We start from the raw sequence: 57,671 nt of genomic DNA on the forward strand, positions 1-57,671 counted from the left end.
ATTAAAAATCTAATTATAAACAGGGAACATTATTCCCATTAAAACAAATACTTTATGAAGTTACCGTCAGAAAGTTCTTCGAGTGAGGTATTGGTTAACTACTCTGTTTACACATCGGTACGGGTGGATGTTAAACATGAAACCAATCAATTATCCGCTCCAATAGTTGATGCTTACGAAGCATTAGAAACAAAAATTACAGAACGAAAAAAGAAGACAAAGGAAAGTGCTGCAAAGCTGGCAATGCGCGACGAAAAAAACGATTGTTGCGATAGTGCAGTTGTAAATTTATCGTTAGAGCTCCTAAGTGCCACTGGAAACAACAGGGAGGATATTCGCTATAAGAGTTTATTTACTAAAACTCCAAGTAGAATAACAGTACAACCAATTAAAGATAAATCGAGCGATGTAAAAGTATTAATACAAAAACTTAGTACCAATAGTGGGGATGCTATATATGCAAAGCATTTATCATTAATACAAGCGGCAGTAGCTGAGCTTGATGAAGCAGAAGCAAGCTACCAAACAGCATTGGTAAATGAGCAAAGCAGCTACGATTTCGAAAGAGCATCCCAAGCAGCATTACGCAGTACCTTAGTAAGAACCTACGGAAAGCTTATTGATATAGCAGGGAAAAAGAATGCAGATAATTATTTTAAGAAATCAGCAGATAAAAAGAAGAAAGAAAAAAAACAGGGAGAAAAACCCATTGAGCCTTGAGTAAATAGAATGATATAAAAGTAAAACCCTTTACGGAAATCTAATCTCACAGGATAACATTTCCTCCCTCGAAAGTGTCTGCACATTTTGATTTTTGCTCAAAGCTCCCCAGCAAAGCAAAAAACACAAAAGGAGCAGACACTTTTGTTTTATCTATCTCCAATTTGATATAATAGAATATGGCTGTTAGTAAAACCCAAAAAAAGATAAAATTGCCTTTTGATAATTTATAATAAATTGCTAAGTTTGGAGAAAAGTTAAACAAAAGGTGTATAAATAAACCTTTGGTTGGATGTAAATGAGTTGGCGGTAAGCATGAAGAATATTAGCGAGTGAAAATCACAATAATATAATGATTAAATTAGTCTAATTATTAAACTCTTAATTAAAACCAAAATGAAGTTAGTTGAAAAGATTAATGCAAATGCGCTGAATTTTCAAATTCAAGATTTAAAATCAATTGAGACAAATAAAGCATTGGAATTATTATTTTACTCAATTAGGATGGCTATTTCAAATGATACCTTTGAAACAGACGAGGAGATAGATGATATTTTAAAGTTTCAATTTTACTTGTCAATAATTTACAAAAACCATATTGGAAAGGTAATGATAAAGGGAATTTAAACTACGATGATTATTTTCAATCTAAAATGGATATTAAATTTGCAAATGATAGAAATGGCGCTATAAATCAATTGTTCAAATTGTGGCTAGATAAAAAGACAATTACTATAGAATATAATCTCCGGGGGTTAGAGTTTTTAACGAGTGAATCATTTTATGAATTTGATAAATCTGTAATAAAGATGATAATTAACATCCTCAAACCATTTATAGATAAAGCAGAACAAGTAATAAATAATGAAACTGCTATTTGCTAAATAATGTAAAATACTACATATATCCAATTCTTTATAAAGAAATTATTAATCTTATTATTATGCCAATAAATTTAAATTACGACGACCCTATTACAATTAAGCGTATACTTGGAATTATTCAGATTAAATATCCGTCACTTGGTATTGGTGATTATGTTTCACAAGCAGATAAACAAGCAGATGGTGTTCCTGTCTTTTTAACTAATGGTAGAATTGTAATTGATTTTTCTACAATTAATGATGTTGGTTCAGCTAATTCATTACCTGATTATGGGGCTAGATCAGTTTCGACATTTATTTCTAATAATCCTATGACAAATCAACCAACTATAGTTCAATCAAAAGTTCCTAGATTATCACTTTGGCAAAAATTGTTTGTTCTTTTGGGATTTAAAAATAATGACAGCCGCTAACAAATGCTAAAGTTAATGTAGGTTTCAGAGGTTTTGCAAGTGCAGTTCCTGCAGACAAGGGTTGTCTCAATTTATAAGGACGTAGCCACGCAATCCAGCACTGCGCATAGCTGCGATCGTTAGAATCAAGTCAAAATAAATATGATTAGAGAAATAAATAATCTTTCAATTTGTATTTTCAATTATCTTGGGAAGGTATTTGCACATAAATCTAGAATGTCCGAAACAGGAATCACAGATTTTTTGTTCAATCATATAATTCTATCTTCTGTTTTTACTGGAAACATAAGATTATTAAAACTAAAATCGAATATTGAATCTGTCTTTGGAAACGATTTAGACTTATTTGTCAAAGTTGGCACTAACCAATATAAATGGTTTGTATTCCAAGCTAAAGTCGCCGAATATACAGGGGCTTTTAATGACTTAAAAAAGAGAAATAAATTAAGTTTTCCACAATGGTATAAATTGAAAATCCACCAACTGCTTTTTGATAGTCAACCATATTATTTATTCTATTATGGACAATCGAGCATAAAATCAAGAAAGATAAAAGGCAATATTGGCTTTACAGATTGTATGGGAAATGCAAATTATCGTGAATTAGGATTATCAGCAGTAGAATTGGACGAAGTTATAAAAAACCGAAAAGGAAAAGGAATTTCACAGCTAACATACTTTAAAGATTTTTTTCCTAATAACGTAAGAGCATTTAGATATTTTTTCTGTCAAAACGGAATTGATAAAACTGCAAGTCGTTACTATTCTCTTGAAGAAATTATTGAAACTCGTTATTATAACGAAATTAATTTAGAATCCTTAAAAGAGTCAATGAATGAATCCGACGAAGAAGACTTGGAGGAAATTATTATAGAAAGTGGACAAGGAAATACGAGAATAGTTTTGGACTTACAATCGGATTAAGGCTCCCGCTCAACGAAGTTTAGCGAAGCATAACTTCGTCGTAATTAACCGAACGAATCCCGAAGGGATCAACGAAGTCAACTGAGCTCATCGAAAATAAATAGAGGTCTTAAACCGCACCAATACCAAATTAAAATTCCCCGGCAAAGCAAAAACACAAAAAGAGCAGACACTTTTGTTTTTCCCATCTCCAATTTGATGTAATATAGAATATGGCTATTTATAAAAGACCAAAAAAGATATCAATAATGCTGGTTAAAATTTATTTATGAACTGTCAGGACATAAAAGAAGTAAAGCCACTGAGATTTATATAGATGTAACAGAAAAGAGTAGCAGAAAAATTCGATCTCCCCGCTCGGCGAAGTTTAGCGGAGCGTAACTTCGTCGTTTTTAAATAGCGGTCTCTGACCGCACAAATACCAAATTAAAACCATTGACTTATTAGAAACCCACTACTTTGCTACTAGAATGTCCACAGGTTATAAAATAGAAGATCAAGCAGCATTATACTACCTAACACTTCAAGTTGTGGATTGGATAGATATTTTTACAAGGCAGATTTACCGTGATATTGTAATCGACAGTATCAAATACTGTAAGCAGAACAAAGGACTGCAAGTATTTGGTTACGTAATAATGTCAAACCATTTACATCTAATAGCCAATAGCCCAAACGGTCATTTAAGCGAAACGCTAAGGGATTTCAAAAAATTTACTGCACGAACAATTATTAGCACCATAGCTAATGGCAATGAAAGTCGTAGGGATTGGATGCTGAATAGATTTGAATTTAATGCAAAGCAACATAGCCGAAATGAGAAGTATCAGTTCTGGACACACGAGAATCATGCTGTTATTCTGTACTCTAATGATTTTATTCAAGAAAAGCTGGAATACTTACATAACAATCCAGTACGAGCAGGAATAGTAGAAAAACCAGAAGAATACTTATACTCAAGCGCACGCAATTACGCTGATTTGGATGGACTACTCGAAGTTTCTTTTATTGATTTGAAGTGGAAAACGTATTAGTAGGAATTTAATGCGGTCAGAGACCGCTATTTAAAAACGACGAAGTTACGGCTATCGCCTAAACTTCGCCGAGCTGAGGGGGGGGGGATAAAACCCTATTAAGTTAGCGGTAATTATATGGCTAAAAACTGAGTTCTTGTTAAAACGATTACGAATGAAATAAATAATATAATGAAACAAATATTATTCTGCACAATTTGGATTTTTATTGTATTTTCTTCATGCAATAATTACATAAATAATAATACATCTACTTCTGGAATTGAGATATCAGAACTTATTAAACAAGCGAATGATTTTTACCAGAAAAGTAATTATGAAAAAGCAGTAATGCTTTATGATAGAATAATAGCGATAGATACAACTATAGGAGAAGTCTATTACAATAGAGGATATTGTAATTCACAAATTGATGAATACAAAAAATCAGTTGACGATTACTTAATGGCAATAAAACATGGATATAAGACAAAAGATGCCATATTTAATTTAGGTTTTGCATATAGTTTATTAGAAAACGACACATTAGCACTTAAATATTTCTTAAAAACACTAGAATTGGAGCCTAAACAACCTGATGCAACTTTAAGAGTAATTGAAATAAAATTAAAATTTGCAATGATTGAGTTATATATGAAAATGGGTTATAGTCATGAAGAGGCATGTAGAAAAGTAAAATCTGACGGCCATTGACATATATGAATTGACAATTGATTGAAAAATTGAGAAAATAACTACCTCGCTCGGCGAAGTTTAGCGAAGCGTAACTTCATCATTTTTATATAGCGGTCTTAGACCGCACCCCGCTAGCGCGGATTTGCAACCGACCAAAGGGAGTTCAGCAAAGCTAATCCGTGCTAGAATTAAAAGTAATACATATAGTAATTGGCAATAAAATTTAAACGAATAGGAATATTCCCGCTTTGCAAATCTTTTCATCAATATCGCACTTTGCGATATATTATATAAAATCCCAGAAACTCAACGAAGTTGCGGCTATCGCCTAAACTTCGTCAAACTTCCGTGATTTTAAATGGTTGCGTTGGTTTAGTTATCGGTTGTTGATTGTCTGTTAGATTTTGAAATTTGTCCTAAACTGTCTTATAAATCATTTGATAATCTCACCAAATCTTTTAATTCTTTATTACTAAGTTCACCAAGCCATTTCTCGCCAGAACTAACGGTTAAATTGGCAAGGTCTTTTTTATCTCTTATCATTTCGTCAATACGTTCTTCCAATGTACCCTTATTAATGAGGCGGTGAACAATTACTTTGTTTTTCTGTCCAATTCTATATGCCCTATCCGTTGCCTGTGTTTCAACTGCGGGATTCCACCACAAGTCATAGTGAATAACATTTTGTGCTTGAGTCAGATTTAGCCCAGTACCACCCGCTTTAAGCGATAAGATGAAAATCTTCCGATGTGCTTTGGTTTGAAAATCCTCAACCAGCTTTTCTCTTTGTTGGCGTGTAAGCGATCCATGCAGGAATAGCGGTTCTGTTTTAAGTTCATCTCGGATAAGTATCTGAAGCAGATCGCCCATTTCCTTGTACTGGGTGAATATTAACGTTTTTTCATTATTATCGATAATAGCGTGAAGTAATTCAAATAAAACGGATAGCTTACCCGAAAGTTCGGGTGAATTCGATCCTGTTTTTAGGTACTGATAGGGATGATTTCCAATTTGTTTTAAAGCAATCATCATTTTCAGAACCATCCCTTTCCTCTCAATACCCTCACTGCTTTCGATTATTTTCATTGCACTTTTAACGGTACTCTCGTAAAGGGCTGCTTGCTGTTTTGTAAGTATGCTATACTGGTTATTTTCAATTTTATCTGGAAGATCACTAATAATGCTTTTATCGCTTTTCATACGACGCATAATAAACGGAGAAGTAATTTTTTTAAACACATCTAATTGTTTATGACTTCTCTCAATGGTGATAGGTTTGGTAAATTCATCATTAAAATTCTTAATGGAACCTAAATATCCCTTGTTTGTGAAATCAAAAATACTCCAATACTCGCTAAGCCTATTTTCAACAGGTGTTCCGCTCAATGCAATTTTAACATTTGAATGAATTGATTTTATTGCTTTGGTTTGATCGGTATTATGATTCTTAATGTTTTGCGCCTCGTCGATAATAAGTATCTGCCATTTATGTTTATTTAACACCTCAGCATCCGAACGTGCAGTTCCATAAGATGTTAATAGGATATCTTTATCAATAAATTCATTGATATTACGTTTATTCCCGTGATAAATTAAATAGGTTAAGCCAGGGGCGAATTTCTGCATTTCCTTACCCCAATTGGTAAGTAAGGTTGTTGGAACTATAACAAGTGCCTTCTGGGTTTTAAGAATCTGCTCCTCTTTTAACTTTAATAGTATTGCAATAGTTTGTAACGTTTTCCCAAGACCCATATCATCGGCAAGAATGCTACCAAAACCAATTTTACTATTCTTATACATCCATTCAAATCCTCGCAGTTGATAAGGGCGTAATTGTCCTTGTAAACCTATCGGCAAAGGGATGGGGTTACTATTATTAAATTGCCGTAATATTTTTTGGATTTCTTCCGATATCTCAATCTTTTCTCCCTGATATTCATTCGCAAACAAAACTTGCAGCATTTGATGTTTGCTCAGCTTATTATCGGATTGTAAATGCTTTAATAGCTTATCTAATTCCTCTTTACTAACATGGATAAAATGGTCTTTAATTTTAACAATACCATCCATACCCTTCACCAGTTTAATAAACTCTTTCTCGCTCAATAGCTCATCACCCACAGCAACCTGCCATTCAAAGTTGAGTAGTGAACTTAAATCCATATACGTTTTAACACCAGCTATTGGCCCATTGCTTTTAACCTTAAGCGATGCTGCCGGCTTAATTATGCTTTTCAGCGATTTAGGAATAAGGATTTCTACCCCCAATAAGTTTAATACAGGAATTATTTGCAGTAAAAAATTGGCAAACTTATCGGATTTATAGCTGATAATCTGCTTGTCATCATTATTTAAAATGGTGTTAAATTCTGGAAAATGTTCCTGCAGTTGCACTAAATCTTTAGTAACGGAAAGAAGTTGGCTTTTATGCTTCTTCTTAAACTGATGAAAAGGAATAGGGGCTTCAATTTTATCTTTCGAATTTGTTCGAATTTGTAAACCAACGCTAAATTCGGGATAGTTTTCGGCTACCTCCAATACAGGAATATACAAACGTTTATGGCTATGAATCTTATTTAACCATAGCTGAATGGCATTAAATATCTCTTTATTGATTTGCTTAAGCGTATACGATACCCCAAAAAATAAGCTTAAAACAGGATCGTATCTAGGAATTTTGCTGCTTTGGCTTATAATGTCATCAACTATTTTAGTAGTAAAAATTGAAGATAACATAACTGAAAATTGCTCCTGATTGGAATAGTAAGTTAACTTCTTTCCATTTTCTTGTATAATGTTGATATAAGAAAAGTACCTGTTAAGAATTTCAACTTGTAATTTCACTGAAGCATCCTGTAATAATGGAAGCCAATGTATTTGGTAAGTATCATTAAAAACGATTAGCTGCGGTATAACTGCACCTTGTTCAACAATCTTTTTTGCAAAAAGAAAATAATAATAAAGCACCTTAATGGAATCGGAAACTTGCGATAATTTAAAATTCTCAGTATCGTTGAAGATTTGGAATAGAGCAATAAGTGAAATCCGAATTACTTGATACTCAAAAACAAGTTCTACCAAAAATTCCTCCCCTATTTTATTGGATACAATTGTTGCTTTTATGCAATTTTGTATGTCGATTGTGGTTTTTTTTCCATGTAAATTAAAGCTGTGCTTGCTTACGTTCTTTGATACATACTTGAAATGTGTAAGCAGTTCGGATTTAAAATTTTTTTCGTAGAATGGAGGGTTTGGTGAGAGCAGATTTAAAAACTTATCGTCGTACTTTGGAATTACCGTAAAGTCTAATTCATCTAAACCTCCAATTGATATACTTTCTAATAGTTCCGAAGGTTTTTTTGTAAAAAACTCATCCCACGATTCAATTTTTTCGCTTGCGCTATTCTCAATTTCTACACCTTGCTTTGTAAGCTCTTTAATTACATCTAAGCCATGCAATTCGAGTACTTTAAAAGGGTTTAAATCTATTTCATTAGCAATCAGATAAATTACTGCCGCTAAATGTTTGCATGGTACAGCCCAATCGGGGCAGCTGCAATTCATACTAAAGTCCTTCCATTCCCTTGGGAATATTTGGACTCCTTTATTTAAGGCAATTTGAAGTAAATCCTCTGGAAGCTGGCGGTTGAGTAAAGTTGCTAATATGGTAGGGTTACTCTGTATGGCATCTAGTAGCTGTAATTTCTGGTTTTCGGTAAACTCAGGAACAATAATATCAATATCATAAGGATTTGGACGACTTCCTATAACTTTTGCTTCAATTTTGTTTTTATCAATAGTAATACTTCTTACCGAACCATTCGATGCATAACTTCTACCACGAGGTAAACGGTTGCTAAAATCAATGTTTTCGAGAGCATTTAAAAACTGCGCTCCCCAGTATGTTTTACCATATTTTGCCATATTAAATTCTGTTTATTTTTTATGGTATTCTTGTATCTTGTTTGGTTAAATGGACATTCATTATTTTATCAAATCATGTCAAACCTACAAATACTTTCTGTTTTGATGTAAAATGATTTTAAATAATTATCAACATTATTGGCAAATAATACCGATTTGCTTCCGAATTCTTAATATTAATATGTTTGTGTATGACTTTGTTTAATTGGCTCGTTGGTAAGGTTGGATTCAGGTTTGACATACACGACAACAAATTCGATTTGAAAGTCAAATCGCATTTTTGTTTGCAAATGTGTGTTTCAACAATTAGTTACGCAACCAAAAACGCTTTCGTTACATCTTTGTTTAAACAAATAGTAAAACTCACTATATGAAGACAAAACTATTACCCTTGATTATTTCATCACTTATTGCATTTACAGCATGTGAGAAAGAATCTATTAAACCCACCCACAATCCTAAAACGTTTAATCTACCAGTAGAAGCTAATGAGATAATTTCTAAGAGCAATAATTTTGGAATTGATCTTTTTAAAAAGACCGCAAGCATTGAAGAAGGGAATATAATGCTTTCACCGTTGAGCGCAAGTGCTGCTCTTACCATGCTACTGAATGGGTGTAGCAATGATACATACAATCAAATTCAACAGATGCTTGGGTTTGAAGGGATGAGTACCATAGATATAAACGAAACCTATAAAAGTCTTGTTGATCAACTTTTAAATGCCGATCCCGAAGTTAAACTGGCAATAGCAAATGCTATATGGTACAGACAGGGGTTTGATGTAAAGCCTCCATTCCTGAATACAATGCAAAATGATTTCTCGGCACATATTGAAGGTCTTGATTTTAGTCAGCAATCGGCTTTAACCACCATGAATAAATGGGCAAGCGATAATACTTATGGTAAGATTCCCAAAGTGTTGAATGAAATCTCGCCAGATGCTGTAATGTTCTTAATGAATGCACTTTACTTTAAAGGTACATGGACTTATCAATTCGATAAATCAAAAACAAATACTGAAAATTTTTATAAGGAGGATGGCTCTGCTGCTAGTGTTAGTATGATGCATATTAACTTAAATACAAATGTTTATAGCAATACCAGCTATAGGGCAATTGAATTGAACTACGGCCGAACAAACTTTTCGATGATAGTTATAGTTCCAACAAATTCAATAAATGATTTATACAACAACTTTAGCAATGATGATTGGAATAGCCTAACTAGCTCTTTTAACACAACTCAATCAAAACCTGAATGGGCGGTTTCCCTTCCTAAATTTACGTTCTCGTACGAAAAAGTGCTAAATGATCAGCTCCAGAGTATGGGTATGATTGATGCCTTCGACCCAATGGCTGCTAACCTTACTGGAATATCTGATGCTGATATATTCGTAAGTTTTGTGAAACAAAACACCTTTGTTGATGTAAACGAGGAGGGAACCGAAGCAGCAGCTGTAACAACAATTGGCATTGAATTAACTAGTATTGGCGACTCCCATGTGTTTATTGTCAACAAACCATTTGTGTTTGCAATTCGCGAAAGAACCACAAATACAATTCTTTTTATGGGAAAGGTAGCCGATCCATCCCTTTAGGCTCCAGTTCACATCAGTCAAAACCCGGTGAAAATAGAACAACATGAATAGCCGGGTTTCTTTTTGGATTTATTAAACACTACACACCAAAATAATTTCTACTCCTTGATAAGGGTCTGTTTAACATATCAAACTGGAAAATAACAATACCCTGCTTAGCTGTGTCTTGTCTATTGGAGTATTGTATTGGGAGACTACTTGTAGTAAAAATAGCAGCCTTAAAATCATATAAGAACCTGCAGATTTAAATGAACTAAACCACAGAATATCTTATCAATACACATCAACATGAAACTGCTATTCACGCTATTAAAGTTATGGAGTATAGGAAACTAATCCATATCCCCAATACTCCATAACTTAAATACGATACTTAAACAAACGATACTACTAAATATTTACAAAATCATATCCGAAAATGGTTCCAAATGACTCTGGCGATATAGTTCGTCAATCGCCACTTTATGTTCATCTAGCAATGATTTTTCCTTAAGTAATTCCTGCTCTGCCTTATCCATAACCCCCTCGTAAGTAATTAAACTAACCTTAGAATCGAAACGAAATTTTTTAGAGGGGGTTGAGAAAGTTGCAGGCCAACCATGTATTGGCACCATGTTAAAAGCATAAGATTCTGGATCATTTATAATTAACTTAAGTCTCTCTTTATTGATGAAATAAATTGCAATAGCGGCTTCGAAACAATTTATAATAAGAAAGCGGTTATTTGGTGATTTACTAAACTCAAAAGCCTTTAAAATATAGTTTATTTTATCACTCTCATTATTAACAATCGCCGGAATAATATTCTCGTAAAAGAACTTTACATATAATTTTGCTCTAAACCAGTTTTCTATACTATTAGTATTCCCTGTTGTATGGTAAATACGTTCGGCCTTGCAGGCTATAAGATCATGTGTGCTTTGTTTCGTTTCATCAATTTTACCATCCTTTCCAAGATATCGATCATTAAGGTAATTCTTGATTTTATCGAAATCATGTAAAGAGTAATCGGAGGGGATAAATAGTAATTTCCGGATTTCTTGGCTTGCCTTAAAATAGTTAGAATCAGCATCGCCTGTTTTATTATTAAACCAAACAAAATATGCTTTAAGTAATTTAATATCTTTCTCCCATACACTCTCTAATATCGGATAGGATTCTGGTTGTACCTGATTAAATGGTATTTTACCACTTAAAATTTCTAAAACCACAAATGAAGTGGCTCTATTCCAATCATCTAGCATTTCTCGTTCAGTACTAGAAATACTTTCGATAAGCCTATGTAAATGCTCTTGATCTGCAAAGACTTTCTCTACTTTTCGAAGTTTACTCAGCAAATAGGCATATGCTTTGACATAACTATTTAACATTTGTTTTGTTTCCATAATAATCCCTCCTAGTATTAGATTGATTGTTCATCATTTGGGTATATTTTTCCTTCTTCCTGAATATTTTCTTCAGTTTTCTTTATAGCCAATTCTATTTTCTCCTTTAAAATTCTGATAGCATCCCTAGTGTTGGCGTTTACCAGATCATCCAAATTTTTCAAAATATCATCTAAATCTTCACTCATTTCTTTTTCTTTTTATCGTTTTGTTCCTTTGCAAGTATTTGATTAATTAGAGAATGTAGTGAGTCCGTTTTTTCTTTTTGTAATTCAATGTTTTCTTTTTGAAGCATATTTGTAATAAAGGCGCTACCTCCAACCCCACTTAAGGTACAAATTGCTATCATCTTATATATTTCAAAATCCATTGCTCCTAGCCCCCAGATAATTATGCTAGCCCCAATGCCCATAGCTAAGTTACCTAAACAACCTGCTTTAATTGTTGTTATTTTATCATCTTTTATCTTAATTGGCAAGATAAAACCCTTTTCATAAAGTAAACAGTTTAGTATTCCTCCAATTATTCCAAAAATTATAGGTATATATATGGTTTCCATCAATTAAAGAGGGTTAAAGTGAATTTTGTAGCTTCTTCTTACTCTTTCGACTAATATTAAAAAAGGATTTAGAATCATGATTGTTTTTAATAGTAATTACTGTAAAACCTATATGACCATTGAATTCTTCAATTTCATGAACCTATTCAGATGATCCAACAATAAATGTACTTCTACTATTAATAATGAAAAAGGTAAAGTGTCCAAGAAAAAAACCCTAATTATCAAAAAGCATAAAAGGCAATTGTATTGCTTAAAGGTCAGTATCTGTCGTAATAAAAAGTTAAGTGTCCGCAGTTCTCACGTTTTTACATTGAAAATTTCGATACTAAATTTACGATATTCCATATATCAATGTCAATAGATAGCACAAAAATATATTTCAGTCCACTTAACATAGTTTCAAACTACATTTTCCTAGCAAACGTTCTTAAACCGCACATGAATCAATAAATTTAAATTAACAAAAAAAACGCCACCAGTATTGGCAGCGTTTTTTAAATTGCTTATTAAAACCTTATTTCGAATTTTCCTTTATCTTTTTCATAATATCTGCCTTAATTTTTACTGGGCAATCCTTAACCTGACAGTTTTGTGGTGGTTCCTTATGTTCTTTATTACTTGCAGGTTCCCATCCCATAAAAAACAGAAGAACAAAAAAGCCAACGATATAGGCTAAAGTTACATGCCATCCTTTTCTTAACCAAAGCATTACATTTCGTGATTCTGGGAATTTGTTGGTAATCGCCACGCCCGCTGATGAACCAAACCAAATCATTGACCCACCAAATCCAACTGAGTAGGCAAGCATACCCCAATCGAAGTGACCCTGTTCGAGGCAAAGCTTTGTTAATGGAATATTATCAAATACCGCAGACACAAATCCTAGAATAAATGCGGACATCCAAGAAGCATCTGGCAATGTTTCAACAGGCATAAACGATGCCGCTGTAACCAAACACATCAAGAATATTGAACCCTTAATTGACGCACCAATTTCGCCCCAAGGAATCTTTGTAAAGATTGCACCAATCAGTATAGCAATCCACACGCCGAGTGCAGGCATATCATAGTATACGTTTGATAAGATAGCGCCTATCAAAATCAGTACAACAACTCCCAGACGAACCCAATCAATCTTAGCCCCTGGTTTTGCATCAGCTGTAATTCTCTGATGCTTATCTTGCTGGTGAGCAGCAAACCAAGCAATAATAACAAGAGCAACTCCTGCTGCAATAAATCCATGTAGTACATTAAATGCCGAAACGCCGTCAATCCACATCATGGTTGTTGTTGTGTCGCCAACAACACTACCAGAACCCCCAGCATTTGAAGCAGCAACAATACCTGCAATGTAACCAATATGTACCTTATTCTTAAATACAACCAATGCGATAGTACCCCCAATCATTGCGGCAGCAATATTATCGAGGAATGAAGAAAGAATAAATACGAATACTAAAAGCACAAAGGGACCTTTCCAATCATTGGGTAAATATTTTGGAAGAATATCGGGAACTCCTGATTCCTCAAATATCTTGGCAAGTACTGCAAAGCCTAATAGTAACCCAAGAAGGTTTAGTAAAATACCCCATTCCCCTTGGCGCAACTCCTTATGCAAAAACTGATCTACTAAAGAATTAGTGCCCAGGAAATGCTCGAAAAAAGGATATCCTGCTATAAAAATCAACTTATATAAAACAATAACAGTTAAACCTGTTAGAGCAACATAAAATGTTTGATGATGAAAAAGTGCTACACCAAGAAGGGTTAATCCAAATAGAAAAAACTCAATTCTGATTCCTCCAATCGAAGGGCCAGCCGCTCCACCCTCTGCAAAAGCAAAATAAGGGATTAAGATTAAGGCCGAAATCATTAATAGCCATTTAGTAATTTTTGATGCCATAAATAGATGTTTTAATTATTTTGCTAATTCTACTTTGACAGATTAGATTTTTACTTGATTTTTGACTTCATCGAACTCGTTTCACTTCGGTTCTACTTTTTAACCCCTTGCCCTAAAGGGAGAAGGCAGAAAAATCAACCTACACCCTTTAGAGGCAGGGGTAAATTAGGTTGATTTTTCGTGTATTTTTCGAATCTGTCAAAGTAGAATTAATATATTCATTAATTTTAAGCAAGTAAAAGTAGAAAAATATAATTTGTTTCTCCTTTAGTTTTGACAAGAAAGTATAATTCAGATTGAAAAACTAAATGTTTTTCAATCATGTAAGTCTTTGCTAAATTTGAAATCGTCATAAAATATATTTATCTGATTATTAAATACATAAAATATAAAACAACATGATTTACATCTTCAACACTTCTTTTTGTTATTTTTGTATGCCTCAAAGCAAAGGAATATAATATTAACTCTATTTTTCGAATGAAAAGAAGTCCTGCTTTGTTTGTCTTGATTTTTGCTTTTAACTTATCAATGGGTCAAATCGATAGCACTTCGATTAATATAAACAATCAGATTACAGATGATAAATTGCTTGAAAAGGGATTTTATAAAATTACTCAAAATGATTCTATCTATCTTCTGATTAAAAATAGGAGTATTGTCAAATTTCTTGATTTTTCAAATTGCCAACATTCAACGACTAGAAAAGCCAAACATAAACTGAAAAAATTTCTCGACAGTACTGAAACTATTTTTAGAGCATCGGGTCAAAATTTATTATATGAATCCAAGTATAGAATAATTTCAAAGGACTTGAAGATTGATCTTAATCAAAGAAATAAGGAGTTTTACTTTATTGAAAATTACACCTATAGTTTATTCCCTCGAAATTTCTTTGGAGTTTATACGGCTGATTATTTGAGGGTCAAAGGTCAGTTTTCTATTAAAATATTAAACTTAACGCCAAGAGGGAAGTATGTAAAATTTGAGTGCAACAACGACTATCTTTCCTCCAATTTTAATGCAGAAGAATATATCCATTCCATTATTAAATCTAAAGATACAATCCCCTTAATGATTTGGTTTCCAATGATTGGTTCAGGAAGGATAATCAAATCAGGTAAGCTGAATAAGTGCATTGAAGAATCACTCTCAAGCGAAAATCTATTTAAATATCAAAAAACATTTTCAACATTTCCAGATACTTCTCGTCTAATTTGTTTAACCTACAACAAATATTTCCCAAATGATGGTAATCCATCGCTGTTTCAGCCATACCTTGAGATATTTTTTACAGTCTATGGCAACAATAGTACCATATTAATTTCTAATGGGAAAGGCTATTCTTTTTATACATTTGATAAGATCTCAATAATACGAGAGTTTATCAGAAAAACTTTTAAAAATCCAAATTAAGTTTCAACAAGATGACAATTATTCAAACAATTATTCTATCCATCATCGAAGGATTGACTGAATTTCTTCCAGTTTCATCAACCGGTCATATGATACTTGCTTCGAGTATAATGAAAATTCATGACGATGCTTTTGTAAAAACTTTTGAGATTGCAATTCAACTTGGAGCAATTCTGGCCATAGTAATGCTTTATGCTAAACGTTTTTTTCAAGGATTTTCTATATATTTTAAACTCGGCACAGCCTTTCTTCCAACAGCAATTATTGGTTTTTTAGCATATCCCTTTATTAAAGCCTATTTGTTCAATCCCGTAATTGTAGCCGTTTCGCTTATAGTAGGTGGTATAGTTCTTATTCTAATCGACAAAAGGGTCGTCAACCAACAAAGTAAGACCGATGTACTTGAAAGTATAACCTATAAGAATGCTTTTTTCATAGGTCTTATTCAGTGCATTTCCATGATACCCGGTGTATCAAGAGCTGCTGCTACAATTACAGGTGGTGTATTCAACGGTTTGAATAAAAAACAAGCAACTGAATTTTCTTTTCTTCTTGCCGTTCCAACCATGTTTGCTGCTACTGGATACGATTTATTAAAAACACCAATTATATTCTCAAAACATGAAATAATCCTTTTAGGAATTGGATTAATTGTTGCTTTTATTACTGCTTGGATTGCTGTAAAAATATTTCTTAAAATTGTAGAGAATTATGGGTTTAAGCATTTTGGTTACTATAGGATTATAATTGGTATCATTTTTCTACTATTGATAAGATAACTAAAACCTAAAGTAATGAGATAAGGGTGTGGCTTTTGTCGCACCCTACTATGCAATATTAAATTCAAATAATTTTAGATTTAATGTAGGCAATAAGTATTGGAGTTGCATGGAATGAAACAAGACTGATGATATCTTGGGTTAGCAACAAGATAACTTGAAAATTGATTATCTAAATCCTAGATAAGGAAACTGAAAAGAGAGACACCCCCCGCACAAAAGCAAAGTTTGTTCGTTCTCTACTTGACTCCCTTCACTGTCTTATATCGCTTTGCTTACCAATCCATTCAATTGATAGTCTATTATCGTGTTGTGAATCTTTTCGCTTTTGTCAAATGAATTTCTGCATTTGCACGTAGCGAAAAACTCCAAATCTGAAAATATTAAAAAACCCGTCCTATTTATGAGCTTTTATAAAACACAAAGGATAAATAAATTTTTTGCATTGTAAACATAACAAATATCATTGTTTTAGCAAAAAAAAATATTATAAAATAAACCCATCCTCTTGTTTTTTTTAATAAAAAAAGTTTTACATTCGCCACTGCAATTGAAAAAACATATGCCATATATAGTTCTATATGTGACATTTATGTTGAATCTTGTTATAAAATAATTGTTGTGTTTTTATTTTTTATCAAAACGATCATTTGAACAAATTCATATGATCTGGCATTTTATTAACTAAATATTTTAAAAACAATCCTTATGACAAAAAAGTTTCTGGGCATGACTGGTGCGTTACTTTTCCCGATTGTAGTATCGGCCAGTGAGGCAGATTTGAAAATTCCTACGCTGGATTCAGGCCAAAACAATCTATTACTGTTTGGTTTTCTGATATGCTTATTGGGCTTCGGCTTTGGAGTATTTCAGTATTTAAAGGTAAAACGAATAAAGGCGCATTCATCAATGCTTGATGTAGCCCAAATAATATTCGAAACCTGTAAGACGTATCTTATTCAACAAGGTAAATTATTAATGATTCTTTTTGCATTCATTGCAGCTTGTATCGTTTTTTATTTTGGGTATTTACAGCACAACTCTTTTGGTGGTGTAATGCTTATCCTGATGTGGGCAGTAATTGGAATATTAGGTTCATATAGCGTTGCATGGTTTGGTATTCGTATGAATACACTTGCCAATAGCCGTATGGCTTTTGCCTCACTTGAAAGAAAGCCTGTAAAACTCTTTAATATACCCCTAGATGCGGGCATGTCAATAGGTGTGCTATTGATTTCTGTTGAGCTCATAATGATGCTTACTATACTTCTATTTGTTCCTCGCGAATATGCTGGAGCAAGCTTTATAGGATTTGCTATCGGTGAATCATTAGGTGCAAGTGTGTTAAGAATTGCTGGTGGAATTTTTACAAAAATCGCAGATATTGGTGCCGACCTAATGAAGATTGTTTTTAATATAAAGGAGGATGACCCGAGAAACCCAGGTGTTATTGCTGACTGTACAGGTGATAATGCAGGTGATAGCGTTGGGCCAACTGCCGATGGATTTGAAACATACGGTGTTACTGGTGTTGCACTTATATCTTTCATAGTACTTTCGGTTACAAATATTAAATATCAAACTGAACTTTTAACCTGGATTTTTTTGATGCGAATACTGATGATTGTAACATCAGTACTTGCATATTGGATTAATAGGATTCATAGCACATATCTTTATACTGGTAAAGACGATATCGACTTTGAACGTCCACTAACCCGACTAATTTGGATATCCTCTATCCTATCAATAATTGGAACGTTTATATCTAGTTATTTCCTAATCGGACCAGGAACAAACCTTGGGTCTGAACATCCTATTTTATGGTTGGCATTATCTGCTATTATCAGTTGTGGAACTTTAGGGGCTGCAATTATACCGGAATTAACTAAGAAATTTACAAGTCCAAACTCAAAGCACGTAAAAGAGGTTGTTCAGGTTTCTCGCGAAGGGAATTCATCCCTAACAATTCTCTCTGGATTTGTAGCTGGTTGTTTTAGCGCATTTTGGATGGGAATCATATTCATAATGTTGATGTTTTCTGCGCTCATCATCAGTCGATTTGGCCTACATGAGATTATGACCTACGAGACAATTTTTGCTTTTGGATTGGTTGCTTTTGGGTTTCTAGGTATGGGACCAGTTACTATTGCGGTTGATAGCTACGGACCTGTAACCGATAATGCGCAATCGATTTACGAATTATCGCAAATTGAGCAGCGACCCGGTGTAGTAAAAGAAATTGAGCGTGATTTTGGATTTACTCCTGATTTTGAAAAAGCAAAATACTACCTAGAGGCCAATGATGGGGCTGGTAATACTTTCAAAGCAACAGCGAAACCTGTTCTAATCGGCACTGCAGTCGTTGGAGCAACAACCATGATATTCTCGCTAATCTTAGTTATTCAAAACCAACTGAACATCGATCCCGATAAGATACTCAACCTGCTTAACCCATGGACAATAATTGGATTTATTGCTGGAGGTGCAGTTATTTACTGGTTTACAGGTGCATCCACTCAGGCAGTTACCACTGGAGCCCATAGAGCAGTTGAATATATTAAATTGCATATCAAACTTGATGATGAAGCAGATACAAAAGCAAGTACTGAACACTCTAAAGAGGTGGTCAAAATTTGTACTCAGTACGCTCAGACCGGGATGTTCAATATTTTCATTGCGGTCTTCTCTTTCGCCTTAGCATTCGCCTTCATGTCGGCACCTACGGGAACCGGTGATGTAGCCAAAACCGCATCAATCTCATTATTTATAAGTTACCTAGTTTCTATAGCAGTTTTTGGCCTTTTCCAAGCCATTTTCATGGCCAATGCTGGAGGTGCTTGGGATAACGCCAAAAAAGTTGTTGAGGTAGATTTGAAAATGAAGGGTACACCCATGCATGCTGCTACAATTATTGGCGATACAGTTGGCGATCCTTTTAAAGATACTGCATCGGTAACTTTGAATCCGATCATTAAGTTTACAACTCTTTTCGGGTTACTTGCCATGGAGATTGCTATTTCAGAATCATTTAGGGATTTAGCACCCTATGTAGGTGTGGTTTTCTTTGCTATTGCATTATATTTTGTTTGGAGATCGTTCTATAAAATGCGTATTCCTGCAATTATTGAATAAACATTTTCATTTCAAAAAAGCCGTCTCAAAAATGAATTGAGACGGCTTTTTTAGGTTATTTTCAAAATGAATCTACCTTTAATTGAATTAAAAAAAACATTTCAAAACTGAAACCTCCATTATTTACACCGATTATACCAAAACACATCAAGTATAATATACACCAAATTTTTTTAAACATTCTCCTCCAAAAAATCGTAAACAATTCTGGCATTTAAATTGTATTCAAAATGGAGTTTAATAAAGATTAAGAATTAAGACCCTATTAATCTTTCATTCAATTTTTATACATTTGATTTTTAGTATTTTTATCTTTTAAAATAATTTCATGACTCCTCCTAAGGAACACAATCATTTTCAGTCAATTAAAAAAGCGAAAAGAAACCAGTTGATGATCCATTTAAAAACTATGAGAAAAGTCCATTTCATAATAATAGGTATCCTGTTCACTCTTCCACCTACACTATTTGCTCAGTCCAAATCTTCAATTATTCTGGCAGATAATCTACTTATTACTCATTCGGTTAAGTGTTGTGGGTTAGACAATTGTAGTTATTATCATCTAAAAGGTAATCCCCAGCCAGAGGATAAAAATATTTACAAGTTGATTGCCATTGGACAAGAAAATGAAATCAAAAAATACTTTAATGAGATTACTCTCGATGAATTAATGAGATCTGACACTGGAAATATTGTCAAGGCATTTAAAAAACTTAATACAAAAGAAAAGGTTACACGTACAATTTGGATTTTGGAGGAGGTCAAAAACCGAACCTTCGAAATTAAAAAATATGTTTACGAGGAACTCGAAAAGGTTGATTACAATAAACCATCGTTCTTTTTGAAACAACTGATAAACAACTACTTTACTAATTTAAATGAAAAAGAAGTTACTCTGACTGAAAAGGTCACAGCGCTTCAAAAAAAGATGAATAGATAGCCAAGATAATTTTTAAAAAATGCTCCATTAATAAGATCTATTTCAGTAAATTTGATAAACTTGAAATATTTCTGGAATCACTTAAGCATTCATTTAAAACCTGAATATCTTGATTCTTTTAGAATAGGTAAAAGTCTAAAAACTATATTTGTATATAAATTATCTAACGATATTAACATAATTCCAATAATTATTAATTTAATAATAAAGCATATGAAGAAGTCAATTATTTACTTGGTAACCTTTTTATCAATCGCTTTCATGTTTAACTCTTGTACGAAAGATGATAATTTTGATGAAGCACTACTTGCAGGGAAATGGCAATCGGGTACTGTTTTTTTCAGATACTCAAGCGATGGTAATGGTGTTACATGGGATACTGCTGATGATGTTACGGAAGCTGAAGGTCAAATATTCACTTGGACATTAAAGAAAGCGGAGTTGACTCAAATACATATTATGTCTATTGGGGGCAACGTACCAAAAGTTTATACTGTAACTGAATTAACCACAACTTCGCTTAAGTATCATGATAGTTTTGGCGTGAACTACTCATTTACAAAGGTGTAACCTAACTTTATTCTTCGAAACAATTGGTGTATTGCCAATCTAAAGGGTATTGACATACGCCTTTTAGATTGGTTTGAGTTAATTAGGTTAATCAAATAAAATCCTAGTGACTTGTTGGTTCTTCAAACGGAGACACTCACAAGTTAGTTTTTCAGCAATTTGCGTTTTTTTAGTCTTTAAAAACAAAATCGTACAGTAATGAAAAAAATATTTAAAAGAATACTAATTGGATTTGTTGTATTGATATTTCTTCTGGTATCAACCATTGGAATCGCAATATGGTTTGTTTTTACCCCTGAAAAACTAACACCAATAATTCGTAAACAAGCCGCTAAGTATATCACCTGTAAATCCGAAATAGGAAAAGTAGAACTTACCTTCTTTAGTACTTTTCCACAGTTTGGTTTAAAGGTTAGTAAGTTTGTGTTGATAAATCCAGTGATCAATGCACCCTCAGATACTTTGATTAGTACTGATCAACTAATTGGTGCTGTTGATGTACGAGCATGGTGGAAACGCAATGAACTGGTATTAACAAATCTGCAACTATGCAATGGAAAAATAAATGCATTTGTTGATAGTTTAGGGCACACTAACTTTGATATTACCCCTAAAGATACAATTCCAGCACCTCCAGATACGACAAAATCTGAAATGCCATTTCGATTTATCGATATAAAGAATGTTGAATTTGATAACATTGCTCTTACCTACCTCGACAAAACCCAAAAGATGCAGGCAAAAATAGACAACCTAGTTGTTCTTTTCTCAGGGTCATTAATCTCCGATACTCTTAATATGCATTTGAATGTTAATGACTGTATAATGTCATTTAATTACGAGGGGGAAGACTATTTGAAGAATGCATCGATAAAGATGAATATGCCTGCGCAAGTAATTTTATCGAAACAGTTCATAAAATTTGGTGATGCTGAAGCTTCTGTCAATGATATAAGTTTAGCTTTCACAGGCACTGTTGAGAACGATACAATTCATAAAAGAATTAATACTGATATTAACTATAAAAGCAAGACATTCCCTATAACAAGTGCTATTACACTAATACCGCCATCCTATCAATCATATGTAGAAGGATTGAATGCCGTTGGCACAGCTTCCTCCGATGGCAAAATCACCGGGTTTTATTCCGACACAAAGTATCCATTAATGGATATACATATAGTACTTTACGAAGGGACTATTAAATATGCAAGCCTTCCATTACCGCTAACTAATACACAAGGGGATTTTACATTCTACTCCGATTTAGCTGACGATGCGTTGACCTATTTTCGCATCAATAAGTTCAGTGCCAACACACCCAAATCGTCATTTAGCACAAGTGGTATAATTACGCATTTATTTTCCGATATCTACTGCGATTTGACCACCTCAACGAACAATCTCAATCTTGTTGAATTTGCACCTATGATTCCAGCCGATATGAAGATGACCATAAAGGGAAATGCTTCTGGTACGATTAGGACAGCCTTCTCAATGTCGCAGTTGGATAAAATGCTTTTGGATAAGATGAAATTTTCAGGTTCAGTAGCACTCTCAAACTTCGATGTGCTATATGATAGCATTTATATGAAAACGGATTACTCAACAGTTGATTTTTCATTGCCAAACTCCAATACATCTAATAAGAATACACAATTTGTCTATTCAAAAATAAAATCAAAAAACCTTGAGGCTGGTACGTTGAAAAGTTATAAAACCTTCATGAAGAATGCCTTGATATCTCTTGAGACTTCTGATGTAATGGATACTACTCGATTACCAGATGTAGTTTGTACTTTTGCTATCGACTCACTTGCTGCAAGTATGGATACTATAAAATTCACAGCACGTAAGCCTAGCGGAAATTTCACTATGTCATCCAAATCCAAAAAGGATAAAAATTCACAGGATAAAATAGTACTGGCCTATAGCAATGAAAGAATGGAAACCAACATGGGTTCCAAAATGTCAATGCGAATGAACAAAGCCAATTTAAATGCAGATGTTGTTAACTTCATGACCAATCCAGCAATTAAACTTGCTTTTTCAGGAAATAGTTTGGCAATGCGAATGGATACAATCACTGTTGGTATGGATAAAGCGCAAATGAATACTGAAGTTACTGACTACTCAACTCAGCCTAAAGTAAAATTTGCTTATTCAAGTGATAATTTAGATATTCAAATGGGTAAAAATAATTCGGTACGAGTTTACAAAATCCAAATGAACACTGATGTAGCAAACGATACAACTCAAAAAGACATATTTTTACAATGGCCCGTAAAAGGTTCTCTAAATATGGAAAATGGAATGATATCTATGTCATCATTTACCAAACCCTTTGAAATTCCTTCCATTAGAATGGATTTTGATCCAGAAGTATTTAATATAAAGGAAAGTAAACTAAAGATTGACAGATCTGATTTTAGTCTTACAGGAACATTAAAAAATATTAAATCATACTTCAAGAAAGACTCACTTCTACGTGGTAATTTCAATTTTGAGTCAAATCAAACCGATGTGTTACAACTAATGAGTTTAACAAGTGGTATTGGTAGCGAAAAGACCGATTCGATTACCAAACCTGCTACTGCGGATCCTGCTACTGCATCTGGCCCATACATGGTTCCTAAAGGAATGGATGTAACACTTAGAACAAAAATTAATAAAGCATTTTTTGGCACCGAAATAGCCAAAGACATTAGCGGAGATGTAAGAGTAAAAGATGGTATTCTGGTATTGAATGATTTAATTTTCACAACACCAGCATCCAAAATGCAACTTACTGCAATGTATAAAACACCAAGAAAAAATCATATTTATGCAGGGTTCGACTATCATATGCTTGACATAGAAATTGAATCGCTACTTAAAATGATTCCAGATTTGGACTCAATAATGCCGATGCTTCGTTCATTTAAGGGTAAAGGTGAGTTTCATATGGCAGCAGAGACCTACCTCGATTCAATGTATAATCCCAAAAAATCGACTATACGTGGAGCCTCATCAATTAAAGGTCATGATCTTGTCCTGATGGATGGTGAAACCTTTTCCGGAATATCCAAAATGTTATTTTTTAATAAAAAAACTGAAAATAAGGTAGATAGTTTATCGGCAGAGTTTACCGTCTTCAAGCAGGAAATTGATGTTTATCCATTCATGTTGGTAATGGACAAATATAAAGCGGTGGTTTCTGGTCGACATAATATGGATATGAGCTTTAACTACGACATTTCTCTTGTTCAACCTTTAAAACTCTGCTTAAATATAAGTGGTACTATGGATAAGATGAAAAAACGACTTGTAAAGTGTAAATATGGAGATCTATACCGTCCCACATCTAGGATGATGGTTCAAAACAAACAATTGGAGTTGCGAAGGATAATTCGTGAATCGCTACTTAAGAATGTAAAAAAAGAATAGGATTATCCATTAATTGTTAATTCAATGGATACTGACTAGTAATTTAGGATTAAACAGAAACGCCAAATCTTAAAGTTTTGAAGATTTAGCGTTTCTGTTTTTTAAAAATTACGGACGATATTTTGATCGATTAAAAATTTTCTGATAGTCACGTTCTTTCATCAATTGTTGAAAGGAAATCTCCTTGTTATTCTTCAAATACGAATCGACAATTCGATAACCTAACCAAACAACAGCCCTCCCGGGTGATTCCTGAGAAAAACCTGATGTAAATGGTGCATCATTAATATATTTATTGATAATGAATGAATCGGTAATAAAAAGCATCTTATTCTCAATAAAATAAGTCCAAAGCTGTTTCTCATTATTTTTGCACCACTTCATTTTGACTGGCGAAAAGCCAAAAATCAAACTATCAGATTGCTCCGAAAGCATTTTTTTAGTAAAATACATCAACTTTCCCTCATAGATAATATTGTTAATCATATTATCGATTGAATCGTTGAAAGGAAACTCACCAATAGCCCATGCCCGCATACAATCCGAAGTAATCTTTGAGGGTTTCATATTCCTAATTGAATATTTGGGTATACCTAAACTAAGATAATAACTACAATCACCACCTAAATATCTATCAAGACCAACACCTAAGAGGTTATCATCTAACATTGTTGATAGGTTAAAACCCGAAACAAATGAATAAACAGTTGGTATATTATTGTTTGGAAAGTAATAATGATAACGTTTAAAAGCATCGGTGAATTCATCGTTTAGTTTATCCAAATTAGGGAAAACATCCTGAACTTTTTTATAGGTGTCCTTAACCATCGGATTGGTAACAAAACTCTCTAAATATCCAGCAAAACCAGGCTCATCAATTTTGCCAATTTTTATTATCCCCTCCCCAAATAGTTGGAAAAAGCGTCCATATTCATGTGATAGTTTAGGTATTGAGTTTCTCATACTATCTGGGTTAATGCTAAATAAAGCCTTATCAAACCGCTTAATTTGAACACTAACATCTATTTTATTTAAATTAATATCATCATGTTTACTCCAGCATGAACTTAAAGTAATTACAGCAAGTAGAAGGAGGTAAAGAAAACTTCTTTTCATTTTCATGTTCAATTAATTTATCAGGAATCAAATATAATGAAATTAGAATCGCAAATCTTGATATTTTGAGTTACCAGCCTCACTAAAACTTCCTCTCTATTATTGCAATAAATCGTGGCTTTATATTTTTCATTTTATTCAATCATATCACTTGTTAGTTTCCGCACATTTTATAAACAGTTTATCAAAGTTTTTTGGGTGATTATAAAAAAATAAAGTAAGTTTGAAACTAAACGTAATCTTTAATGTTATTATTTACGTACAATATTTAAAATTGATATAAAAATAGTGATGACTGAACGAAGGACTTTTATTGGTGTTGACCGACTTATGGTTGATAGAATTGATTCACTTGATGAAAAATGGTTTGTAGAATTCTGGGTGGTTAAATATTACTTCTTTGGAATAGAGATTCATACACAAAAAAAAGAAATTGTAAAGCATAACCGCAAGCATAGTTTTCTTTAAACATGACATTACAAACAACACCCCTCTTTCTATAATTTTCAAAATTTATCTCTTCTGTTAATTTGAAATGAATATATATCTAAAAAATAGATAATGTTCATTTTCTAAATAAACAATTCAAAAACAAGAATCAAATATATTTCAGATAAAAACATCTGGATAAGTACCCTGAAAAAAATTTAAAGAAAGTAATTGACACAATTAAAAGCGAAATATTTTATCTTCTTAATTTCTTTAGGTTTTTCATTTTAGATTTCGTATTATTGGTTGGAAATATAACAACTTATAATGCAACCAAAAAGAACTACAATATTTTATCTGCTTTTAATTTTATTAATTGCACCTTCAATAAGATCTACTGGTGCAAAAGATTTTATTTCAGACACATCCAAAATAAAAGCAATTCTTAAAAAGGCTGAGATTAAATTAGATAGTAATAAAAACCAAGAATCACTTCAACTTTCAAGATCAGCCTTAGATTTTTCTAAAAGAAGCGGTTATACTTATGGTATTGGAAAATCATTATTACAAATCGGACGTATTCAACTTGAAAATGGAAAAAATGACTCATCAATTTCATCGTTAAAGAAAGCGTTACCTCACTTAAGAAGCATTAATAAAGAATTTGAAGTTGGTTTAGCGCTAAATGGAATTGGGAAAGCGTTTGGAGATATTGGCAATCAAGATAGTGCAGAGGTATATTATAATGAGGCATTAAAGATCAGACAAAGAATAAACGACAAGAGTGGAGTAGCTACTACAATTCACAACCTTGGTTTAGTTTATAGATCGAGAGGTATTTATCCCAAGGCACTTGAATATTACTTTCTTTCCCTATCAATAAACGAAGAATTGGGCGATAAATACAAACAAGCAATAACTTTAAATAGCATTGGGGTTGTTTTTAGGAATCAAGGCGATTATACAAAAGCTCTTGAATTTTACTTTAAATCCCTAAAGATTAATGAAGAATTAAAAGACCTAAAGTGGACTGCATATCTCTATAATAATATAGGTATGGTATACCAGCATATCGGTGATAACAAAATGGCTCTTAAATATTATAATGAATCACTCAGAATAAAACAATCATTAGATGAAAAACTTGGCATGTCGACTTCATATATTAACATAGGTGATATATATGAGAAACAAGGCGATTTGGAAAAAGCTATGGAGTTCTATAGAAAAGCAGAGGATATAAGAAAAGCGATTTCAAATTTTCCAGGATTGGCAAATCTTTATTTAAGTATGGGTGAACTATATAAGCTAATGCATAACCCCTTAAAATCTCTTGAAATTCTTAATGAAGCTGAAAAAATATATACTAGAATTGAAGATCCTAATGGATTGGCAAATTGTTTTATCCAGACCGGACTAACTTATTATGAATTAGGGGATAAGAATAAAGCTATTAATTATTGTCTGTCAGGAATTAATCAAGCCACAAAGATTGGAGCATTTGATTTAATTCTGCAAGGCTACGAAAATCTTTCAAGAATGTATGAAGGTTTGGGTAAAACTTCTCAAGCGTTCAACTCATATAAATTATATATAACACTTAGAGATAGTTTAAGTGGCATAGAAAATTCCAAAGAAATTGTAAGAATCCAAATGCAAGCAGATTTTGATAAGGTGATGCAAAAGCAAAAGATTGAACAAGAACAGCAACTTGAGATTGCTCAGTTAAAATCCAAGAAACAAACAATGATCGCTAACATTTTCATTCTTGCCTTTACACTTACCCTATCTGTATTCATTTTATTCTATTTAAATTTTCGTCAGAAACAGAGACATAATGATTCACTTGCATTTCAGCAACTTGACATGGAGCGCCAAAAAAGTGAATTGATGAACCAGCGCGATGAGTTAGAGATACAGAAAAATTTAGTAATTCATCAACGAGATAAGATAATGACCATGTTGACCGATCTTGGGGAGTCAATTGATTATGCTCGAAAAATACAACAAGCCTTACTTCCGTCTGATAAAACCTTGGAAAGTATTTTAGGAAAATATTTTTTATTTTTTCAACCTAGGGAATCCGTTGGGGGTGATTTCTACTGGGTTGCAAGACATGAAAATAATATTTACTTTGCTATTGCAGACTGCACTGGACACGGGGTGCCTGGCGGTTTTATGAGCATGCTTGGAGTATCATTGCTTAACGAAATGATATCACGTTCAGAATGCGATTCTCCTGCAAAAATGCTTTGGAAGTTAAGAGATATGATTATAAGAGCACTTAACCAAACTGGACTTGATGATGATAGTCAGGATGGAATGGATATAGCTCTTTGCATGTATAATCCCGTAAATCGCAATTTAGTATTCTCTGGAGCAAACCTTTCATTAATAATTGCAACTTCAAATCCACCTGAGGAAGGGGAAAAAATACTTGTTCAGGATAATATTGTTGAACTAAAACCCAATAGAATGCCAGTTGCTTTCTACCAACGAATGGAAGAATATAACGAATATCATTTAGTTCTAAATCCAGGGGATTCAATTTACCTATTCTCAGATGGATATGCAGATCAGTTTGGTGGTGCACATAATAAAAAATTCGGTTATTCAACTTTTAGAAACCTAATTTCATCCACTTCTAAAAAACCATTTGAAAATCAACATGATATTTTTTGGAATGAATTTGATAGGTGGAAGGGTGACGAAAATCAGACTGATGATGTAATTGTAATGGGGATACAAATATCCTAGGATTTATAGTAATTTAGAGAACAAATTACCATAAATTATTGTTAAAAATAAAAACAAATAATATATGAAACACGAACTACCTAAGTTACCGTATGAGCTAGATGCATTAGCTCCGGTAATATCAAAACAAACGCTTGAGTTTCACTATGGAAAACATCACCAAGCTTATGTGAATAACCTCAATAACTTGATTGTTGGAACTAAATTTGAAAATTCCGATTTGGAAACCATAATCCATGAAGCTGATGGGGGAATCTTCAATAATGGTGCACAGATTTGGAATCACACATTCTATTTTAACTCTTTTTCTCCAAAACCTAAACTGGAGCCATCGGGTAAGTTGGCTGAAATGATTATTAAAGATTTTGGCTCATTGGCAGAATTTAAGGAGAAGTTTAATAAGGCAGCCGCCACCCTATTTGGTTCGGGTTGGGCTTGGTTGGTTGTTGACTCATCTGGCCATCTGGATATCAAACAGGAATCTAATGCTGGAAATCCTCTAAAAAATAATCTTAAACCCCTAATAACATGCGATGTATGGGAACACGCATACTATCTAGATTATCAGAATAGAAGGCCCGATTATATTCAAACTTTCTGGAATGTTTTGGACTGGAATGTTATTGAAAATCGTATAAAGTAGTATTATTTATTTGCAAAGAGTGTTATTAAAAAAGGTAACACTCTTTTTATTTTTTAGATAAAATATTATGCTTAAAGATTTAGTGCTTAGGAATCGTAGCTATAGACGTTTTGATCAATCTAAAAAGGTTGATAAGAAAACTCTACTCGAGTTTGTAAGGTTAGCTTTAAATACTCCTTCAGGACGTAATTTGCAAACTCTTAAGTATTTTATATCGGCAGATGCAGAACTAAACTCCAAGATTTTTCCAAACCTTGCTTGGGCAGGATATTTAAAGGATTGGAATGGTCCAGAAGAAGGAGAAAAACCTTCTGCTTATATTGTCATACTTGAGGATACAAAAATTGGGAAAAACCTTGTTCATGATCAAGGCATTGTTGCTCAAACCATTCTTTTAGCAGCAGTTGAGAAAAGTCTTGGTGGTTGTATTATTTATACTATTAAACGCAATGAGTTAATTGAGACATTAAGCCTACCCGCGCATCTAGATGTTGTCCTTGTACTTGCCATAGGTAAACCAGTTGAAGAGGTTGTACTTGAGCCTATGCCTGCAAATGGGGAGGTAAAATATTGGCGTGATGAGAAACAGATTCATCATGTACCAAAGCGAAGCCTAGAAGAAGTTGTGATCAACCTTTAGGATGACACTAATTATATACACTACCGTCTTTGAAGGAGAATTCTTTCCTGAACGCCCTCTTGCTATTAGCCTGACTTACCTCTCATTTATTAATCAATTCAGGTTTTTTAAGAGAATATCAATTTTAAATTATGCCATAGTAACTACAGAAAGATCACATTCCTTGCAACTCCCATCTGCATTGAGACCAACCAATGATGAATAAAAGCCATCCCGATTAATTAATACGTTTCCACATTTAGGGCAATTTGTATTGTTTTCTACCTCTAAATTGGGAACATTTCCAATGTAAACAAACTGAAGTTTTTGCTTTGCTATATTAAAGACATGGGTAAGAGTCTCAATTGGAGTTAGTGGATTATAAACCAAATGAGCTGGATGATAACGGCTAAGATGTAAAATTGTATGCTCGCCCAACTCATTGGCAATCCAATCTATCATCGATTTTGCATCATCCATATTATCGTTCAAATTCGGGATCACAAGAAATGTTATCTCAAGATGTTTCCCGCTTTTTCGGATTTCCTTTAAGGAATCAAGGACAGGTTGAAGCCTACCGCCTGTATATTTTCTATAAAAAATATCTGTAAAAGCCTTTAAATCTATATTGAATGCATCAATAAACTCAAATAGGACGGAAAGGGGTTCTTTATTTATGTACCCATTGGATACCATAACATTCTTCAACCCGTCAAGTTTAGCAATTCTAGCAACTTCCAGCATGTACTCATAGGAGATTGTAGGCTCATTGTAAGTATAGGCAATTCCTATGTTATTAGGATGGATTTTTGCTTTCATTACCACCTCCTGGGGCAAAACTATTCTCAGATTATCAATATTTTGTGGAACGTATTGGGATATCTCATAATTTTGACAAAATGAACATTTCAGGTTACATCCAAAACCACCAATAGAATAAATCATTTTACCGGGGAAGAAATGGTATAGCGGTTTTTTCTCAATTGGATCAAGTGATGAAGATGAAATAACGCCCCACTGGGTCGACTCCAATACTCCATTTCGGTTTAAACGAGTATTACAAATCCCCACCCTCTCGTTTTTTATTTTACAAAAATGGGGGCATAACTGACATTCCGTAGAGCCTGAATCGGACTTTATGTAAAATTGCGATACCATTCGAAACGATCTAATCGGCTTACAAGTTAATTGTTTGGTTAATTGAAATCAAGTAATTAAAACTTTGGGGCAAAATATTATTGGCTAATTAGGTATTTATCTATATATTAGATATATAGCAAGATTATGCTTAATACAAAACAGAGTATATTAATCTATAGTTCATAAAAATCCATTGATATTTTGCTCCGTTTTTCAATGTTTTCTAAAATCATTAATTACAACAATTCTTTTACAAGATATAAAATATTCATTTATATGATTGTCCGTAATAATACCTAATGAAGAATAAATAATCCAAATTGTCATTGCCTTACGGCAAACTCGCAAAATACGCTCGGTTCCTGCGAACCGTTAGCTCATGAGCGAAGCGAATAATGCAGAAATCTATCTCTTTCAAGGGATTCCGGGGCTTCGCCCGGAATGACAATGGATTGTGTTTTGCTTATAGATATTATAACGGATATGCATATTCTTTTAATATTCACAAATTTAACACATTTGTAATTTTAGGGTTTATGCAATACTAAGAAACTTAAATTTATTGCGCTTCAAACTTAAACGTCAAACCTTACTTTGATAATTGACGTTACATTTATCATATCTTGTGATAATATAAAAACTCAAAACCATTTTTAATAAAAATATTTGCTTCCGAATTACACATATTTCTAGAAATTTTATTTTTGTTGATAAACTCTTCCAAAAAAAAGTTTAAAATCCAAAGTTCAATTCTACTTTTGTAGAAAGAACTCAATATGGCTGAAAGACGCACAAATGCTCGTTTACCAAAAACAAATCTAGCAAGTTTTGAACTGGGAAAGATACCTCCCCAAGCACTGGAACTCGAAGAAGCTGTTCTTGGTGCAATTATGGTAGAAAAGGATGCGGTAATCTCAATCCTTGATATTATTAAACCAGAAAGTTTTTATAAGGAAACCCACCAAACAATATTTAAAGCAATTATAGACCTCTCAACCCGTCTTGAGCCAATCGATTTACTAACTGTTTCGGAAGAACTGAGACGCAGAAATCAACTTGAAGAGATTGGTGGTCCTATATATCTTGCGCAACTTACCTCAAAGGTTGGTTCTGCAGCCCACCTTGAGTTTCACTCAAAAATCATTGCTCAGAAATATATTCAGCGTGAACTAATCCGAGTTTCATCCGATATACAGAATCGTGCATTTGACGATAGTATTGATGTGGACGATCTATTGGATTACTCTGAAATGGAACTTTTTAAGGTTGCCGAAGGCAATATTAAGAGAGAAACAGCACAAATTAATGTACTTGTAAAGCAGGCTCTTAAAAATATAGAGGAGGCAGGGAAGCGTGAGGACGGATTAAGTGGCGTACCCTCGGGATTCTCAGATCTTGATCGAATGACTTCTGGTTGGCAAAAATCCGATTTGGTTATTGTTGCTGCACGTCCTTCTATGGGTAAAACAGCATTCGTTCTTTCGATGGCTCGAAAAATGGCTGTAGATCATAAAACTGCAGTTGCCTTCTTTTCGCTCGAAATGTCGAATATTCAACTTGTAAATAGATTAATTGTCAGCGAATCGGGAATTCCTTCCGAAAAAATTCGAAATGGAAGGCTAGATCCACATGAATGGACTCAACTTGTTGTAAAGATTAAAGATCTTACAGAGGCAAAGATATTTATTGATGATACCCCTGCCCTTTCAATATTCGAGTTTAGAGCTAAATGTCGAAGATTAAAAGCCCAGTATGATGTAGGAATAATTGTAATTGACTACCTACAGCTAATGACTGGCCCAACTGAAACCAAAGGGAATCGCGAACAAGAAGTAAGTACTATTTCTCGCTCATTAAAGGCGATTGCCAAAGAATTAAACGTCCCAATTATTGCCCTATCTCAGCTTAATCGTTCTGTCGAAACACGTGGTGGAAACAAACGCCCTCAACTATCGGATTTACGTGAATCGGGTGCAATTGAGCAGGATGCCGACGTTGTAATCTTTATTCACCGTCCCGAATATTATGGATTTCTTGAAGATGAGGATGGTAATTCTTTAGCTGGATTGGCTGAAATAATCCTTTCAAAACACAGAAATGGTGCAGTTGGCGACATCAAACTAAGATTTGAGAAGGAAATGGCTCGTTTCTCCGACTTTGAAAATGTTGACTACATGGATTATATTGCAAAAGCAGGTTCAGAAAGCGCACAACCAGCAGTAACTTACAAATCGAGGATGAACGAGGATGTGCTGAGCGGTAAAGAAGGCTTTGGGTTTGAGCCTAACCGATCACCTGATTCTGATATTCCGTTTTAAAAGGCAACTAAATTTATAGTATTTTACTTAACTCTATTAGGGAATGAATTTCATGAGTTGGCTTAGTCTTATGGCTTTTTTTGTAACGATTAAAGTACACCTGATCGATACCGAACTTTTTAGCACCAATAATATCTATCTCTAGATCATCCCCAATCATAATACTCTCGTTCTTTTTAGCATTTACAGACGAGAGTGAATATCCAAATGCCTCAAGGCAAGGTTTATGGTAACCAGATGTTTCAGATGTAATTATCTTTTCGAAGTATTTTGCTATATGACATTTTTCAAGTTTCGGAAACTGAACTTCGTTAAAACCATTGCTAATTATATAGAGTTTATACTTTGGACTAAGATATTCTAGCATCTCCCGCGCTTGAGGTATTAGAGCCGTTTTAGTAGGTGTTATACGAATATACTCATCTCCCATCTCTTTAGCTAAAATTTGATCGTTAACACCATAATCTCTAAGGGTTAAATCGAATCGCTTAAATCTTAATACATCTTTCTTAAGCTCACCAAGACGATATTTTTCCCAAAGATAATCGTTATGCTTAGTGAAGGTATTTATAAAAGTTTGAATATCAGGGTATACAACATTAAGATTGAAATCAAAATATACATCACGCAGTGCATCAATCATGTTCTGATCAAAATCCCAAAGAGTTCTATCAAGATCAAAAAATATATGTTTGTAAACTTTTACTTTTTTATTAAAAAGGCCATTAAACATAAGAAAAAAACTTTTTTATTAAAAAGAGTCAAACAAGTTCTCAAACGAAATTTTTACAATATTTGTTTCGAAATTTATTTTTCAAAAAATATATTTCTAATATTTAAGGGCATTGAACTGAATTTATGGTTGTTAAATAACTTGAAAAATTGAACATAAAAACCTCTATACCTAAAGATTAATAAAAAAGGTCTATTCAGGTAATCAACTATTAATAAAACCAAAAGATTAACTACAGACAAAAAAAGCTAACTTTGCACAATATCAAAACCATAAAATAGAAATACATTGACTTTCGAAGATTTTAATTTTCATCCTGATATAATTGGTGGCATTAAGACTATGGGGTTTGAAAAGCCAACCCCTGTTCAGGAACTTGCAATCCCTTTTATACTTCAAGGGAAAGATTTAATTGCGTGTGCCCAAACTGGAACTGGGAAAACAGCTGCTTTTGTTCTTCCAATTTTAAATAAGCTTGCATTATTACCAGTCAAGCTAAACTACATTAATACTCTTGTAATTGTTCCAACTCGTGAGTTGGCTCTACAAATTGACCAACAGGTAGAGGGTTTTGCCTATTTTTCACCAGCCAGTTCAATTGCAGTTTATGGTGGAAACGATAGTGGTAACTGGGATCGCCAAAGGGCTGCCATTGAAAGTGGCGTTGATTTCTTGATTGCAACCCCTGGAAGACTTATCCAACATCTTCAAATGGGGTATGTATCACTTGATCGTGTTGAACATTTCATTCTTGATGAGGCCGATAGGATGCTCGACATGGGGTTCTATGAGGATATTATGGCAATTGTTGAGAAACTTCCTAAGAAGAGGCAAACGCTTTTATTCTCGGCAACCATGCCTGAAAATATTAGGAAACTTTCAAAAGTTATACTTAACAACCCCAAAGAGATTAGCTTATCAATCTCCAAACCAGCAGATAACATACTACAAGCAGCCTATTTTGCAGAGGATCAACAAAAACTATCGCTACTTACATCATTGGTTGAGGGGAAAAGCAATATTCAAAGTGCTTTAGTATTTGCCTCAACTAAATCGGAGGTTAGAGATATTGAAAAGAAATTAATTAAAGATAATGCTAGTGCTCGGGCTATTCATTCCGATTTAGATCAACAAGCCCGTGAAGAGGTATTGAGAGATTTTAAAAACAGAAAGTTCCAAATTCTTGTTGCTACAGATATTATATCAAGAGGTATTGATATTGAGGATATTGACCTAGTTGTAAACTACGATGTTCCGCGCGATCCAGAGGATTATGTTCATCGCATTGGTCGTACAGCTCGGGCTCAATCCGATGGGGTTGCCCTCACATTTATTAATAAGAAACAACGGAAATCATTCGAGAAGATTGAACACTTCCTAGGCACAAAAATCTATAAAATACCCATACCTAAAGATTTATAGAAGGACTACTCCTTTGCCTTTTGCAGAATTGCATCCTCAATTACCAAACTGAATATCTCGTCCATATCTTTACCAAATGCAGATACCTGTTGAGGAACTATACTTGCCTCGCTCATTCCTGGTACAGTATTAATTTCCAAAAAATAGAGTTTATCATCGCTATAGATATAATCAATTCTAACAATCCCTCTACAATCTAATCTATCATAAATTTTTGATGATAAATGTTGAATTCTTTCAGATAGTTCCGGGTTAATATCTGCTGGAGTTATCTCAGATGATTCGTTGAGGTACTTTGCATTATAGTCAAAAAACTCGTTTTTGGATAAAATCTCTGTTACAGGGAAAATATACTCTTTTTCAGATGTTTTAACCAATCCACAAGTTAATTCACGACCTGCAATAAACTCTTCGATTAATACAGTCTTATCCTCTTTTAAAGCGGTTGTTACAGCACGAGCAATATCTTCTTCAGTTTTAACCTTACTTACACCGTAACTACTACCACTTTCATTAGGTTTTACAAAAACTGGAAGGCCAAGTTGCACAGCTAGTATCTCGGGATCTACAACCTGTCCTTTACGGATTAACACACCCTTGGCCAAATCAACCCCTGTATCCTTAACCAACTCTTTACAAAAATATTTATTAAAGGTTACAGAGGTATTCATTACACCTCCCGTAGTGTAAGGAATGTCAAGCATTTCAAAATATCCTTGCAAGAGACCATTTTCGCCAGGTGTTCCATGTATAGCGATTAAAGCACAATCAAAAGTAATTTTATCGCTATTTATGGTTACGCTAAAATCGTCCTTAGATATTTCGAAATCTCCGAATTCAGGGTGTTTCAGAGTCCAATTAACACCCTTAACAAGTATTGTGTAAACGTTATAATTTGTTTCACTTAGCCATTGAGTGATTTGTGCTGCGCTTTTCAGCGATATTCCTTCCTCTGATGAGTTACCTCCTGCAAGAATTGCTATATTTTTATGTTTGCTCATAGTCATGCCTATTTCAAAAGAATATCAAAGATACTGAAAAGAGTTAAATTTTAGAAGTAAAAAATGTTTGAGAATTGGTACTATGAAATCTGTAGATACTATTTTACTATTCCACAATTTCTCTGCCAGCAACGTAGTTCCGCCATTTTTCAATAACGTTTTTCATATCGGCAGGTAATTCAGATTCAAAATACATTTCTTTGCCTGATGTAGGATGTTTAAAACCCAAGGATTTAGCATGAAGCGCATGTCTGGGACAAAGTGCGAAGCAATTATCAACAAATTGTCGGTATTTAGTAAACACTGTTCCCTTAACAATAATATTTCCACCATATCGATCATCATTAAACACTGGGTGGCGAACATACTCAAAATGAGCCCTTATCTGATGAGTTCTACCTGTTTCGAGTTTACACTCTACAAGGTTCACATAACCTAAGCGTTCCACTACTTTCCAATGAGTTACGGCATGTTTACCTTGATCTCCTTCGGGGAAAACTTGCATTTTTTTCCTATCACGAATACTACGACCGATATGGCCTGTAATAGTTCCCTCATCGGCATCCAAATTGCCCCATACCAAAGTAATATACTGGCGCGATGATGTTCGATCAAAGAATTGCTTAGCCAATCGGTTCATGGCAATTTCGCTTTTAGCAATCACCAAAATCCCGCTTGTGTTCTTATCAATTCTGTGAACCAAACCCGGGCGAACTTCTCCAGAACTAAAAAGTGGAACATCTTTTAGATGGTACATTAATGCGTTTACCAATGTTCCCGAAAAATTTCCATGCGCTGGGTGCACAACCATCCCTGGTTCTTTATCAACGACTATTAGGTCATCGTCCTCAAAGAGAATATTTAAGGGTATATTCTCTGGCTTGATATCCGTATCCCTAGGCGGATAAGCCATCACGATAGAAATGGAATCAAACGGCTTGACTTTATAGGATGATTTCACAGCCTTTCCATTGACTAGGATATTATCAGCATCAGCGGCTGCTTGAATTCTATTCCTCGATATTTGATGAATTTTGCCGGTTAGAAATTTGTCTATCCTAAGCATTGCCTGACCTGGGTCAACATCAAAATGGAAATGTTCGAATAATTCCGATTGCTCCTCCGAGGCTTCATCGAGCTCATCGTCAGGATCGGTAAGTGAATCTTTAGGGTTGATCATTTTATGATTACCAACTTTTTAGTGGTTGTAGTTCTGTTGTGAAATGTTAGCTGGAACATGTAAATTCCAGTGGAAAGATTTCCTAAATCGACACTATTGCTTTGATACAATTTACTTATAACAACTTGTCCTGAAAGGTTAAAAACCCTTATCAATTCGGGTTTAGCGTCCTCATCAATATTCAGATTTATAAAATTCGATGCTGGATTTGGGTAAATAGTAAAATCAGCGGGAGTTGTTAGTTTTTCAACTATAGTAGGATTATGGGTAAGATTACCGAATACAGGTCGAATCATAAGAGACCCCTCGAATTGTGATTTCGTCCATTCTCCAGTAAGATTGTAGTAAAGTTTATCGTTATGAACATTATTTAAATCAAAACCCACGTTGAGCATATCAGTAGAAGTATTTACCCATCCCACCCAAAAATCACCTCCAATTTTCAATGGTTTATCCACTGCATAGAGAATAAACTTATTCAAGCCATTCTTATAAATGGGTTTTAATCCTATTTTCTGATACAGAGTATCACCAGGTTTGCCATTTAAATCCTTCCATACCGTTAGTTTAAAAGAAACCTGTTCAGGATAGTAATGAAGCAATGTATCAGCGTGTATACGGTTAAAATAAATCCAAACTCCTTTTAGAGAATCTTCGACGTAAGAGTAAAATTTCTGTGCTACCATTCCTGTCTGACTACCCTCACCGTAAATCCCATAACCATTCTCAGCAGAACCATCATCGTAGGCGTAGTAGTTGAGAAATTGTTGGGTATACCTAGTTGTATCGTTCCACCGAAGGTATCTTGTGCTATCATCAAGATCGGTTACAAGAAAACTCTCCATCGTATATTTAGCTGAATCCTCCCAATTTGATGAAAAAGGGTATTCAAATTCTCGAGAATGGTAAAATGTTTCCAAAAAGGTTATATTGTCTGCACCTCCTGAGAAAAGGAAGGGAACGCTCGGTTCAGATTGATCGGTAATAATATATTTTCGAGTTACGTTCCATGTCTCTTGACCAAGATTTTTATAAGTAATATCGAAAGTTAATGGATTTGCCAACTCAGATTGTTTGGCTACACCATTAAAATGTTTCCAGGGAATTGATTCGTAATTCTTTAGTAATGATTTTAAAGGTTTACTAAATGAAATATCTCTAAGTAAAGTATCAGCATTTGAACGATTTTTGTTGATATATACTAAATCGATATGCCAATGATCGCCATTACCCCTTAAGCTGGGTATTTGAATATTCAAGGGTAAAGATGCATAGTTCACAAATCTCAGCCGGAATCCTGTCTTTAGGAAGCGAACATCCTTAATAGGGATCATCACATTAAAAAAATGATTCGAGATATCGATCGCTTTTTGAGCAACCACTTTTTTATATAGTTGATGCTTTTCATGTACAATATTATTCGTAAAATCCGCTGAAACCGACCAAGCACGAATCCATTTATTATCTTGATTCGACAGGAATTCAACTACAAGTGAATCATTTGGTTGTGGTGCCTTCCCTAACCCTTTTGGTTGGTATTGAAACGAAAAATATATGCTGTCACTTTCTGGAAAATTTAGATCAATGGGTTGTGATGATAGAGTGTCTGCAATCTGCGAAGTTGTTGAAAGGTACTTGTAAAGTTCGCCTTTCTGATTTATTGCATCAAACGTAGCAACTCCGATAGTCGGAGGGTTAATGGGATAGGTTTGATTTATAAACACATATGAATTTGTCCACTTATCCGGATCAGGGTAATCTAATCCTTTCGAAAAATCATCAAAGAAAGGTACAGTTAGCAACGAACTTGACTTGACTTTAGCTTTTATTTTAGTAACCTTAACATCCTTAATGGGTAGTGTTTGCAGATCTAATAGCATTTCCTGTCCATAAGAATTTACAGATTGTCCAATTAATAGAATCAAAAAAAGTAAAAAGCCTGTTCTCATTCAACTATATCATCAATTTTTGTAGTATCAATCTTTATATATGATGAATCAAGTCCCAACTCTGCCTTAATCTTTGGAACTCTTGACTCATTTAGAGTTAACCAGATATCAACCCTTGCGCCAAAGCTAATAGAATTTGATTCCTCAGAGTATGCAGGGTACTGACTATACACCATTGCATTCAACGTGTCCTTGTAGTCTTTTATTGTTTCATCGTACCTAACCTGACCTAAATTTAAGGAAGCATCAATTAATCTACTTCTCGATTCACTCTGATTAAGACCTATTAGCAAGGGAAGTCCTCCTTTTTCGTTTTGCATACCCCTACCCAAAACCAAATCTATCCTCGAACCTTTAGGAATCATAGTGCCGGGTTCAAGGAATTTTCCTTTGAATTTTTGTTCAAGAATATTGTTCACTGCAATATCTGGAACAAAAACTAAATTGCCAACTATAAGTCCTTGTTGGTCAAGAATTCCTTTTGCTTGACGAAGTGTAACACCAACAATATTAGGCATCTCAACCTTCTTAGGATTGCGAGCATTAATGGTAAGAAGTACTCGGCGATTCTGCTTTACTTTGGTACCTGCAATTGGGATCTGGTCAACAACCGTTCCTGGTTTACGTGTTAGAATATAAACCGAATCGGCTATCTCCGCCCTTAACTTATACTTTTTAGCCAGTTTAACCACTTCGTTGTGTTTCAACCCGCTAAAACTTGGAACAGGATAACTTTGTCCATGACGAGTGAAAATGAATAAAAAAATAAAAAACAGAAGGACCGAGCCAATCATAAAACCTAAAGGGTATAGAACGGTTTGAACGTTATAGTTTGAGTATACCCTTTTAATTATCTTTTTAAAATACTCCAACATGACTGAACTTAACTTATTTCAAGCAATAAAACTTAAGAAAACTGATTAAATAATCTATGACAAAATTATAATTATATGCCTAAATAACTATGCTATTACGCATTTTGGTATTAATAGTACTTAATAATATTGTAAAGAGAATCTCTTTCAACAGGAGTTTTACCCGAATTTTTTATAATATCAGTAAGCATTTCAACGGTCATAGAGGGTTTTTGATCCTCTGCTCCTGCCATTGAGTAAATCTTTGTTGTATCATCAATTGTTCCATCAATATCATCAACCCCAAAAGAGATTGCTAACTTTGTATTTTGCTTCCCCAGCATTGGCCAATAGGCCTTAATGTGGTTGATATTATCGAAGAATATTCTAGAAACTGCAAAATTTCTTAAATCTTCAACCGTTTCTACCTCTCCAAGATAACCTAGTTTGTTATGTTGCGCCCTAAACTTTAAAGGAATAAAGCAGTTAAAACCTCCGGTTCTATCTTGAAGATTCCGAATAGCATACATGTGCTCAGCACGGTGCTTATAACTTTCGATATGCCCATAGAGCATTGTCGCATTCGAGGGCACTCCTTCTAAATGTGCAGCCTCATGAACCTCAAGCCATTGCCGGCCTGTAGCTTTATCGGAACATATTTTTTCGCGAACTTCGGGATCAAATATTTCAGCACCTCCTCCTGGAATGGAATCCAATCCATACCCTTTTAATTTCTTCATTCCTTCTCGATGGCTGAGATTTGCTTTTTTTATAACATACTCCAATTCAATTGCAGAAAAGGCTTTTACGTGCACATTGGGCAGCACTTTCTTGATGCTCTTAATTATTTTTCCATAGTAGCCAATATCCCATTTAGGATGAACACCCCCAACAACATGTACTTCGGTAATGCTTTTTCCTTCATAGCTTTCGGCAAGTTTTGCAATTTCATTTAGTGTCATCTCCCAACTCTCAGGATCACTTGCCGCTTTGTGGTATGAACAGAATTTACAATTGTAGATACATGTATTTGTTGGCTCGATATGAAAATTCTTATTAAAGTAGACGTGATTTCCATTTTTTATATCACGAACATAATTTGCTAACATACTTAATAAACCCAAATCAGCATTTTCATAAAGCTGAACAGTTTCGGAAATGGTTATTCGTCCTCCTTTTAATATTTTGCTCGATATTGAAGCTAATGGTTCAACGAACTTATTCTTTTTTATAAAAGCACTTAAATCTAAGTTTCTATGAGGATCCATTCTCTAACTATTTTTAATAGGAATACAAAAGTAGCCAAGATTTGTTCTGGAAAAGATAAAATAGTAGTAAAAGGTAAATTCTTTTTTATAGTGGAGTGAATTTGCAATAAAATAAAAAGGCAGGTCACAACCTGCCTTTCAAATGTTTTCCTATATGGTATTACCTTTTGTGACTTGGTTCGTCAGAAACAGTAAGTCTCTTTCTTCCTTTAGCACGACGAGCGGCCAACACTCTTCTTCCATTTGGGGTTGCCATACGCTCGCGGAAACCATGTTTATTTTTCCTCTTTCTGTTTGAGGGTTGGAACGTTCTTTTCATTGCTTTATGCTTTTATATTTTTCTACTACTTGTGATTTTCAATACAATAAGTTCATCACCAGAACTTTTTTTGAGACTGCAAAGATAAACTTTTTTTGAAAGTAAAAAAACATCAATCAAAATTCTATTTGCGGGGGACAAATATAATTGATTTTCCTTCAAAATACTCCTCTTCAAAAAAAAATTCAATATCCCACTTTGTTAAATCCTTTTTAAAAGGGGCAAGTTCTTCCTTTAAATCACCCCCCTTTAACGCTATAATTCCATTAGGAAGTTGATTTAAACCTCCCGGTTTAACAAGTTTCTGAACCCAATTAGCGATTGTTGATAAAGGGGCAACTGCACGGGTAATAACAAAATCGTATTCGCCATCTAATTCTTCTGCACGAGCTTTTAGAACCTTAACATTAGCTAAACCAAGCGATTGGGCTATTTCATTCGCCACAATAACCTTCTTTCCTATAGAGTCAATCAGGGTAAATTTACAGTAAGGGAAAAAAATTGCCAATGGAATTCCAGGAAAACCACCCCCAGTTCCAACATCCAAAATCTTCGTGTTTTTTGCAAAAGATATAACCTTTGCTATAGCTAGTGAGTGAAGAACATGGTGAATATAAATATTCTCAATATCTTTCCTAGAAATTACATTGATACGTAAATTCCAATCCCTATACAGTGGTTCAAGTTGCAGTAATTGCTGACGTTGAATGGAATTTAACTCTGGAAAATATTTGATTATTTGATTCATGGTTAAACTAATAATATCGAAGTAATTTATCTGACTTTTAGAAAAATTGCTATAGTCATGGGATAATTTGCTTTTATTGGTTGTCTAATAATGACTTTTTAGCTAATTTTCTAGTATTGTTTCAATTAATCAATGATATGGCAACCACTAGATTACAGCAAACAAATTCGGTTATTTAATGACGGGGACTATTTTTAAGAATATTGAAGAGTAGTTCACGAGCTCTGAACAACTGCGCTTTAACCGTTCCAATAGGAAGACCGAGTTCATCTGCTATCTCCTCATATGAAAACTCGCTAAAGTATCTTAATTCAATTAACTTACGATATCTTGGTTTGAGTTTTCCAACAACCTCTTGAATTAGTTTAATATTTTGCTCTTTGATCAGCTGCTCTTCAGGATCGAGGTTACTCGATTGTAAATGTGCGGTTGGGGATGAGATAGGGCCCTCCTGATCCTCCGCAGTATTGTCAATGGAAATAAGATTCGCTTTCTTTTTTCGGATAAAGTCGATACAATTATTTGTTGCTATTTTAAATAACCATGTGCTAAAAGCGTAATTTGGAGTGTATTGGTGGATGTTTTTAAATGCTTTTCCGAAAGCCTCAATTGTTAAATCCTCTGCATCACTCTTATTATTAACCATTTTCAGCAACATAAAGTAAATGGCATCCTTATATCTATCAAGTAATTCAGCGTAGGCCTTTTGATCACCTTGAATGGCTTGGTCTACCAATACTAGATCGAATTTGGCTTTTTCTGATAGATTAGAATTTATCTCCATGTTGGCTTCCGAGGATTTAAACGATTTAGTAATAATAACCCTCCATAGAAGAAGAGCGAATAGAAATCGTAAAATAGCGAAAGTAGCAATAATTTCTTTTCACTCAAACGATTCATCACTCCTTTTATTATTGATAGTTGCACTACCCACCGCAAAATGAAGGCGCTACCAATAACCCATGGATAGTAAACCATCGCTAGTAAAGCAATTGTAGAACCAAAAAATAAAATTCGGGAGGTAATTTCACCACTTAACATTATCTTAGATAATAGATTATATCTTTTTGAAGTCGTGAGGTGTCTACGCTTCTGATTCACCCATCGCTCATAGGTATCTCTGGGAATGGTTCTAGTATGCGCATCATGTCTAAATTCAACTCTTGTGTTAGAATCTTTTGCTACCTCATTGATAAACAGGTCGTCATCACCAGAACAGAGATGAGCATGTGAGGCAAATCCTTTATTCTTAAAAAACAGATCTTTTCTGTATGCCAAATTTCTACCTACACCCATGTATGGTCTACCGTTTAGTGCAAATCCCAAATATTGCATTGCTATAAATAGCCCATCAAATCGAATGATTTTATTTAAAAATCCTTTTTCCTCAAAAAAACCTCCATAACCTAATACAATCTCACAATTATCAGAAAACCCATCAGCTATTGATGAAAGCCACTTCTTACTATTGGGTCTACAATCCGCATCAGTTAAAACGAGCCAATCATTTTTAGCTGCTTTAATACCAACAGTTAGGGCTAACTTTTTGTTATGGGTAAATTTCTCATCCTGCTTTATTGTCGTTATCCGAAGGTTATCGTATTTTTTCGCAAGCGCTTCAAGCGTATATTCGCTATTATCAGACGAACAATCGTTAACAACAACTACCTCAAAGTCAGGATATTCCTGCTCCATAACGGAAGGCAAAAAGGATAATAAATTTTCCTCTTCATCTCGGGCGCAAATTATTACCGAAATAGGTAGTCTAGGTGTTAAATGCTCTTCCAATTTATTTTTGTGTAATACTACTTTTAGGTAAATTCCAAGATAGTAATATAGCTGAATTAGAAAGGAGATGATAAAAATTGAAACTAGTACTAATTCGTAAATAGTTGAATTTGAAATTATTTCTCTCACGGTAAAGTCTTATTAAAACGACGACAATGATATTAAACATTTTTGTGTTTACCAACATGAGTTTGTATTGTTAAATCAAGATTTGTTAATAGAAACAGCTTATAATATTAAATTGTTCGTTTTCATTGAATTATCAATATAGTATTGGCTGATCAAAGTCCTACTTTTTATTTCAGCAAAATTCTATATTTTAATAGATAATTCAACAATAAATTGTACCCTAATGATGAATTTGAAGCAAATTATTTTCAACAATGTTTTTAATTATCTTTGACCCTGAAAAATTGGGCTAATGGATTTTATACTTGAACATACTGACAGATCGTCAAAAGCTCGTGCAGGGAAAATTGCAACAGATCATGGTGAGATATTAACTCCAATTTTTATGCCTGTTGGCACGGTTGGAAGCGTAAAAGGTATTAATCATCAGGATCTGGAGAATGATATTAATGCTCAGATAATCTTAGGGAATACCTATCATTTGTACCTACGTCCAGGATTAGAGGTTCTTGAAGCTGCGGGCGGTTTACATAAATTTTCGAGCTGGAATCGTCCAATCCTTACGGATAGTGGTGGGTATCAGGTTTTTTCTCTTACCGAAAATAGAAAACTAACACGCGAAGGAGCCACGTTCCGTTCCCATATTGATGGCTCAAAACACAAATTTACACCCGAATACGTCGTTGATATCCAGCGAATTATTGGAGCGGATATTATTATGGCATTCGATGAGTGCCCACCGGGTAACTCCGATTTTGAATATGCACGTAAATCGCTTGATTTAACTCAGCACTGGCTCGATAGGTGCATTAAACAATTCGATAGTACTGAACCCAAGTATGGTTATGGTCAAACTATTTTCCCAATCGTACAAGGATGTGTATACCCTGATTTACGTCGCAGAGCAGCAGAATATATAGCTGAGTTAAACCGCGAAGGGAATGCGATTGGTGGCCTGTCGGTTGGAGAGCCTGCCGAGGTTATGTATGAAATGGTTGATGTTGTAAACGAAATTCTCCCTAAAGATAAACCTCGCTATTTGATGGGGGTTGGAACACCAGAAAACATCCTCGAAGGAATTGCTCTTGGGGTGGATATGTTTGACTGCGTTATGCCAACCAGAAATGGTAGGAACGGCATGCTTTTTACTAGTGAAGGGATTATAAATATTCGCAACCAAAAATGGAAGGACGATTTTTCATCAATTGATCCAAATGGTCTATCTTTTGTTGATATAAGATATTCCAAAGCATATTTAAGGCATCTATTTATTTCGGCTGAAATGCTTGGCCCACAAATTGCAAGTATTCATAATTTAGGATTTTACCTTTGGCTGGTAAAAGAGGCTCGCGAACATATTTTGCAAGATGATTTTGCAGCATGGAAAAATCAAATGGTTAAAAAATTATCAGCGCGATTATGAGAGAAAAATACAGATTAAAAACAATTGACTATTACATAATTCGTAAGTTTATTGGAACTTATCTGTTTGCTATTGCTCTTATAGTAGGTATTGCAGTAGTTTTTGATATTTCAGAGAAATTGGATGATTTCATGGAAAAGAAACCTCCACTGAGTTATATCGTATTCAAATACTACCTTAACTTCATACCCTATTTTGCTAACCTATTCAGCTCACTATTTACTTTTATTGCAGTTATTTTCTTTACATCGAAAATGGCCTATAACACTGAGATAATTGCAATTCTTAGCAGTGGTGTCAGCTTCAAACGGCTGATGTACCCATACTTTATTTCAGCAACAATTATCGCTGTCTTTTCATTTTTTCTCACAAGCTTTATTATACCGCCAGCAAATCGAGTGAGGCTAGATTTTGAGAATACTTACATAAAAAGGCCTTTTCAGAATAGCGATCACAACATCCATAAGCAGGTTCGCCCAGGGGTTTTTGTATACATGGAAGCCTATAACTCATTTAGCCAAACTGGCTATAAATTCTCTCTTGAACATTTTGTGGATGGAAAATTACAGTCAAAGCTAATGTCGGACTACGCACGATGGGATTCTACTAAGGGAAAATGGGCAGTTCAAAACTATTACATAAGAACATATCTTGCAGAAGGTCAGGATATTAAAAAAGGAGAAAGGATTGATACTTCTATCTTTATTACCCCCAAAGATTTTACAATGAGAACAAGCGTTGTTGAAACCATGAATCTTTTCCAATTAAATGAATTCATAGACCAACAGCGCCTTCAAGGTGCCGATACCATTGATGTGTTTTTAATAGAAAAACACAGCAGACTTGCATTCCCTTTCTCAACCTTTATTTTAACGTTAATAGGAGTATCCCTATCGTCCCGAAAGGTAAGAGGTGGTATAGGTTTACATATTGGTCTTGGTTTAGCTATTAGCTTCTCTTACATCCTCTTCATGCGATTCTCCACCATGTTTGCCGTTGGTGGTTCATTAACCCCACTCTCTGCGGTTTGGATCCCAAATATTCTATTTGCTATTATAGCAGTTGGGCTTTACAGAATGGCACCAAAATAAGATACGCAAAATCTGTTTTTCACATAACTATCCGCCAATATACCATATTATTTATTATTTTTGACAATATAATTAGCACCTAGTCGTACTAATTATCAATACGTATGTATTGTACGGATTAGTCCGAATAATATATTATATCATAAATAATATATAATATGCCCATTAATGATTCATTTATTTTTATTATTCACAAATTACTTCGCTCAAACAACTATGTTATTAATAAAAAAGAGCTGATTTTTCAATTAAACAGCAATCCATTTTATCCTAGTTTGCGAGCTGTTACAGGTTCTTTACAGCACTTTGTTAAAGAATGCTCTGCCATTGAAATTCCTGTTAACAAAACAGTTTTATGCCAATTACCTCATACTTTTATTGCCCAAACAAAAAGAGATGGACAGGAACTTTTTGTTTATGTAGAAAACAATGAGAATAACATTACTATTTATTACGACTCTTTAGATAAACAGAAACTTTCGCAGGAGAGTTTTCTGGAAATATGGACAGGAGTAATTGTAGCAATTGAAAAAAACCCATTGCCTTCAAATAAGCAGTTATCTAAATATCGGGAAATATCTGTTGGCGTTTTAATTATTATAGTCCTTGGTATATTTATCAATAGTAATGCTGGCATTTTTGAATTCTCCCATTTCTCACTTTCACTTTTAGGAATTGTTGTGTGCTGGTTAATTATTATGTATGAAATGGGTATACAATCGAACATCCTTGACAAAATATGTTTGGAGAATAATGAAGTATCTGGTTGTGATGCCGTAATGAATTCATCAGGGGCAAAGCTGTTTGGGGAAATAAAACTCAGCGATGTAGGTATAGTGTATTTTATGTCCTTATCCTTGATTTGGATGTTTTGTGTATTTTCTCATTCAAACCCAATAGGAATCGTTCTAATTTCGGGCATCGCAATACCATTTACAATTTATTCGATATTTTACCAGTTCTGGATTGTAAAAAAGTGGTGCCCATTATGCCTTTCTATAGTTGGCATTTTATGGTTACAAGCCTTATCCGTAATATTTTACAAGCACAATAGTTTATTATCCATGGAGAATAATTCTATTTTGATAGTATTATTCTCAATCGTATTTTCATCAATTTTATGGGGCTTTGCTGCTCCAAAAATCATAGCAGAAAAGAATTTCCATGAAATTAAAGCCAAGCACTATCGATTTAAACGAAATTTTTCTCTGTATAAAAAAATTATTGCCTCTAACCCAAAGGTAGATGCTAAAATCAAAGGGATTTCTGAAATCAGTTTTGGCAATAGAAATACTCCTCTTAATTTATGTTTCATCACCTCTCCTTTATGCGGCTATTGTAAGGAGGTGCATACCATGATAGGGAAAATTCTGACATTGGCTGATAATAATGTTCAAATTACAATACGATTTAATATAAATACGAATTCAACAAGCAGTTTTTCTGCTAGAATATGTAGTCGGTTATTGGAAATATTTCATGTATCGGGTGAAAGTAAATGTATGGAAGCTTTAGATGATATTTATGGTGATATAGCACCTGCTAAATGGATTCAAAAATGGGGAGAAACGGAGAATAGCAAATTTAATACTATCCTATTAGAGGAACGGAAATGGTGTTTAGATAACAATGTTGATTTCACCCCTGAAATTTTTGTAAATGGCAGGGAGTTCCCAAAGGAGTACGAAAGAACAGATCTATTGTTTTTTATCGAAGACCTTATTGAAAATCACGCTAATGATCAAATAAATCAAGAATTAATTACGGAAAAGCAATAACAATTGATTGATATCTAAAAATTTTACAGACTAAAACCGAGGGTGTCTATAAAGTTCCGAGGTAAAATAATAACAAATAACTTATGTTAAAAAATTTATTAAACATCGATGGTGCAAAACTTTTAAACAAAGTTGCACAAGAAAACATTAAAGGTGGTAAACCTGTACCAAGAATGTGTGCACTCGGCGGAATTTGTCCTCCAGGGTTTTGCTGTAAAAGTGGTGTTTGCATTGACGATACTCCAGGACCCGATGGGACTATTCCTGCATGTGATTCTTACTAGACCATAATCACTCAGAGGTTATCTTCAAAAAACAGAAGCAACCTCTTGTTTTGAATGAACTAAAGATACTATGGATAAAAATCCATAGTATTTTTAGTTATAGGCTTTTCTCCCAACCATCCAATATATTCTCAATAGCCTCATTTTATTCTAGCAACTCTTAAAAATTCAAACCAACTCTTCTTATATTCTTTTCATGCTATTCTTCACTATGTTTGCCGTTGGTGGTTAACCCCACTCTCTACGGTTTGGATTCCAAATATTCTATTTGCTATAAGAACGTCAGTTCGATGTAAGATGTCATCCTGAGCGAAGCAAAGGATCTAATTGCCTAAAACCCAGACATTTCTCCTCGTTCAGCATGACAAAGTAACAATCTAATAGTGAACTGAGAATCAATATATTATACTTACATCGAACTGACGTTATAATAGTAGTTGGGCTTTATAGAGTAGCACACCCAAATAAGGAAAATCTATTCTATGAATTCCAAATTGATTTACAATTTAGGTGCTTGAATTCCTGAATAACCAAATATCCTAACAAAATATCGCAATTTGCGATATTCCAAAAATTTGAGAAAAGGTGATGTATATGAAACATGCCTCAATTTGAATGTTTTCTAATCAATCCTTTTAAAACATCCTCCTTAACGATACATTAAAATGATTTTTGTATTTCCACCTTACTTTTATGTCTCCTCAAATGCAGCATCTGACTTAGGATCAATTCATAGGATATAGGCGACCTTCAATCGATTCAACTACACTCAAAGTTTCAATAGCGTTCTCGATACCAAAACTTAAAGCTGATTTTTCAGATATTTCTTGTATGTAAAGTTCCAGGTTTGCCATGAATCCTTCATCATTAAGCAGAAATTCTGGGGTTCTTAGAATATCCTCTTTAAATGCCAAACTATAAATAGGCAATTCTTTAAAATACCCATCTTCGCCGGAAAAGAAGCGTAGCATACATTTCTCTGGCTCATTTACCCTTGTTAAACTTAATGCTATTACGCTGCCATTATCATATTCCAATCGAAGGTTAATGGCTTTGGGTGATTTAGTAAAAAGAGGCAAACCGTTAACTCTGAGTTTTCTCAAGCCACATGGTTTTATTCTAATAAAAGAGGCAATATCATATATCAGCATTCGCAAAAAAGCATCATCACTTATAGCTAAACCTGCATCTCGGGTGAGCTGTAACATAAAGTAATTACTTATAATTTCATCTTGTTTTATTAAGATTTCACCAGCACAGCCAAAACCAACTGGAACGCCTATTTCAAGAGACAATTCATTGACTTCAATTAGTCCTGAATGGGTGTAATCAGGAAGGCTTGCTAAAAAAATATTCACCCCTCTTCTAAGCACTTTAGCTGCAAAATTTAAATAGTTGGAGCTGTCAAGAAATACGAATGCCACATCTATTTGAACAAGGAGTTCATCCTCCGACTCAAAAGTCAATGGTTTTGAAACTATTGATCTATCATGATTTTTGAAGAAAGCCCCAACCAATTCGAAGTTATTGCTCTTTGCTATTTTAAGCAATAATTCTATACTGACTGGATATTGAAAAAAGAAGCCTGCTTTCATCTGTATAAATTTTTATAAAAAATTAATATAGTATTAGTTATCATTTTGCTTGGTATTCTTTATCAACATGGACATTTCATAATCTTATTTATATTTCAATAAAATCAATACATTTTTTTTATCGTTAAATATTCAATTAATTTTTCTTACACAAACTTATTCCAAATTACTTCAAACAAGAGGAGTTTTCAACTCTTTTTATCAACTAAATAGTAACACCCTAAAATCTTAAAACTCCTGTTATCTTTGCAATGATAATTATTGCTTAATAGCCAAGATGCAGGATTCATACAGACATAAAGGGCTCAGAAAGAATTTGGTTGAAGAAATTAGGTTGAAAGGAATTTCTGATCAACGAGTTTTAGATGCAATAAATCGTGTGCCTCGCCATTTCTTTATGGATAGCGGTTTTATCAACTTTGCATATAAAGATTCTGCTTTCCCTATTGGTGCTGGACAAACAATATCACAACCCTACACGGTTGCTTTTCAAACCCAACTATTGAGCATTCAACCCCACGAAAAAGTGCTCGAAATTGGTACCGGTTCAGGGTATCAAACAGCAGTTCTTATTGAAATGGGGGCAAATGTTTTTACCATTGAAAGGCAAAAGGAATTATATTTAAAAGCAAAAGCGTTGCTTGAAAGAATGGGTTATCGTCCACATCTCTTTTATGGGGATGGATATCTTGGAATGCCTAGCTACGGGCCTTACAATAAAATTATTATCACTGCCGGAACGCCTGAAATCCCTGAGAAACTAATTGAACAACTGGATATTGGAGGGAAATTAATAGCTCCTGTTGGTGACAATACTAGTCAAGTAATGACTTTAGTAGAAAAAATTAGTGCCACTGAAAGTAAGATAACTAAGCATGGAAACTTTATCTTTGTTCCCTTATTAAAAGGGGTAAAACAATAGTATAAATTTAACATAATGGTACAAATCAAGCAGTTAATTCTTAATCCTTTTCAAGAGAATACTTACATTATTTACGATGAAACCAAAGAAGCAGTTATTATTGATGCTGGTTGTCATACCCAGTCGGGTATTGATGAGGTTAAGAATTTTGTCGGTAAAGAAAATCTAAAGATTAAGTACTTATTAATCACACATGGACATATCGACCATATTATAGGGCTTCAACCACTTAAAGAAATATATCAAGTTGAATGTCTCGCTCATGCCGATGAACTTGCACTGATTAAATCAATTCCTGCACAGGCGCTTATGTTTGGATTTGAGATGGATAAAGCACCAGTAATTGACAAAACTTTTAAGGATGGCGATAAAATTACTTTTGGAAACTCATGTATTGAAGTAATACATACGCCCGGTCACTCAAAGGGTGGAGTTTGCTTTCTGCTTCGTGAGCCAAAAATTCTTATCTCTGGTGACACCCTTTTCCAAGGATCTATTGGTCGAACTGATTTAGGAGGAAACTATGAAACATTAATTTCGAGTATTATTAATAAACTTATTCCGTTGGGTGACGATGTTGTGGTCTACCCTGGACATGGCGATTCCACAACTGTTGGGTATGAAAAAAAGCACAATCCGTTCCTCCGATAGCAACAATTACAAAAAACTTTTTCTAGAAATTGATATTTCTCAACTTTTATCAGCAATCCTTTTTTTAATTTTACATCACATTTTGAACTATTTTCAATTAAACTATAAATTCAAAAATAATGATAACTGATTCCTTTGTTTCACGTCATATTGGTCCTCGCGACCACGAATTAGATGAAATGTTAAAAGTTATTGGCGTATCAACGCTTGATGAACTTATTAACCAAACAGTTCCAACCAATATACGCTTAAAAAGACCTCTCAACCTACCTGCTCCGATAACTGAACATGAGTACTTAAACAAAATCAATGCTTTAGCAGCAAAAAACAAGATTTTCCGTTCTTTTATTGGCTTGGGATATTATGGTACTGCGACTCCAGCAGTAATCATGCGCAATATATTTGAAAATCCAAGTTGGTACACTTCATATACTCCATACCAAGCAGAAATTAGCCAAGGTCGTTTAGAGGCTTTGTTAAACTACCAAACCATGGTTATGGATTTAACAGGTATGCAAATTGCCAATGCCTCGCTTCTTGATGAATCAACCGCAGCTGCTGAGGCAATGATTATGATGCATAACCTTCGTAGTCGCCAAGCAGTAAAGGATGGTAAGAATGTAATTTTTGTTGATAGAGATATCTTCCCACAGAATCTTGAGGTCATCATTACACGTGCAAAACCGCTGGGAATTGAAGTGGTAACAGGATGCTACAGCCAATACACCTACACAGGAAAAGAATTTGGTGCAATTGTTCAGTATCCATCAGCCAAAGGAACTGTTAGAGATTATGCAGAATTTACAACCAAAGCTCACGAAGCAGGTGTTCTTGTTTCTGTAATCTCAGATCTTTTAAGCCTTGCCCTTATTACACCTCCTGGTGAATGGGGAGCTGATATCGTTGTTGGATCAACCCAACGATTTGGTGTTCCAATGGGATTTGGCGGTCCTCACGCTGCATTCTTTGCAACTAAAGATGAGCACAAACGCAGTATGCCGGGTCGTATCATAGGTGTTTCAATCGATAAACATGGCAATAAAGCGTTACGTATGGCTTTGCAAACCCGCGAGCAACACATCAAGCGCGAACGTGCAACCTCAAACATCTGTACAGCACAAGCACTTCTTGCCACAATGGCTGGCATGTATGCTGTATATCATGGACAAGAGGGAATTAAGAGAATTGCTTCATACACCCATAGTGCCGCAGTAATTGTTGCTACCGAACTAACAAAATTAGGCTACACACAGAATGTAAGAAGTTTCTTCGATACTCTTGAGATTTCTCTTCCAGCATCAGTGAGTTTAAACACAATTAAAGAAAAAGCACTTGCAAACAAGTTGAATTTCTTCTATAAAGAGAACGGTAGTATTGGTATCAGCTTCGATGAACTAACCAACGTTAGTGATATTAACTGCATTTTAACTGTATTTGCCGAAGCAAATGGCAAAAAAGCAACAGCAATCACCGCAATCGTTGAATCAAACCAAATACCTGCTAACCTAAAACGTAAAAGCAGCTATTTAACTGAGAAGGTATTCAACATGTTCCACTCCGAAACCGAAATGATGCGGTATATCAAGAAGTTGGAACGTAAAGATATCTCCCTAACCCATAGTATGATTTCATTGGGTAGCTGCACTATGAAACTTAACGGTGCTGCTTTAATGTTGCCACTTAGCCGTGCAGAATTCGGAAGCATCCACCCATTTGTTCCAGTGGATCAGGTTGCTGGTTATATGGAGATGATTCACGATTTAGAAAAATATTTAGCCGAGATAACTGGTTTTGCAGCAGTTTCGCTCCAACCAAACTCTGGTGCAGCTGGTGAATATGCTGGATTAATGGTTATCCGTCAGTATCATATCGATAGAGGCGACACGCATCGTAATGTTGCTCTAATTCCTGCATCTGCGCATGGAACAAACCCTGCAAGTGCTGCTATGGCAGGCATGGAGGTTGTAGTTGTTGCCTGCGATGAAAAAGGGAATATCAACGTAGATGATTTAAAGGCAAAGGCAGAACAGCTTAAAGATAAACTTTCATGCTTTATGGTTACCTACCCATCCACTCACGGGGTATTTGAGTTCAAAATTCGCGAGATGATGGATATTATTCACAAGAATGGTGGTCTAGTTTACATGGATGGTGCTAACATGAACGCACAGGTTGGACTTACCAGCCCAGGCGAGATTGGTGCTGATGTTTGCCATCTCAACTTACATAAAACCTTTGCAATTCCTCATGGTGGTGGTGGTCCAGGTGTTGGTCCAATTGCTGTTACAAAGGAACTTGCTCACTTCCTTCCTTCACACCCTGTTGTAAGAACTGGTGGTGATAAGGCTATTACCGCCGTTGCCGCTGCTCCTTACGGAAGTGCAAGTGTTCTGCCAATTACCTATGGATATATCCTAATGCTAGGTGGCGAAGGTTTAACAAACGCTACCAAGTGGGCTATTCTAAATGCAAACTACATGGCCACCCGCCTAAAAGGACATTACAGCGTTCTTTACACTGGCGAAACTGGACGTGTTGCACATGAGATGATCCTCGATTGCCATCATTTTAAGGCAACCTACGATGTTGAAACAGGTGATATCGCTCGTCGTTTGATGGATTATGGATACCATGCTCCTACCCTATCATTCCCTGTTCATGAAACTTTAATGGTAGAACCAACCGAAAGCGAATCCAAGCAAGAACTAGACCGCTTTGTTGATACTTTAATTACCATTAAAAAAGAGCTTGATGATATTAAAGATGGCAAAGCCGATAAGGTTGATAACGTAGTTAAGAATGCTCCTCACACAGCCACCGAAGTTACTGCCAATGAGTGGAACCATACCTATGGTCGTCAGAAAGCAGCATTCCCACTGCCTTGGATTGCTGGGAATAAGTTCTGGCCAGCAGTTGGAAAGATAGATTCTGGTTATGGTGATAGGAATTTAGTATGCTCATGTGCTCCAATTGAGGAATACTTGTAGCAAATACGAAAAAAGAGTTCCGAACTTTCAAAAAGTTCGGAACTCTTTTATTTTGTGGGTTTTCCCTCAACCCAAGACCTTTTGGGGTCGATAGACCCGAAAGAGTCTAAGATTGTTAAAACCTTATTTTCAGACATTAGTAGAAAATTATTGTTTATACGAAATTTCAACCTTATTAAAAAAGCTCAATATATGTATAAAAAAATATCATAATTAACACACCAGATCCGAACTTTTAAAAAGTTCGGATCTCTTTATATTTGGGGAGTATAGATAACTTCTTTTATAAACTTGAGTAAAGCAAAATCCTCTTAGTTTTGCTATAGAGCACCTACTAATTTCTCTAATTGATCAAAATAAGAAGGAGTCATATTTCCAATTACCAAAGACTCGTAGTAATTTCTAATAGTGCCTTTCATATTTTCATTAATACAATTTTTATCTTCTTTAATTGATGTTGTAAAATGAATTACTGCAGATAACTTGTAATAATCTGGGGTATGCTCGGAGGTTAAGACAAATAAATACAATGTGTTTATTGGCAATTCATCATTGAATTTAAGTCTTGTCAAAATATTTTTCGATTCCCTATTAAGATCCTCTATCTTTTTAACGTTTTTTTCAACATCATTCCGCAAGTAATCAATAGAGGAGTTGTAAATAGAGTAAAGCCCAATAATTGATAATCCAATAATTATACCCACAACCACAATTAAGAGGTTAAGATAATTTTTAACAACTATTTCATCAACATTCTGAATTTTAAAGTGATATGAAATATTCAGTACCAGTGCTGTAAAACTTAGGATAATTGCTATAAACAGTAATATGTAGTAATTCTTTTGTTTCATAACTTTATATTTTTTTTAGCCAGGTCAACAAGTTGATTATCGTTTGTTCCATCTTTCTTCTCTTTATAATGCACGTTTCCTCCCCATGGTTTTGTAAAGATTGCAGTATGCCTTGTCCATACTACTATAGGTATTCTTTTATCTCTTAGTTCCTTCTCATATAGCACCCATCCCGTCTCCAACCCACCGTTGGTCTCTTCAACTGAATAAGGGTAATTGGGCATTATAGAGTCCAAAAAGATCAGATCAAAAGAAATTCCCGATTCGTTCAGTAAGTATTTGGCAGCACTTACGCTACCTGCAATTTCAACCTTATAATGCTTTTTCAGTTCCGTAATGAGTCTGTGAATCATATCCGCTTCATCCTCAATAATTAAAATGTTTTTGTTTCCCATAATGTAATGTTTACTCAAGTTTATATTATCTATTTTTTTATGCTAACAGTAAATTTAATATGTGAAATCGGTTCTTTCAAATAGAGAGTTGCCATTTCTTCGAACAAAATATTGTTTTCTTTCCTATATGCAATAAATTCTTTGATCAACTCATTATCCCGAAGTCGGAAAACACTGTATTTATTATATTTTTCAATTATATCAGGTGGAATAGGAAGTGATAACTCTTCATAGTCTTTTTTCCCTTCTTTTGTAAAACAATTCAGCAGAGACATTCTTTTCTCATTTGATTCAATTTCTTTAAGAGCCTTATGTAGTCCTATGATTCCAAAAATATTATAATCAAATAAATCATTGTCCGCCTCAGCAATAACTGTTCCACCATGCGCTTCAACTATTCGCTGTACAAGAGAAAGACCTAAACCAGTACCTGTCAAGCATTTTTCTGTAGCTTTCTTTCCCCTGAAATTTTCTTCCCAAATCCTATTACTATCATCATCTGGAATGGCTATTCCCATATTCTCTACAATTATTTTATATTCATCACCAGTGCTTATCATTTTAATAATCACACATGTACCCAAAACGGCATATTTTACTGCGTTATTTACTAAATTGATAATAGCCGTTTGAAACAGTTGGTGTACATATATAGTGTTTTCGTATTTTGAATCATCATTAAAGATAACTCGTACATCTACCCCGCTTTTTCTTGCATCAGCCCTAAAAATGTCCAGTGATGACATAAGAAATGTTTTAAGATTAAGAGCTTCTCTTGCAGAATTTGCAGTTTCTCCATCAAAATTCTTCATTTTAGCATACTGAGAATAATTTCTTATAATAGAAGCTGCTCCGGATATTCTGTAAACTAAATTATTAATATGGTCTCTTTTACTTATTTTTTGATATTTAAGCTCCTCAATAATTGATTTTGCATTTTGAGTTATTACCTCCGTTTGTGCGGGTAATTCGTGATTAAGTTTACTTAAAG

At 34.3% G+C, this 57,671-nt stretch carries 47 protein-coding genes and 1 pseudogene (1 of these 48 running past the window's edge); 27 read left to right on the plus strand and 21 right to left on the minus strand.

Translation table 11 applies throughout. The annotated features are described in order from the left end of the window. Nucleotides 1–54 precede the first annotated feature (54 nt). The 7 genes from HOO91_03805 (at nt 55) to HOO91_03835 (ending at nt 4,668) form a co-directional block, all read left to right on the plus strand. Nucleotides 55–720, plus strand: coding sequence for a hypothetical protein (locus HOO91_03805; protein NOU16663.1), 666 nt, complete (start codon nt 55–57; stop codon nt 718–720). Between the two features lie 396 nt (nt 721–1,116). Beyond that, the gene (locus HOO91_03810) at nt 1,117–1,347 is read left to right on the plus strand and encodes a hypothetical protein (protein NOU16664.1); all 231 of its coding nucleotides are present in this window, start codon (nt 1,117–1,119) and stop codon (nt 1,345–1,347) included. A gap of 26 nt (nt 1,348–1,373) precedes the next feature. Further along, nucleotides 1,374–1,604, plus strand: a complete 231-nt coding sequence (locus HOO91_03815; protein NOU16665.1) for a hypothetical protein — start codon at nt 1,374–1,376, stop codon at nt 1,602–1,604. Between the two features lie 59 nt (nt 1,605–1,663). Continuing rightward, entirely contained in the window at nt 1,664–2,017 is a 354-nt protein-coding gene (locus HOO91_03820; GenBank protein ID NOU16666.1) for a hypothetical protein, read from the plus strand. Between the two features lie 141 nt (nt 2,018–2,158). Next, nucleotides 2,159–2,941, plus strand: a complete 783-nt coding sequence (locus HOO91_03825; GenBank protein NOU16667.1) for a hypothetical protein — start codon at nt 2,159–2,161, stop codon at nt 2,939–2,941. A gap of 470 nt (nt 2,942–3,411) precedes the next feature. Next, nucleotides 3,412–3,975 (plus strand): transposase, encoded by a 564-nt coding sequence (locus HOO91_03830; protein ID NOU16668.1) that lies wholly within the window; start codon nt 3,412–3,414, stop codon nt 3,973–3,975. A 171-nt stretch (nt 3,976–4,146) separates the two neighbouring features. Then, nucleotides 4,147–4,668: a hypothetical protein gene (locus HOO91_03835; protein ID NOU16669.1), complete on the plus strand. Its 522-nt coding sequence runs from the start codon at nt 4,147–4,149 to the stop codon at nt 4,666–4,668. A 408-nt stretch (nt 4,669–5,076) separates the two neighbouring features. Here HOO91_03835 and HOO91_03840 read toward each other — a convergent pair whose 3' ends face one another. Further along, complete coding sequence (locus HOO91_03840) at nt 5,077–8,574, minus strand: DEAD/DEAH box helicase (GenBank protein NOU16670.1); 3,498 nt, start codon at nt 8,572–8,574, stop codon at nt 5,077–5,079. 370 nt (nt 8,575–8,944) lie between these two features. Between HOO91_03840 and HOO91_03845 the strand changes: the two genes are divergently transcribed. Beyond that, nucleotides 8,945–10,174: a serpin family protein gene (locus HOO91_03845; GenBank protein NOU16671.1), complete on the plus strand. Its 1,230-nt coding sequence runs from the start codon at nt 8,945–8,947 to the stop codon at nt 10,172–10,174. Nucleotides 10,175–10,572: 398 nt separating this feature from the next. Here HOO91_03845 and HOO91_03850 read toward each other — a convergent pair whose 3' ends face one another. The 4 genes and pseudogenes from HOO91_03850 to HOO91_03865 all read right to left on the minus strand — a co-directional run bounded on the left by HOO91_03850 (nt 10,573) and on the right by HOO91_03865 (nt 13,919). After that, a complete protein-coding gene (locus HOO91_03850; protein ID NOU16672.1) occupies nt 10,573–11,559 on the minus strand; it encodes a hypothetical protein in 987 nt (328 codons plus the stop codon). 17 nt (nt 11,560–11,576) lie between these two features. After that, nucleotides 11,577–11,747 carry a hypothetical protein gene (locus HOO91_03855; protein NOU16673.1) on the minus strand — a complete coding sequence of 57 codons (171 nt, stop codon included), beginning with the start codon at nt 11,745–11,747 and terminating at the stop codon, nt 11,577–11,579. Continuing rightward, on the minus strand, nt 11,744–12,118 hold the full coding sequence (locus HOO91_03860) for a hypothetical protein (GenBank protein ID NOU16674.1): 375 nt from the start codon (nt 12,116–12,118) through the stop codon (nt 11,744–11,746). Before HOO91_03860 ends, HOO91_03855 begins: the two co-directional genes overlap by 4 nt. A 613-nt stretch (nt 12,119–12,731) precedes the next feature. Then, a pseudogene (locus tag HOO91_03865) lies at nt 12,732–13,919 on the minus strand (citrate transporter). 585 nt (nt 13,920–14,504) lie between these two features. Between HOO91_03865 and HOO91_03870 the strand changes: the two are divergent. The 6 genes from HOO91_03870 to HOO91_03895 all read left to right on the plus strand — a co-directional run bounded on the left by HOO91_03870 (nt 14,505) and on the right by HOO91_03895 (nt 24,290). Beyond that, nucleotides 14,505–15,440, plus strand: a complete 936-nt coding sequence (locus HOO91_03870; GenBank protein ID NOU16675.1) for a hypothetical protein — start codon at nt 14,505–14,507, stop codon at nt 15,438–15,440. An 11-nt stretch (nt 15,441–15,451) separates the two neighbouring features. Continuing rightward, a complete protein-coding gene (locus HOO91_03875; protein NOU16676.1) occupies nt 15,452–16,219 on the plus strand; it encodes an undecaprenyl-diphosphate phosphatase in 768 nt (255 codons plus the stop codon). 708 nt (nt 16,220–16,927) lie between these two features. Continuing rightward, nucleotides 16,928–19,354 (plus strand): sodium-translocating pyrophosphatase, encoded by a 2,427-nt coding sequence (locus tag HOO91_03880; GenBank protein ID NOU16677.1) that lies wholly within the window; start codon nt 16,928–16,930, stop codon nt 19,352–19,354. A gap of 409 nt (nt 19,355–19,763) precedes the next feature. Beyond that, entirely contained in the window at nt 19,764–20,294 is a 531-nt protein-coding gene (locus tag HOO91_03885; GenBank protein NOU16678.1) for a hypothetical protein, read from the plus strand. Between the two features lie 213 nt (nt 20,295–20,507). After that, nucleotides 20,508–20,864, plus strand: coding sequence for a hypothetical protein (locus HOO91_03890; GenBank protein ID NOU16679.1), 357 nt, complete (start codon nt 20,508–20,510; stop codon nt 20,862–20,864). 198 nt (nt 20,865–21,062) lie between these two features. Next, entirely contained in the window at nt 21,063–24,290 is a 3,228-nt protein-coding gene (locus HOO91_03895; protein ID NOU16680.1) for a hypothetical protein, read from the plus strand. A gap of 108 nt (nt 24,291–24,398) precedes the next feature. On the opposite strand, the gene HOO91_03900 is transcribed toward HOO91_03895, so the two are convergent. Beyond that, nucleotides 24,399–25,406 (minus strand): hypothetical protein, encoded by a 1,008-nt coding sequence (locus HOO91_03900; GenBank protein NOU16681.1) that lies wholly within the window; start codon nt 25,404–25,406, stop codon nt 24,399–24,401. Nucleotides 25,407–25,697: 291 nt separating this feature from the next. Here HOO91_03900 and HOO91_03905 point away from each other — a divergent pair, with 291 nt between their 5' ends. The 4 genes from HOO91_03905 to HOO91_03920 all read left to right on the plus strand — a co-directional run bounded on the left by HOO91_03905 (nt 25,698) and on the right by HOO91_03920 (nt 29,875). After that, nucleotides 25,698–25,874 carry a hypothetical protein gene (locus HOO91_03905; protein NOU16682.1) on the plus strand — a complete coding sequence of 59 codons (177 nt, stop codon included), beginning with the start codon at nt 25,698–25,700 and terminating at the stop codon, nt 25,872–25,874. Nucleotides 25,875–26,162: 288 nt separating this feature from the next. Continuing rightward, the gene (locus tag HOO91_03910; GenBank protein ID NOU16683.1) at nt 26,163–28,592 is read left to right on the plus strand and encodes a tetratricopeptide repeat protein; all 2,430 of its coding nucleotides are present in this window, start codon (nt 26,163–26,165) and stop codon (nt 28,590–28,592) included. A gap of 64 nt (nt 28,593–28,656) precedes the next feature. Further along, nucleotides 28,657–29,235 carry a superoxide dismutase gene (locus HOO91_03915; protein ID NOU16684.1) on the plus strand — a complete coding sequence of 193 codons (579 nt, stop codon included), beginning with the start codon at nt 28,657–28,659 and terminating at the stop codon, nt 29,233–29,235. 67 nt (nt 29,236–29,302) lie between these two features. After that, complete coding sequence (locus HOO91_03920) at nt 29,303–29,875, plus strand: nitroreductase (protein NOU16685.1); 573 nt, start codon at nt 29,303–29,305, stop codon at nt 29,873–29,875. Nucleotides 29,876–30,004: 129 nt separating this feature from the next. On the opposite strand, the gene amrS is transcribed toward HOO91_03920, so the two are convergent. Continuing rightward, a complete protein-coding gene (gene amrS, locus HOO91_03925; protein ID NOU16686.1) occupies nt 30,005–31,012 on the minus strand; it encodes an AmmeMemoRadiSam system radical SAM enzyme in 1,008 nt (335 codons plus the stop codon). 758 nt (nt 31,013–31,770) lie between these two features. Here amrS and dnaB point away from each other — a divergent pair. Further along, nucleotides 31,771–33,312 (plus strand): replicative DNA helicase, encoded by a 1,542-nt coding sequence (gene dnaB / locus HOO91_03930; GenBank protein ID NOU16687.1) that lies wholly within the window; start codon nt 31,771–31,773, stop codon nt 33,310–33,312. 13 nt (nt 33,313–33,325) lie between these two features. On the opposite strand, the gene HOO91_03935 is transcribed toward dnaB, so the two are convergent. Then, nucleotides 33,326–34,045, minus strand: coding sequence for a noncanonical pyrimidine nucleotidase, YjjG family (locus tag HOO91_03935; protein ID NOU16688.1), 720 nt, complete (start codon nt 34,043–34,045; stop codon nt 33,326–33,328). A gap of 288 nt (nt 34,046–34,333) precedes the next feature. Here HOO91_03935 and HOO91_03940 point away from each other — a divergent pair, with 288 nt between their 5' ends. Next, on the plus strand, nt 34,334–35,467 hold the full coding sequence (locus HOO91_03940; protein ID NOU16689.1) for a DEAD/DEAH box helicase: 1,134 nt from the start codon (nt 34,334–34,336) through the stop codon (nt 35,465–35,467). 5 nt (nt 35,468–35,472) lie between these two features. Here the strand turns inward: HOO91_03940 and HOO91_03945 are convergent, their stop codons facing one another. From HOO91_03945 to HOO91_03985, 9 genes are all read right to left on the minus strand, one after another. Next, nucleotides 35,473–36,468, minus strand: a complete 996-nt coding sequence (locus tag HOO91_03945; protein ID NOU16690.1) for a D-alanine--D-alanine ligase — start codon at nt 36,466–36,468, stop codon at nt 35,473–35,475. A gap of 106 nt (nt 36,469–36,574) precedes the next feature. Further along, nucleotides 36,575–37,648, minus strand: a complete 1,074-nt coding sequence (locus HOO91_03950; protein ID NOU16691.1) for an RluA family pseudouridine synthase — start codon at nt 37,646–37,648, stop codon at nt 36,575–36,577. Beyond that, on the minus strand, nt 37,645–39,597 hold the full coding sequence (locus tag HOO91_03955) for a T9SS type A sorting domain-containing protein (GenBank protein ID NOU16692.1): 1,953 nt from the start codon (nt 39,595–39,597) through the stop codon (nt 37,645–37,647). The genes HOO91_03950 and HOO91_03955 overlap by 4 nt, the downstream gene beginning before the upstream one ends. Then, nucleotides 39,594–40,472 carry a PASTA domain-containing protein gene (locus HOO91_03960; GenBank protein ID NOU16693.1) on the minus strand — a complete coding sequence of 293 codons (879 nt, stop codon included), beginning with the start codon at nt 40,470–40,472 and terminating at the stop codon, nt 39,594–39,596. The genes HOO91_03955 and HOO91_03960 overlap by 4 nt, the downstream gene beginning before the upstream one ends. 110 nt (nt 40,473–40,582) lie before the next feature. Beyond that, nucleotides 40,583–41,719 (minus strand): CofH family radical SAM protein, encoded by a 1,137-nt coding sequence (locus HOO91_03965; protein NOU16694.1) that lies wholly within the window; start codon nt 41,717–41,719, stop codon nt 40,583–40,585. Nucleotides 41,720–41,879: 160 nt separating this feature from the next. After that, complete coding sequence (rpmH, locus tag HOO91_03970) at nt 41,880–42,038, minus strand: 50S ribosomal protein L34 (GenBank protein ID NOU16695.1); 159 nt, start codon at nt 42,036–42,038, stop codon at nt 41,880–41,882. 124 nt (nt 42,039–42,162) lie between these two features. Further along, entirely contained in the window at nt 42,163–42,786 is a 624-nt protein-coding gene (gene rsmG / locus HOO91_03975) for a 16S rRNA (guanine(527)-N(7))-methyltransferase RsmG (GenBank protein NOU16696.1), read from the minus strand. A 175-nt stretch (nt 42,787–42,961) separates the two neighbouring features. After that, on the minus strand, nt 42,962–43,570 hold the full coding sequence (locus HOO91_03980) for a sigma-70 family RNA polymerase sigma factor (GenBank protein NOU16697.1): 609 nt from the start codon (nt 43,568–43,570) through the stop codon (nt 42,962–42,964). After that, nucleotides 43,561–44,703, minus strand: coding sequence for a glycosyltransferase (locus HOO91_03985; GenBank protein ID NOU16698.1), 1,143 nt, complete (start codon nt 44,701–44,703; stop codon nt 43,561–43,563). Before HOO91_03985 ends, HOO91_03980 begins: the two co-directional genes overlap by 10 nt. 292 nt (nt 44,704–44,995) lie before the next feature. On the opposite strand from HOO91_03985, the gene tgt reads away from it, so the two are divergent. The 4 genes from tgt to HOO91_04005 all read left to right on the plus strand — a co-directional run bounded on the left by tgt (nt 44,996) and on the right by HOO91_04005 (nt 49,279). After that, nucleotides 44,996–46,126, plus strand: a complete 1,131-nt coding sequence (gene tgt, locus HOO91_03990; GenBank protein NOU16699.1) for a tRNA guanosine(34) transglycosylase Tgt — start codon at nt 44,996–44,998, stop codon at nt 46,124–46,126. Further along, on the plus strand, nt 46,123–47,217 hold the full coding sequence (locus HOO91_03995; GenBank protein ID NOU16700.1) for a YjgP/YjgQ family permease: 1,095 nt from the start codon (nt 46,123–46,125) through the stop codon (nt 47,215–47,217). The genes tgt and HOO91_03995 overlap by 4 nt, the downstream gene beginning before the upstream one ends. A 158-nt stretch (nt 47,218–47,375) precedes the next feature. Next, complete coding sequence (locus tag HOO91_04000; GenBank protein ID NOU16701.1) at nt 47,376–48,995, plus strand: hypothetical protein; 1,620 nt, start codon at nt 47,376–47,378, stop codon at nt 48,993–48,995. A gap of 83 nt (nt 48,996–49,078) precedes the next feature. After that, nucleotides 49,079–49,279 (plus strand): hypothetical protein, encoded by a 201-nt coding sequence (locus HOO91_04005; GenBank protein NOU16702.1) that lies wholly within the window; start codon nt 49,079–49,081, stop codon nt 49,277–49,279. A gap of 725 nt (nt 49,280–50,004) precedes the next feature. On the opposite strand, the gene HOO91_04010 is transcribed toward HOO91_04005, so the two are convergent. Next, a complete protein-coding gene (locus tag HOO91_04010) occupies nt 50,005–50,874 on the minus strand; it encodes a hypothetical protein (protein NOU16703.1) in 870 nt (289 codons plus the stop codon). A gap of 277 nt (nt 50,875–51,151) precedes the next feature. On the opposite strand from HOO91_04010, the gene HOO91_04015 reads away from it, so the two are divergent. The 3 genes from HOO91_04015 (at nt 51,152) to gcvP (ending at nt 55,434) form a co-directional block, all read left to right on the plus strand. Further along, complete coding sequence (locus HOO91_04015) at nt 51,152–51,796, plus strand: protein-L-isoaspartate(D-aspartate) O-methyltransferase (GenBank protein ID NOU16704.1); 645 nt, start codon at nt 51,152–51,154, stop codon at nt 51,794–51,796. A gap of 15 nt (nt 51,797–51,811) precedes the next feature. Further along, nucleotides 51,812–52,447, plus strand: coding sequence for an MBL fold metallo-hydrolase (locus HOO91_04020; GenBank protein NOU16705.1), 636 nt, complete (start codon nt 51,812–51,814; stop codon nt 52,445–52,447). A 119-nt stretch (nt 52,448–52,566) separates the two neighbouring features. Next, a complete protein-coding gene (gene gcvP, locus HOO91_04025) occupies nt 52,567–55,434 on the plus strand; it encodes an aminomethyl-transferring glycine dehydrogenase (protein NOU16706.1) in 2,868 nt (955 codons plus the stop codon). Nucleotides 55,435–55,754: 320 nt separating this feature from the next. Here gcvP and HOO91_04030 read toward each other — a convergent pair whose 3' ends face one another. The 3 genes in view from HOO91_04030 to HOO91_04040 are tightly spaced (at most 29 nt apart) and all read right to left on the minus strand, a layout consistent with a single transcriptional unit that may run on beyond the window. Beyond that, a complete protein-coding gene (locus HOO91_04030) occupies nt 55,755–56,285 on the minus strand; it encodes a hypothetical protein (protein ID NOU16707.1) in 531 nt (176 codons plus the stop codon). Continuing rightward, nucleotides 56,282–56,680: a response regulator gene (locus HOO91_04035; GenBank protein ID NOU16708.1), complete on the minus strand. Its 399-nt coding sequence runs from the start codon at nt 56,678–56,680 to the stop codon at nt 56,282–56,284. The genes HOO91_04030 and HOO91_04035 overlap by 4 nt, the downstream gene beginning before the upstream one ends. Before the next feature lie 29 nt (nt 56,681–56,709). Further along, a protein-coding gene (locus HOO91_04040; GenBank protein ID NOU16709.1) for a sensor histidine kinase crosses the window boundary here: on the minus strand, nt 56,710–57,671 show its 3' end. 1,759 nt of this gene lie beyond the right edge of the window; 962 of the gene's 2,721 nt are visible here — the last part of the coding sequence; its start codon lies beyond the right edge, outside the window — the gene reads right to left on this strand; its stop codon occupies nt 56,710–56,712.

The organism is Bacteroidales bacterium (assembly GCA_013141385.1).
Taxonomy (GTDB): Bacteria; Bacteroidota; Bacteroidia; order Bacteroidales; family Tenuifilaceae; genus UBA8529.

Coding starts and splice junctions, on each gene's coding strand:
- HOO91_03805 (NOU16663.1), top strand. CDS start 55: ATGAAGTTACCGTCAGAAAGTTCTTCGAGTGAGGTATTGGTTAACTAC.
- HOO91_03810 (NOU16664.1), top strand. CDS start 1,117: ATGAAGTTAGTTGAAAAGATTAATGCAAATGCGCTGAATTTTCAAATT.
- HOO91_03815 (NOU16665.1), top strand. CDS start 1,374: ATGGATATTAAATTTGCAAATGATAGAAATGGCGCTATAAATCAATTG.
- HOO91_03820 (NOU16666.1), top strand. CDS start 1,664: ATGCCAATAAATTTAAATTACGACGACCCTATTACAATTAAGCGTATA.
- HOO91_03825 (NOU16667.1), top strand. CDS start 2,159: ATGATTAGAGAAATAAATAATCTTTCAATTTGTATTTTCAATTATCTT.
- HOO91_03830 (NOU16668.1), top strand. CDS start 3,412: ATGTCCACAGGTTATAAAATAGAAGATCAAGCAGCATTATACTACCTA.
- HOO91_03835 (NOU16669.1), top strand. CDS start 4,147: ATGAAACAAATATTATTCTGCACAATTTGGATTTTTATTGTATTTTCT.
- HOO91_03840 (NOU16670.1), bottom strand. CDS start 8,574: ATGGCAAAATATGGTAAAACATACTGGGGAGCGCAGTTTTTAAATGCT.
- HOO91_03845 (NOU16671.1), top strand. CDS start 8,945: ATGAAGACAAAACTATTACCCTTGATTATTTCATCACTTATTGCATTT.
- HOO91_03850 (NOU16672.1), bottom strand. CDS start 11,559: ATGGAAACAAAACAAATGTTAAATAGTTATGTCAAAGCATATGCCTAT.
- HOO91_03855 (NOU16673.1), bottom strand. CDS start 11,747: ATGAGTGAAGATTTAGATGATATTTTGAAAAATTTGGATGATCTGGTA.
- HOO91_03860 (NOU16674.1), bottom strand. CDS start 12,118: ATGGAAACCATATATATACCTATAATTTTTGGAATAATTGGAGGAATA.
- HOO91_03870 (NOU16675.1), top strand. CDS start 14,505: ATGAAAAGAAGTCCTGCTTTGTTTGTCTTGATTTTTGCTTTTAACTTA.
- HOO91_03875 (NOU16676.1), top strand. CDS start 15,452: ATGACAATTATTCAAACAATTATTCTATCCATCATCGAAGGATTGACT.
- HOO91_03880 (NOU16677.1), top strand. CDS start 16,928: ATGACAAAAAAGTTTCTGGGCATGACTGGTGCGTTACTTTTCCCGATT.
- HOO91_03885 (NOU16678.1), top strand. CDS start 19,764: ATGAGAAAAGTCCATTTCATAATAATAGGTATCCTGTTCACTCTTCCA.
- HOO91_03890 (NOU16679.1), top strand. CDS start 20,508: ATGAAGAAGTCAATTATTTACTTGGTAACCTTTTTATCAATCGCTTTC.
- HOO91_03895 (NOU16680.1), top strand. CDS start 21,063: ATGAAAAAAATATTTAAAAGAATACTAATTGGATTTGTTGTATTGATA.
- HOO91_03900 (NOU16681.1), bottom strand. CDS start 25,406: ATGAAAAGAAGTTTTCTTTACCTCCTTCTACTTGCTGTAATTACTTTA.
- HOO91_03905 (NOU16682.1), top strand. CDS start 25,698: ATGACTGAACGAAGGACTTTTATTGGTGTTGACCGACTTATGGTTGAT.
- HOO91_03910 (NOU16683.1), top strand. CDS start 26,163: ATGCAACCAAAAAGAACTACAATATTTTATCTGCTTTTAATTTTATTA.
- HOO91_03915 (NOU16684.1), top strand. CDS start 28,657: ATGAAACACGAACTACCTAAGTTACCGTATGAGCTAGATGCATTAGCT.
- HOO91_03920 (NOU16685.1), top strand. CDS start 29,303: ATGCTTAAAGATTTAGTGCTTAGGAATCGTAGCTATAGACGTTTTGAT.
- amrS (NOU16686.1), bottom strand. CDS start 31,012: ATGGTATCGCAATTTTACATAAAGTCCGATTCAGGCTCTACGGAATGT.
- dnaB (NOU16687.1), top strand. CDS start 31,771: ATGGCTGAAAGACGCACAAATGCTCGTTTACCAAAAACAAATCTAGCA.
- HOO91_03935 (NOU16688.1), bottom strand. CDS start 34,045: ATGTTTAATGGCCTTTTTAATAAAAAAGTAAAAGTTTACAAACATATA.
- HOO91_03945 (NOU16690.1), bottom strand. CDS start 36,468: ATGAGCAAACATAAAAATATAGCAATTCTTGCAGGAGGTAACTCATCA.
- HOO91_03950 (NOU16691.1), bottom strand. CDS start 37,648: ATGATCAACCCTAAAGATTCACTTACCGATCCTGACGATGAGCTCGAT.
- HOO91_03955 (NOU16692.1), bottom strand. CDS start 39,597: ATGAGAACAGGCTTTTTACTTTTTTTGATTCTATTAATTGGACAATCT.
- HOO91_03960 (NOU16693.1), bottom strand. CDS start 40,472: ATGTTGGAGTATTTTAAAAAGATAATTAAAAGGGTATACTCAAACTAT.
- HOO91_03965 (NOU16694.1), bottom strand. CDS start 41,719: ATGGATCCTCATAGAAACTTAGATTTAAGTGCTTTTATAAAAAAGAAT.
- rpmH (NOU16695.1), bottom strand. CDS start 42,038: ATGAAAAGAACGTTCCAACCCTCAAACAGAAAGAGGAAAAATAAACAT.
- rsmG (NOU16696.1), bottom strand. CDS start 42,786: ATGAATCAAATAATCAAATATTTTCCAGAGTTAAATTCCATTCAACGT.
- HOO91_03980 (NOU16697.1), bottom strand. CDS start 43,570: ATGGAGATAAATTCTAATCTATCAGAAAAAGCCAAATTCGATCTAGTA.
- tgt (NOU16699.1), top strand. CDS start 44,996: ATGGATTTTATACTTGAACATACTGACAGATCGTCAAAAGCTCGTGCA.
- HOO91_03995 (NOU16700.1), top strand. CDS start 46,123: ATGAGAGAAAAATACAGATTAAAAACAATTGACTATTACATAATTCGT.
- HOO91_04000 (NOU16701.1), top strand. CDS start 47,376: ATGCCCATTAATGATTCATTTATTTTTATTATTCACAAATTACTTCGC.
- HOO91_04005 (NOU16702.1), top strand. CDS start 49,079: ATGTTAAAAAATTTATTAAACATCGATGGTGCAAAACTTTTAAACAAA.
- HOO91_04010 (NOU16703.1), bottom strand. CDS start 50,874: ATGAAAGCAGGCTTCTTTTTTCAATATCCAGTCAGTATAGAATTATTG.
- HOO91_04015 (NOU16704.1), top strand. CDS start 51,152: ATGCAGGATTCATACAGACATAAAGGGCTCAGAAAGAATTTGGTTGAA.
- HOO91_04020 (NOU16705.1), top strand. CDS start 51,812: ATGGTACAAATCAAGCAGTTAATTCTTAATCCTTTTCAAGAGAATACT.
- gcvP (NOU16706.1), top strand. CDS start 52,567: ATGATAACTGATTCCTTTGTTTCACGTCATATTGGTCCTCGCGACCAC.
- HOO91_04030 (NOU16707.1), bottom strand. CDS start 56,285: ATGAAACAAAAGAATTACTACATATTACTGTTTATAGCAATTATCCTA.
- HOO91_04035 (NOU16708.1), bottom strand. CDS start 56,680: ATGGGAAACAAAAACATTTTAATTATTGAGGATGAAGCGGATATGATT.